General features: G+C 41.6%; 57 protein-coding genes and 1 tRNA gene (2 of these 58 cut by a window edge). 43 read left to right on the forward strand and 15 right to left on the reverse strand.

Going from position 1 to position 57,671, the window contains the following annotated elements:
• From E4635_RS13310 to E4635_RS13350, 9 genes are all read left to right on the forward strand, one after another.
• Positions 1–647, forward strand: the 3' portion of a protein-coding gene (locus E4635_RS13310; protein ID WP_169630268.1) for a glycosyltransferase family 2 protein. It extends 247 nt beyond the left edge of the window; the window shows 647 of its 894 coding nt (coding positions 248–894); the start codon falls outside the window, past its left edge; it ends in the stop codon at positions 645–647.
• Positions 604–1,881: a glycosyltransferase family protein gene (locus E4635_RS13315; protein ID WP_135527188.1), complete on the forward strand. Its 1,278-nt coding sequence runs from the start codon at positions 604–606 to the stop codon at positions 1,879–1,881. Before E4635_RS13310 ends, E4635_RS13315 begins: the two co-directional genes overlap by 44 nt.
• Before the next feature lie 51 nt (positions 1,882–1,932).
• Positions 1,933–3,087: a glycosyltransferase family 4 protein gene (locus E4635_RS13320; RefSeq protein ID WP_135527189.1), complete on the forward strand. Its 1,155-nt coding sequence runs from the start codon at positions 1,933–1,935 to the stop codon at positions 3,085–3,087.
• 2 nt (positions 3,088–3,089) lie between these two features.
• Positions 3,090–3,692, forward strand: a complete 603-nt coding sequence (locus tag E4635_RS13325) for a sugar transferase (protein ID WP_135527190.1) — start codon at positions 3,090–3,092, stop codon at positions 3,690–3,692.
• Positions 3,682–4,287 (forward strand): acetyltransferase, encoded by a 606-nt coding sequence (locus E4635_RS13330; protein WP_135527191.1) that lies wholly within the window; start codon positions 3,682–3,684, stop codon positions 4,285–4,287. The genes E4635_RS13325 and E4635_RS13330 overlap by 11 nt, the downstream gene beginning before the upstream one ends.
• A gap of 3 nt (positions 4,288–4,290) precedes the next feature.
• Complete coding sequence (locus tag E4635_RS13335; protein WP_135527192.1) at positions 4,291–5,430, forward strand: DegT/DnrJ/EryC1/StrS family aminotransferase; 1,140 nt, start codon at positions 4,291–4,293, stop codon at positions 5,428–5,430.
• Positions 5,431–5,534: 104 nt separating this feature from the next.
• Positions 5,535–7,499 carry a polysaccharide biosynthesis protein gene (locus E4635_RS13340; RefSeq protein WP_135527193.1) on the forward strand — a complete coding sequence of 655 codons (1,965 nt, stop codon included), beginning with the start codon at positions 5,535–5,537 and terminating at the stop codon, positions 7,497–7,499.
• 69 nt (positions 7,500–7,568) lie between these two features.
• Positions 7,569–8,366 (forward strand): polysaccharide biosynthesis/export family protein, encoded by a 798-nt coding sequence (locus E4635_RS13345; RefSeq protein ID WP_135527194.1) that lies wholly within the window; start codon positions 7,569–7,571, stop codon positions 8,364–8,366.
• 9 nt (positions 8,367–8,375) lie between these two features.
• Entirely contained in the window at positions 8,376–10,742 is a 2,367-nt protein-coding gene (locus tag E4635_RS13350) for a GumC family protein (protein ID WP_135527195.1), read from the forward strand.
• Between the two features lie 46 nt (positions 10,743–10,788).
• Here E4635_RS13350 and E4635_RS13355 read toward each other — a convergent pair whose 3' ends face one another.
• On the reverse strand, positions 10,789–11,523 hold the full coding sequence (locus tag E4635_RS13355; RefSeq protein ID WP_135527255.1) for a tyrosine-protein phosphatase: 735 nt from the start codon (positions 11,521–11,523) through the stop codon (positions 10,789–10,791).
• A gap of 160 nt (positions 11,524–11,683) precedes the next feature.
• Between E4635_RS13355 and E4635_RS13360 the strand changes: the two genes are divergently transcribed.
• The 24 genes from E4635_RS13360 to E4635_RS13475 all read left to right on the forward strand — a co-directional run bounded on the left by E4635_RS13360 (position 11,684) and on the right by E4635_RS13475 (position 38,557).
• On the forward strand, positions 11,684–12,553 hold the full coding sequence (locus E4635_RS13360; protein WP_246020790.1) for an ABC transporter permease: 870 nt from the start codon (positions 11,684–11,686) through the stop codon (positions 12,551–12,553).
• Between the two features lie 40 nt (positions 12,554–12,593).
• Positions 12,594–13,880: an ABC transporter ATP-binding protein gene (locus E4635_RS13365; RefSeq protein WP_135527196.1), complete on the forward strand. Its 1,287-nt coding sequence runs from the start codon at positions 12,594–12,596 to the stop codon at positions 13,878–13,880.
• A 1-nt stretch (position 13,881) separates the two neighbouring features.
• Positions 13,882–14,700 carry a class I SAM-dependent methyltransferase gene (locus E4635_RS13370; protein WP_135527197.1) on the forward strand — a complete coding sequence of 273 codons (819 nt, stop codon included), beginning with the start codon at positions 13,882–13,884 and terminating at the stop codon, positions 14,698–14,700.
• 1 nt (position 14,701) lies between these two features.
• Positions 14,702–15,607, forward strand: a complete 906-nt coding sequence (locus tag E4635_RS13375) for a glycosyltransferase family 2 protein (RefSeq protein WP_135527198.1) — start codon at positions 14,702–14,704, stop codon at positions 15,605–15,607.
• A gap of 28 nt (positions 15,608–15,635) precedes the next feature.
• Complete coding sequence (locus E4635_RS13380) at positions 15,636–16,586, forward strand: DUF6625 family protein (protein WP_135527199.1); 951 nt, start codon at positions 15,636–15,638, stop codon at positions 16,584–16,586.
• Positions 16,586–17,611 (forward strand): acyltransferase family protein, encoded by a 1,026-nt coding sequence (locus tag E4635_RS13385; RefSeq protein ID WP_135527200.1) that lies wholly within the window; start codon positions 16,586–16,588, stop codon positions 17,609–17,611. Before E4635_RS13380 ends, E4635_RS13385 begins: the two co-directional genes overlap by 1 nt.
• 16 nt (positions 17,612–17,627) lie before the next feature.
• A complete protein-coding gene (locus E4635_RS13390) occupies positions 17,628–18,752 on the forward strand; it encodes a polysaccharide pyruvyl transferase family protein (RefSeq protein ID WP_169630269.1) in 1,125 nt (374 codons plus the stop codon).
• A gap of 7 nt (positions 18,753–18,759) precedes the next feature.
• The gene (locus E4635_RS13395) at positions 18,760–19,905 is read left to right on the forward strand and encodes a glycosyltransferase family 4 protein (protein ID WP_135527202.1); all 1,146 of its coding nucleotides are present in this window, start codon (positions 18,760–18,762) and stop codon (positions 19,903–19,905) included.
• Positions 19,902–21,029 (forward strand): hypothetical protein, encoded by a 1,128-nt coding sequence (locus tag E4635_RS13400; protein ID WP_135527203.1) that lies wholly within the window; start codon positions 19,902–19,904, stop codon positions 21,027–21,029. The genes E4635_RS13395 and E4635_RS13400 overlap by 4 nt, the downstream gene beginning before the upstream one ends.
• Positions 21,029–22,057, forward strand: a complete 1,029-nt coding sequence (locus tag E4635_RS13405; RefSeq protein WP_135527204.1) for a glycosyltransferase family 4 protein — start codon at positions 21,029–21,031, stop codon at positions 22,055–22,057. The genes E4635_RS13400 and E4635_RS13405 overlap by 1 nt, the downstream gene beginning before the upstream one ends.
• Before the next feature lie 23 nt (positions 22,058–22,080).
• The gene (locus E4635_RS13410; RefSeq protein ID WP_135527205.1) at positions 22,081–22,989 is read left to right on the forward strand and encodes a glycosyltransferase family 2 protein; all 909 of its coding nucleotides are present in this window, start codon (positions 22,081–22,083) and stop codon (positions 22,987–22,989) included.
• Positions 22,990–23,030: 41 nt separating this feature from the next.
• Complete coding sequence (locus tag E4635_RS13415) at positions 23,031–24,125, forward strand: glycosyltransferase (protein WP_135527206.1); 1,095 nt, start codon at positions 23,031–23,033, stop codon at positions 24,123–24,125.
• The gene (locus E4635_RS13420; protein WP_135527207.1) at positions 24,125–25,198 is read left to right on the forward strand and encodes an acyltransferase family protein; all 1,074 of its coding nucleotides are present in this window, start codon (positions 24,125–24,127) and stop codon (positions 25,196–25,198) included. Before E4635_RS13415 ends, E4635_RS13420 begins: the two co-directional genes overlap by 1 nt.
• Positions 25,185–26,558, forward strand: a complete 1,374-nt coding sequence (locus E4635_RS13425) for an asparagine synthase-related protein (protein WP_135527208.1) — start codon at positions 25,185–25,187, stop codon at positions 26,556–26,558. Before E4635_RS13420 ends, E4635_RS13425 begins: the two co-directional genes overlap by 14 nt.
• Entirely contained in the window at positions 26,558–27,733 is a 1,176-nt protein-coding gene (locus E4635_RS13430) for a glycosyltransferase family 4 protein (protein ID WP_135527209.1), read from the forward strand. Before E4635_RS13425 ends, E4635_RS13430 begins: the two co-directional genes overlap by 1 nt.
• Entirely contained in the window at positions 27,730–28,899 is a 1,170-nt protein-coding gene (locus tag E4635_RS13435; RefSeq protein WP_135527210.1) for a glycosyltransferase family 4 protein, read from the forward strand. Before E4635_RS13430 ends, E4635_RS13435 begins: the two co-directional genes overlap by 4 nt.
• Entirely contained in the window at positions 28,886–29,779 is an 894-nt protein-coding gene (locus tag E4635_RS13440) for an FkbM family methyltransferase (RefSeq protein WP_135527211.1), read from the forward strand. Before E4635_RS13435 ends, E4635_RS13440 begins: the two co-directional genes overlap by 14 nt.
• A 14-nt stretch (positions 29,780–29,793) precedes the next feature.
• A complete protein-coding gene (locus tag E4635_RS13445; protein WP_135527212.1) occupies positions 29,794–30,837 on the forward strand; it encodes an exostosin domain-containing protein in 1,044 nt (347 codons plus the stop codon).
• A 405-nt stretch (positions 30,838–31,242) separates the two neighbouring features.
• Positions 31,243–32,580 carry a glycosyltransferase family 2 protein gene (locus E4635_RS13450; protein ID WP_135527213.1) on the forward strand — a complete coding sequence of 446 codons (1,338 nt, stop codon included), beginning with the start codon at positions 31,243–31,245 and terminating at the stop codon, positions 32,578–32,580.
• A gap of 16 nt (positions 32,581–32,596) precedes the next feature.
• Positions 32,597–33,628, forward strand: a complete 1,032-nt coding sequence (locus E4635_RS13455; protein WP_135527214.1) for a glycosyltransferase family 4 protein — start codon at positions 32,597–32,599, stop codon at positions 33,626–33,628.
• Positions 33,613–34,734 carry a glycosyltransferase family 4 protein gene (locus E4635_RS13460; protein ID WP_135527215.1) on the forward strand — a complete coding sequence of 374 codons (1,122 nt, stop codon included), beginning with the start codon at positions 33,613–33,615 and terminating at the stop codon, positions 34,732–34,734. The genes E4635_RS13455 and E4635_RS13460 overlap by 16 nt, the downstream gene beginning before the upstream one ends.
• 15 nt (positions 34,735–34,749) lie before the next feature.
• Entirely contained in the window at positions 34,750–36,093 is a 1,344-nt protein-coding gene (locus E4635_RS13465) for an O-antigen ligase family protein (protein ID WP_135527216.1), read from the forward strand.
• On the forward strand, positions 36,065–37,075 hold the full coding sequence (locus tag E4635_RS13470; RefSeq protein ID WP_135527217.1) for a glycosyltransferase family 4 protein: 1,011 nt from the start codon (positions 36,065–36,067) through the stop codon (positions 37,073–37,075). The genes E4635_RS13465 and E4635_RS13470 overlap by 29 nt, the downstream gene beginning before the upstream one ends.
• Positions 37,076–37,171: 96 nt before the next feature.
• The gene (locus E4635_RS13475) at positions 37,172–38,557 is read left to right on the forward strand and encodes a sugar transferase (RefSeq protein WP_135527218.1); all 1,386 of its coding nucleotides are present in this window, start codon (positions 37,172–37,174) and stop codon (positions 38,555–38,557) included.
• Positions 38,558–38,562: 5 nt separating this feature from the next.
• Here the strand turns inward: E4635_RS13475 and E4635_RS13480 are convergent, their stop codons facing one another.
• Both E4635_RS13480 and E4635_RS13485 read right to left on the reverse strand, forming a co-directional pair.
• Positions 38,563–39,669 (reverse strand): lipoprotein N-acyltransferase Lnb domain-containing protein, encoded by a 1,107-nt coding sequence (locus E4635_RS13480; protein WP_135527219.1) that lies wholly within the window; start codon positions 39,667–39,669, stop codon positions 38,563–38,565.
• A gap of 9 nt (positions 39,670–39,678) precedes the next feature.
• Entirely contained in the window at positions 39,679–40,755 is a 1,077-nt protein-coding gene (locus E4635_RS13485; RefSeq protein ID WP_135527220.1) for a putative type IX sorting system protein PorV2, read from the reverse strand.
• Positions 40,756–40,867: 112 nt separating this feature from the next.
• Between E4635_RS13485 and E4635_RS13490 the strand changes: the two genes are divergently transcribed.
• Positions 40,868–41,584 (forward strand): CDP-alcohol phosphatidyltransferase family protein, encoded by a 717-nt coding sequence (locus E4635_RS13490; protein WP_135527221.1) that lies wholly within the window; start codon positions 40,868–40,870, stop codon positions 41,582–41,584.
• 3 nt (positions 41,585–41,587) lie between these two features.
• Positions 41,588–42,424 carry a glycoside hydrolase family 25 protein gene (locus E4635_RS13495; RefSeq protein ID WP_135527222.1) on the forward strand — a complete coding sequence of 279 codons (837 nt, stop codon included), beginning with the start codon at positions 41,588–41,590 and terminating at the stop codon, positions 42,422–42,424.
• On the opposite strand, the gene E4635_RS13500 is transcribed toward E4635_RS13495, so the two are convergent.
• The 7 genes from E4635_RS13500 to E4635_RS13530 form a co-directional block, all read right to left on the reverse strand.
• Positions 42,417–42,815 carry a DoxX family protein gene (locus E4635_RS13500; RefSeq protein WP_135527223.1) on the reverse strand — a complete coding sequence of 133 codons (399 nt, stop codon included), beginning with the start codon at positions 42,813–42,815 and terminating at the stop codon, positions 42,417–42,419. The two genes, E4635_RS13495 and E4635_RS13500, sit on opposite strands and share 8 nt — an antisense overlap.
• Before the next feature lie 11 nt (positions 42,816–42,826).
• Positions 42,827–43,057, reverse strand: a complete 231-nt coding sequence (locus tag E4635_RS13505) for a DUF5808 domain-containing protein (RefSeq protein WP_135527224.1) — start codon at positions 43,055–43,057, stop codon at positions 42,827–42,829.
• The gene (locus tag E4635_RS13510; protein ID WP_135527225.1) at positions 43,044–43,691 is read right to left on the reverse strand and encodes a hypothetical protein; all 648 of its coding nucleotides are present in this window, start codon (positions 43,689–43,691) and stop codon (positions 43,044–43,046) included. Before E4635_RS13510 ends, E4635_RS13505 begins: the two co-directional genes overlap by 14 nt.
• A gap of 3 nt (positions 43,692–43,694) precedes the next feature.
• The gene (gene lptB, locus E4635_RS13515) at positions 43,695–44,435 is read right to left on the reverse strand and encodes an LPS export ABC transporter ATP-binding protein (RefSeq protein WP_135527226.1); all 741 of its coding nucleotides are present in this window, start codon (positions 44,433–44,435) and stop codon (positions 43,695–43,697) included.
• 86 nt (positions 44,436–44,521) lie between these two features.
• On the reverse strand, positions 44,522–44,869 hold the full coding sequence (locus E4635_RS13520; RefSeq protein ID WP_135527227.1) for a carboxymuconolactone decarboxylase family protein: 348 nt from the start codon (positions 44,867–44,869) through the stop codon (positions 44,522–44,524).
• Positions 44,853–45,674, reverse strand: coding sequence for a twin-arginine translocase subunit TatC (tatC, locus tag E4635_RS13525; RefSeq protein ID WP_135527228.1), 822 nt, complete (start codon positions 45,672–45,674; stop codon positions 44,853–44,855). The genes E4635_RS13520 and tatC overlap by 17 nt, the downstream gene beginning before the upstream one ends.
• On the reverse strand, positions 45,674–46,639 hold the full coding sequence (locus E4635_RS13530; RefSeq protein WP_169630270.1) for a KpsF/GutQ family sugar-phosphate isomerase: 966 nt from the start codon (positions 46,637–46,639) through the stop codon (positions 45,674–45,676). The genes tatC and E4635_RS13530 overlap by 1 nt, the downstream gene beginning before the upstream one ends.
• A gap of 85 nt (positions 46,640–46,724) precedes the next feature.
• Between E4635_RS13530 and E4635_RS13535 the strand changes: the two genes are divergently transcribed.
• A complete protein-coding gene (locus E4635_RS13535; protein WP_135527229.1) occupies positions 46,725–48,920 on the forward strand; it encodes a RecQ family ATP-dependent DNA helicase in 2,196 nt (731 codons plus the stop codon).
• Positions 48,921–48,936: 16 nt separating this feature from the next.
• Here the strand turns inward: E4635_RS13535 and E4635_RS13540 are convergent, their stop codons facing one another.
• Positions 48,937–49,173, reverse strand: a complete 237-nt coding sequence (locus E4635_RS13540; protein WP_135527230.1) for a hypothetical protein — start codon at positions 49,171–49,173, stop codon at positions 48,937–48,939.
• A gap of 106 nt (positions 49,174–49,279) precedes the next feature.
• Between E4635_RS13540 and E4635_RS13545 the strand changes: the two genes are divergently transcribed.
• From E4635_RS13545 to E4635_RS13575, 7 genes are all read left to right on the forward strand, one after another.
• On the forward strand, positions 49,280–50,836 hold the full coding sequence (locus tag E4635_RS13545) for an NAD(P)/FAD-dependent oxidoreductase (RefSeq protein ID WP_135527231.1): 1,557 nt from the start codon (positions 49,280–49,282) through the stop codon (positions 50,834–50,836).
• 103 nt (positions 50,837–50,939) lie between these two features.
• A complete protein-coding gene (gene idi / locus E4635_RS13550; RefSeq protein WP_135527232.1) occupies positions 50,940–51,467 on the forward strand; it encodes an isopentenyl-diphosphate Delta-isomerase in 528 nt (175 codons plus the stop codon).
• 23 nt (positions 51,468–51,490) lie between these two features.
• Positions 51,491–51,901, forward strand: a complete 411-nt coding sequence (locus tag E4635_RS13555; protein ID WP_135527233.1) for a 6-pyruvoyl trahydropterin synthase family protein — start codon at positions 51,491–51,493, stop codon at positions 51,899–51,901.
• Positions 51,898–52,359 (forward strand): peroxiredoxin, encoded by a 462-nt coding sequence (locus E4635_RS13560; RefSeq protein ID WP_246020792.1) that lies wholly within the window; start codon positions 51,898–51,900, stop codon positions 52,357–52,359. The genes E4635_RS13555 and E4635_RS13560 overlap by 4 nt, the downstream gene beginning before the upstream one ends.
• The gene (locus tag E4635_RS13565) at positions 52,360–53,325 is read left to right on the forward strand and encodes a type I phosphomannose isomerase catalytic subunit (protein ID WP_135527234.1); all 966 of its coding nucleotides are present in this window, start codon (positions 52,360–52,362) and stop codon (positions 53,323–53,325) included. It abuts the gene before it with no gap.
• A 71-nt stretch (positions 53,326–53,396) separates the two neighbouring features.
• Positions 53,397–53,663 carry a hypothetical protein gene (locus E4635_RS13570; RefSeq protein ID WP_135527235.1) on the forward strand — a complete coding sequence of 89 codons (267 nt, stop codon included), beginning with the start codon at positions 53,397–53,399 and terminating at the stop codon, positions 53,661–53,663.
• Positions 53,664–53,741: 78 nt separating this feature from the next.
• A tRNA-Thr gene (locus tag E4635_RS13575) sits at positions 53,742–53,815 on the forward strand.
• Between the two features lie 106 nt (positions 53,816–53,921).
• On the opposite strand, the gene E4635_RS13580 is transcribed toward E4635_RS13575, so the two are convergent.
• From E4635_RS13580 to E4635_RS13595, 4 genes are all read right to left on the reverse strand, one after another.
• Positions 53,922–54,635: a DUF4369 domain-containing protein gene (locus E4635_RS13580; RefSeq protein WP_135527236.1), complete on the reverse strand. Its 714-nt coding sequence runs from the start codon at positions 54,633–54,635 to the stop codon at positions 53,922–53,924.
• Positions 54,636–54,721: 86 nt separating this feature from the next.
• The gene (locus E4635_RS13585) at positions 54,722–56,581 is read right to left on the reverse strand and encodes a M61 family metallopeptidase (RefSeq protein WP_135527237.1); all 1,860 of its coding nucleotides are present in this window, start codon (positions 56,579–56,581) and stop codon (positions 54,722–54,724) included.
• Positions 56,582–56,673: 92 nt separating this feature from the next.
• Positions 56,674–56,952 (reverse strand): TIGR03643 family protein, encoded by a 279-nt coding sequence (locus E4635_RS13590; protein WP_135527238.1) that lies wholly within the window; start codon positions 56,950–56,952, stop codon positions 56,674–56,676.
• Between the two features lie 83 nt (positions 56,953–57,035).
• Positions 57,036–57,671: the 3' portion of a sterol desaturase family protein gene (locus tag E4635_RS13595; protein WP_135527239.1), read on the reverse strand. The gene runs 201 nt beyond the window's last position; the window shows 636 of its 837 coding nt (coding positions 202–837); the start codon falls outside the window, past its right edge; its stop codon occupies positions 57,036–57,038.

Consider the following 57,671-nt stretch of genomic DNA (forward strand, 5'->3'; position numbering starts at 1 on the left):
TTTTGCTGCTCAATTCAGATGCGTTCCTTACTTCCAATGCGTTGTGGGAATTTTGTCAATACATGAGAAAGCACGTGCAAGTAGGCGTTGTTGGCGGTGAATTGTCTACCGGAAGGGATTTTGAAACCGTTTCTTATGGCAACCTTCCTTCACTGTTGGAATATTTCAGTTATTTAGGGTTTAAAAGATTGTATAAGTCTTATTTTGATACCAAATTAGCCAGTGGCATTGTCAATAAAACCCCCGAAGAAAAAGAAGTCGGATATGTAAATGGCGCGGATATGTTCATCAGGAAATCGGTTTTTGACCGGGTAGGCGGCTTCGATAAAGATTTCTTTCTTTATTTTGAAGAAACCGAATTATCGTATAGGATTAAAAAAGCCGGGTATAGCTCCAGGATTATCCCTTGGGTTACTATCATTCATTTAGTGAGCTTTTACCGTGAAAAAGACGCTGATTTTAATTTCAACAAACACCGCATTTATTCCCAAAGCCGCTTTATGTATTTTAAAAAATGCAACGGGTTAATTACAGCGTATCTGGTCAATTGTATCATGGCTTTTATTTACTTATTGCAGGGAATAACCCATAAAAACAAGAGGAATGCCGTCAAGAAAGCATTCATCAGTTTTACGGCACACGCCTGATTTTCATAAAAACGAACAGATGCAAACCGAAAAAGGAAAAGATATAGTAATACTGGATAATGTAATTATTGGTAATAATCATTTGATTATCAATTCTTCCATGCTGGAAATTGCCCGTCAGTTGCTTGATGGTCAGCAAGGGAAAGTGCGGTATTACAGCGATCCCAGCCATTCCGAATCTGTAGTTGCCCTGCTTCCTGAAGCTTATAAAAATACGTTTGCCTTCAATGCCATACCGGTCATCCATCCGGGAGGAAGAGGCTTTGAAAAAATAGCCTTATGGCGTAAAAAACTATATCTCGACAGCCGGTATTTCAAAAAGGTATGCAAGGATGTGGCACATACCAAGCCGCAATTGTTCCTGATAACGACCATGATTCCTTTTAATCTGTACCGGTTTTTAAGCAAGCTTAATACATTGAAAAACCAACAGGTTTTGATAATCCTTCACGGGGAATTAGAAGCTGTATTTTGCAATAACCCATCTTTAACGGCAAGAATCAATGGGTATTTTTACAAAAAAATCCTGAAAAAGGCCGGAAACAATATTAAATTTTTGGTTTTGAGTGACTATATCAAGGATTCTTTGGCCAATAAAAAACTAATCGGGCAAGACCGCCTGATCAGCATCAACCATCCGTTATCGGAATACCAACGGAAGAACCTCACTGTTTCGGGACCGGTTGTCTTTTCGCATTTGGGAGTGGCAAATAAAAGGAAAAATTCATCGGTAATCTTTGACTTGGCCCGGGAAACCTTTCAGGAATTACCTAAAGATGCCCTGCAGTTCAATATCATCGGAAGAGTCGATTTATACGGCGCGGATTACTCCAAACCTGATTTTGTAACGATTAAATCAAAACACAACCAATCCATCAGCCAGGAAGAATACATTTCTTTTATTGAGGCTTCCCATTATTCCCTGATATTCCTGGACAACACTGAATATGTATACAGGATCAGCGGTTCGGTTTTGGATTCTGTCCAATACCAATTGCCTCTTATCGCCCTGGAACACCCTTTCATAAATGAACTTTTTGAAAAAGGAGGCGATATTGGTTTCCTATGCAAAGATTTGGAAGAAATGAAGCAAGTCGTACTGCGCCTGGCCCAAAAAGATCCGTTGTATAGCAGCCGGTATGAGACTCAAATCATCAACTTAAGAAAATTGGCGGCGAAATTTTATTCCGGCAATGTTGCTGAAATTATTTCCAAAGCAATAAAACCAGCGTAATCTGTTTTTTTTGTTTTATTTTGTTTAAAATTAAAATCCCGGGTTTGTAAAATGAAGCAAAAACTCATCAGAATCACTACCGTACCTATCTCACTTGAAAAATTATTGACGGGACAGCTGCGTTTTATGAATTCGTTTTACGATGTTATAGCCGTTTCTTCCGAAAAAGAAAACCTGGAAAAATTTGGCAAAGCCGAAGGCCTGCCCGTATTTCCCATTGAAATGACCCGGAAAATAACACCAGTACAGGATTTTATGGCCATTGTCAAGTTGTTTTTCTTCCTTAGGAAACAAAAGCCTTTCATTGTTCATACCCACACTCCAAAAGCCGGCCTGGTCGGTATGATAGCTGCTAAAATGGCCGGTGTCCCGCACAGGTTGCATACCGTGGCCGGATTGCCGCTTCTCGAAACCGTCGGTGCGAAAAGGAAAATCCTTGATTTTGTTGAAAAAATAATTTACGGGGCAGCTACGGCGGTATATCCTAATTCGCATGGGCTGCGTACCATTATTGAGGAAAACAACTACTGCAGTACGAAGAAGTTAAAGGTTTTGGCCAATGGAAGTTCTAACGGGATCGATACATCGCATTTTGACCCGGCATTGTTTACATCAGCACAAAATCAGAAACTAAAAGAGCAATGGCATATCGCAAAAGATGATTTTGTTTTTATCTTTGTCGGCCGGCTGGTTAAAGACAAGGGCATAAATGAGCTGGTTGAAGCGTTCGGGGTTTTGAATAGTGAAAACCAACATGTTAAATTGTTGCTCGTTGGTAATTTTGAAAACGACCTGGATCCTCTGGACGAGAGTACCATGAAACGGATCAGTGAGGGAAAAGGAATTATCGAAGCAGGGTATCAAAATGACGTAAGGCCATACCTGGCTATTGCCGATGCGCTTGTCTTCCCGAGTTACCGCGAAGGTTTCCCTAACGTTGTGATGCAGGCAGGGGCCTTTGGACTTCCGTCTGTAGTGTCGGATATCAACGGTTGTAACGAAATTATAATCGATGGCAAAAACGGTACTATTATCCCGGTCAAAAACAGCGGTGCGATTTATGAAGCCATGAAAAAAATGAGCAGCGCAACACCATGGATGGATTCCCTGAAACAGAATGCCCGTCCTATGATCGTATCCCGTTTTGAGCAAAAAGTAGTTTGGGAAGCCATACGAAACGAATATCGCCAACTTGAAAATAAATAAAAGTGTATCAGTATTTTATAAAACCATCGTTTGATTTTGTCATGGCTCTCATAGGCCTGTTGCTGTTTATGCCTTTTTTTATCATTGTTTACGTATTGCTCAAAATAGCAAACAAAGGCGAAGCGTTTTTTATCCAGCAACGCCCGGGCAAAAACGGCAAGATTTTCAAAATCATCAAATTTAAGACCATGACAGACGAAAAAGACAGCCATGGCGTTTTGCTCCCTGATGCCCAAAGACTGACAAAAATCGGGTTGTTTGTACGGAAGACTTCCCTGGATGAAATCCCGCAACTGATCAACATTTTAAAAGGAGACATGAGCCTGATAGGGCCGAGGCCTTTGCTGACGCATTATCTCCACCTGTATAATGATTTCCAAAACCGGCGCCATGAAGTCAAACCGGGCATAACCGGCTGGGCACAGGTTAACGGGCGGAATGCCATCAGTTGGGATCAGAAATTCGAATATGATGTCTGGTATGTAGACCACTGCTCGTTTTGGGTAGATGTCAGGATTTTGGCCAAAACCGTATTGAAAGTAATAAAGAAAGAAGGTATAAACGCGGCTGATGCTGCCACAATAGAACCGTTTAATGGACAGTAACATAGTTTTATACGGCGCAAGCGGGCATTGTAAAGTCATTATCGACATATTGCAATGCAATAACCAGCCTGTTCAGGCTATAATAGATGACGCGCCCAAATTAGGAACCATCCTCGATATTCCGATAATACATACAAAGCAGTTTGATTTCTCGACTGCGCAGAATATGATTTTGTCTATCGGAAACAACAAAGTAAGAAAGAGGCTGGCGGCAGAATTGCCATTTAATTTTAGTACAGCCATTCATCCCAAAGCGATCGTTTCAAACCATGCCAGCCTTGGCGAAGGAACCGTGGTTATGGGAGGTGCTGTGGTTAATCCTGATGCAACCATTGGAAAACACTGTATCATTAATACAGGAGCCGTTATAGAACACGACTGCCGGATTGAGGATTATGCACATATTTCACCCAATGCTTCCCTGGCAGGTGGCGTAACAGTTGGAGAAGGGACGCAGGTCGGAATAGGTGCCTCAGTCATCCAGGGCATAAAAATCGGCAAATGGGTGGTCATCGGGGCAGGAGCCGTAATTATCAACGACATACCGGACAATGTGGTGGTGGTAGGGAACCCAGGTAGAATATTAAAAAAATAAAGAATGAGCAATAATTCAAAAATATGGCTTTCATCGCCACATATGGGAGGAAGCGAACAGCAATTTGTAAAAGAAGCCTTCGATACGAATTGGGTAGCACCATTAGGGCCTAATGTTTCCGGATTTGAAAAAGACCTGGAGCACTATATAGGGGAAAATTCGCAAGTAGCCGCTTTAAGTTCGGGTACAGGAGCCATCCATTTAGGGCTGATCCTGTTAGGAGTCCAGGCAGGAGATGAGGTAATTTGCCAAAGCATGACTTTTTCGGCCTCAGCCAACCCAATTCTGTACCTGGGAGCCATTCCTGTTTTTGTGGATAGCGAACCCGAAACCTGGAACATCTGCCCTGAAGCTTTGGAAGAAGCTATTAAGGACAGGATAGCCAAAGGGAAAAAACCGAAAGCGATCATTGGTGTGCATCTCTACGGAATGCCTTTCAAAATAGACGAAATCAAGGCTATTGCCGATGCATATCAGATTCCCCTTCTCGAGGACAGTGCCGAAGCGCTCGGAAGTACCTACAAAGGAAGGAAATGTGGGACGTTCGGGGAAATTGGCGTTTTGTCTTTCAACGGAAATAAAATCATCACAACATCAGGAGGCGGGGCTTTGGTTACGTCAAAACCTGAAATTAAGTCAAAAGCTGTTTTCATGGCAACCCAGGCCCGTGACAATGCTCCTCATTACCAGCATAGTGAGATAGGTTATAATTACAGGATGAGCAATATTTGTGCAGGGATCGGCCGCGGCCAGATGCAGGTGCTGGATAAGCATGTCGGCCTCAGGAGAGGAATGCACCAATGGTACGCTGATTTTTTTGCAAAAATAGACGGAGTGACGTTGTTTTCAGAACCTTCCGATGATTTTTACTCTAATCATTGGTTGAGCGCTATTGTCATCGATCCTGAAAAAACGGGAGGCAAAACCAGTACAGACCTGCGTTTGGCCCTGGAAAGCGCCAATATTGAAAGCCGCCCGCTGTGGAAGCCAATGCACCTGCAGCCGATATTTGAACAGTATCCGTATTACGGAGGGAAGATTTCCCAGGATTTGTTTGAGAACGGCTTGTGTTTGCCTTCCGGTTCGAATACGACCGAGGAAGAAAAAAACAGAATATTTGCCGAACTTCAACTATTTTTTTAGTATTTTGCAAAACCTTTTAGTAAGGAATGGCAGGAGTCAATGGCTTATTATGAGTTGTTTATGAGATTGATTTTTTGAATAATGCGTTTTAAAGTGTATTTACTTTGGAGATAGAAGAGAGAGCTAAAATAAAATCTATTTTACATCAGATAGTGATGTTCAATACCAAAGCAGGATTAAGCTTAAAAAATTTAGGATACTTACCTCGTTGGGTTATTCTTCTTTTTGATATTTTAGCCGTGGGTTTTTCAGGAACACTGACGTTTTATTTGCTTAAAGGCATAGGACTGAGTTATTTCATTCCTTTTTACGGCTTCAAGATAGGGCTTTATTTCGGGGTTAATATTTTCTTTTTCTGGTGGTTTAAAACCTATTCCGGGATTATCCGGCATTCGTCGTTTTTGGATGCGATTAAAATCCTGCTCTCACAAACTTCCGTATTTGTAGTACTGGTTACGATCAATGTGGTTTTTTCTGTTTTTAACCGTGAAAACCTGTTTTTGACTACCGCTCTGTTGATAAATATTATTTTTTCCTTTTTCCTTCTGTTCCTTTACCGCGTTTTGGTAAAGCAGTTTTTTGAAGTATATATCAAAGGGTTCAACGAAGGAAAATTGGTCAGGGCCATAGTATACGGTTCCGATGCCAATGCTATTTCCGTATCCAATGCTTTGGTTTCGGAAGTGCCTACACGTTTTAAACTGGTAGGGTTTATCGACAAATACAATTTGAACGAATCCAAAAGGATCCTGGATTTGCCTATCCTGAACCTGAAGAAAAAGATATCGGTTATTATGCGTTCCATGAATGCGGAAGCCCTGATTATTGCAGATAAAGGGTTGTCAAAAGACGAACAGCTGGCCATTGTAGACGAATGCCTCGAATACAACCTGAAAGTTTATACCGTCCCGCTTATTTCCGATTGGGAGAACCAAAAAGAAATTTCGAAAAAAATCAAAAGTTTCCAGATTGAGGACTTGCTCGAACGCAAGCCAATTGTGCTGGACAACAAATCGATTTCATCGCAAATCAAGCGCAATGTCATCCTGATCACTGGTGCTGCGGGTTCCATTGGAAGCGAAATCGTGCGGCAGGTTATTGATTTCAATCCGGAACTGTTGCTGGTTTTGGACCAGGCGGAAACACCTTTGCACAACCTTACTTTAGAAATCCAGAAATTAAATTCCAAAACCAAAATCGTTTCCGTAATTGGCGATATCAGGGACAAGGCCGGCCTGGAAAAAATATTCCAGAAGTACAAGCCCAACCTGATTTACCACGCGGCGGCTTACAAGCACGTGCCGCTTATGGAAGAGAATCCTTCGCAGGCTATTTTTGTCAATGTGATGGGAACGAAAAACCTGGCTGACCTTTCGCTGCAATACGGCGTGGAAAAATTCGTGATGGTTTCTACCGATAAGGCGGTTAACCCAAGCAATGTTATGGGTGCCAGTAAACGCATCGCCGAGAAATACGTGCAATCCCTTTATTTTAGCGAGCTCAAGAAAAATTCCGATACGACTAAATTCATTACGACCCGTTTTGGGAATGTGTTGGGTTCCAATGGTTCGGTGGTGCCGCTTTTCTCCAAGCAAATCGCAGAAGGAGGACCAATTACCATTACGCACCAGGAAATCATCCGGTATTTTATGACCATCCCGGAAGCCTGCCAGCTCGTTCTGGAAGCCGGAGCGATGGGAAGGGGCGGCGAGATTTATATTTTTGATATGGGCAAACCGGTCAAAATTTATGACCTGGCCACAAAAATGATACGTTTGGCAGGATATGTCCCTGGAAAAGATATAAAAATAAAGATTGTTGGGTTGCGCCCGGGCGAAAAGCTATACGAAGAATTATTGAACGATACTTCCAAAACACTGCCTACGCATCATGAGAAAATCATGGTGGCGCAAGAGGAAATAGACAATCATCATTCCGTTGACGAATCGATTTACGATATTATCGAAGCGTCCTGCAAATATGACAATAATATAGTGGTTTCGAAGATGAAACTTCTTGTCCCTGAGTTCAGAAGCATGAATTCAGCTTTTGAATTTTTAGATAATTAAATAAAAAACCGTGCAAATAAGAAGCTTTTTTATTCAAAAATGTATCTTTGTATGCCAAATCAAAAAAAAATGAAAAAAAACTGCATTTATAACTACTTGCTTTTAGTGCCTATAATTTTACTTACTTTTTCATGTAGTCAGAATAAACAAATCGCATACTACCAGAATATCGACCATATGGCCAATGAGCAAAGCGCCATGTCTTATGAGTCAACCATCCAGCCGGATGATTTATTGATGATCATCGTTTCGGCACCTGATGCGGAAGCGGCCCTGCCTTTCAACCTGGAAACTACAAACGTGCCTTCCATGGCAGGACAGTCCGGTTTGGCACAACGCCAACAGCAATTATATCTCGTGGACAAGAACGGGATGATTGATTTTCCTGTTTTGGGATCTCTTCAGATTGGCGGCAAGACCAAAGTGGAAATGGTGGCGTTTCTTAAAGAAAAACTCAAATCCTATCTTAAAAACGCTATCATAAATGTCAGGATCATGAACTACAAGGTGTCTGTGCTCGGAGAAGTAGTCAGGCCGGGTTCGTTTAACGTAAACAGCGAAAGGATCACATTGCCTGAAGCGTTGAGTTTAGCAGGTGATCTGACCATTTACGGAAGAAGGGAAAACGTGATTCTTGTTAGGGAAGTCAACGGGAAGAAAACGTTCAACAGGATAGACCTGACCAAAGCGGATTTCATTAATTCCCCATATTATTACCTGGCCCAAAATGATTTGATCTATGTGGAGCCGAATAAAGCCAAATCAAATACGTCATCTGTTTTTAATCAGAATATACCTGTTTGGATATCCATTGCCTCTTTAGTGTCTTCGGCGGTTTTTTCCATTTTATTAATTAATAAAAATTAAGCATCCTCCATGCAAAACAATATTCCAAATCATACAGAAGACAATTCCCTACATTTACGTGACCAGCTGTTTAAATATTTAATACACTGGAAATGGTTTTTATTAAGTCTTTTGGCTTTTTTGATCCTTGCAAAATTATACCTGCGTTATTCGGTACCTGAATATATTGCCCAGACGACCATATTGATCAAGGATGAGGATTCGGGCGGGATTGCATCGGAGCTTTCGGCATTTAAGGATTTAGGATTGCTCTCGGGAGCCAAAAACGATATCGATGATGAAATCGAGATCTTGAAATCCAGGACATTGGCGGAAAAGACCGTTAAGGCAGGAGAATTCAATATTTCCTACATCTCAGAAGGGCGTATCAAGTCTTCCGACGCTTATGGGACAAGCTTTTTCAATATTGATTTTAAAAGAAAGAACGAAGACTTTTACGCGAAAGACACCATTATCAATATTAATGTATTGTCTTTTCAGAAATTCGAATTGTTCAATCAGGAAAATAATTCTTTAGGAGTTTACAAATTCGGGCAGCTCATTAAATCGAAAGTTTTAGGGGAATACGTCGTAAACAGAAAGGCCCTTTTGGTAGAAGACGATAAGGCGCTGGAGGAAGTAAAAGGGAAAACGATCGTTAGGCTATCGTCCTTGAAAAACGCGACGGACAGTTTCAGGAGCCGTATTAATGTTGTCCCGCTGAACAAGCTGACCAACGTTCTGGAAATTTCCTGTATCGATCAGGTAAGCGAAAGAGCCATAGATTTCCTGAATCTTTTGGTAACGATTTACAACAATGATGCGATTACCGATAAAAACATGATTTCTGAAAAAACGGCGCAATTCATCAATGAGCGATTGGGTATCATTACCAAAGAGCTTGATGGTGTCGAGAAAGATGTAGAGTCCTATAAAAAGAACAACAAGATTACAGATTTGCCTACTGAGGCTGAATTATACCTGCAGAATGCAAGCGAATTCAAAAAAAGTTCGCTGGCGGTTGAAACGCAATCACGCATTGTAGATATGATGATTGATTTTATGCATACCAATAAAGGATCGGATATCATCCCGGCCAATATTGTGCCGGAGGACAATGCTTCTGCCGCCCTGATCGCAGACTATAACGGCCTGGTTGTGGAAAGGGACAGGATCCTGAAAAGTTCCACAACGGAAAACCCGATTGTTGTAAGGATGAACGATAAGATCAAGGCATTACAGTCAAGTATCGGCGAAAGCCTTAAAAGACTCAAGTCTACGCTTGCTGTAAAAAGCACCGATGTGAACAGGCAAAGCAATATTTTGGGCGGAAGGATATCTCAAATCCCAAAACTGGAAAGAGAGTACAGAGGGATTTTCAGGCAACAGCAAATCAAGGAAGAATTGTACCTGTACTTGTTTAAAAAACGAGAAGAAACTGCGATAACGCTTGCCGGGACAGCACCTATTTCAAAAGTGGTGGATTCTGCCTATTCTTCGGATGCTCCGGTATCTCCTAAGAAATCATTGTTTTATATGATCGCTTTTATCATGGGGATTTTTGTTCCTGCAGCAGTTATTTATTTGCGTAATTTGCTGGATACCAAAGTAAAAACAAGATACGATGTGGAGCGCCTTGGTATTCCGTTTATCGGGGATGTGCCGCATTCGGATTCGCATAATGAAATCATCCAGTCTAACAGCCGTACGAGTTCTGCGGAAGCGATCCGGATTATACGCACCAATTTGGAGTTTATCCTTAATTCGGTAGAAAAGAACAGGGCCAAGACGATTTTCATGACTTCGACCCTTCCAAAAGAAGGAAAAACATTCATCGCGGTCAATTTAGCAGCTACCATTGCCATTTCAGGTAAAAAAGTATTGCTGATCGGAATGGACATCCGTAATCCGAAACTGGATGAATATATCAAATTACCATCAAGAGGTCTTACGAATTATCTTTCCTCAAGTGATGCGGTCCTTAAGGATTTTATCGTAAGGCAGAAAGATTACGAGCATTTTGACATCTTGCCGGCCGGGGTTATCCCTCCAAATCCTGCCGAATTGCTGATGAGCCAAAAGGTGGAAGCGATGTTTGAGCAGTTTAAAACCGAGTATGACTATATTGTTGTAGATACCGCGCCGGTGAGTCTGGTTACCGATACGTTGCTGATTTCTAAAAATGCCGATACTTTCATTTATGTGGTACGTGCCAATTATTTGGAAAAAGCGTTGCTGAAAACGCCGGAAGTGCTTTACAGGGAGCAGAAATTGCCGAATATGTGCGTATTGCTTAATGATACGGATACAATCAACGGATATGGATATGGTTACGGGCAGGAAGTGGTCAAAAAGCCATGGTACAAAAAGATATTCAGTTTTTCTTTCTTTGGATAAGAAATGAAAAGGAATCTATAAAAAAAAGAGGCATTTGCCTCTTTTTTTATGTAAATAACTGATTTTTCTGAATGGCCTCCTTAAGCGGCACTATGTCCTTTAGTAATACTTTTTTGTTAAAGGCTTCAATATGTTTTTTATGGTGGATGTCTGAACCTACAAAGTCGATCAGTCCTTTTTTTAGTAATTTCTTTGCTGTTTCCGCCACAGCTTCGTTATAATATCCTACAGTAGACAGTAAATTTACCTGGAACAGGCAACCGGCATTTTTTAGTTTGAGGTATTCGTCAAAATTCTGATGGTAAAAAGCGTAACGTTCCGGATGGGCCAAGACAGGCTTGTAGCCGGCAACCTGCAAATCAAAAATAATGTCATACAATTGGATCGGCGCATTTAGATAGGACATTTCAACCAGGACGTATTTGTCTTTCAGGGTCAATATTTCCCCTTTTTGGAATAGGGAAACAAAATGGTCATCCATTAAATATTCGGCGGCAGCCTTAACGGGGATATTGATATTGTGTTTTTCCAGGTCAGCGACCGTTTTGGTTTCGTTTGTCTGGATGCTGTCTTTCGAATTGTCCCAAAAACCGCTGAAGATATGCGGGGTTGTGATTACTTTCGAAAACCCAAAACTTTTCATGCTGTTTATTAGGAAAAGCGTGTCTTCAAAAGTCTGGGCGCCATCGTCAATGCCGGGCAAAATATGGGAATGGATATCGATATGGTTGTCGGGGATCAGGTCCCTGAGTATGGATTTATTTTTCTTGAAAAACAGCACTTTGATTTGGATTAAAATAGGTTTATTGCAAAAATAAGGTTTATCTCCGACATTCGGCCATGTTATTTTCAAGTTAACATTTGCCGGGTTATTTTTTGGATTTTTTGCTTCACTATTTCAATTAAAGTTATAGTTTTACCGAAAAAATATTTTAGATTTCGTGGTTACAAAAAATGATGATAAAGATGCGTGGTTGTTCGAAATTACGCCCAAGAATGACTTTTTTTCACTACATCTCAAAGAAGTGTGGCGTTACAGGGATTTACTGATGCTTTTTGTAAAAAGAGATGTTGTAACAGTGTACAAACAAACGGTTTTAGGCCCATTGTGGTACCTGATACAGCCTTTGCTGACCTCGGTGATGTTTACCCTAATCTTTAATACGGTCGCAGGGATCAATACCGGGACAACACCTCCTTTTTTATTCAACCTGGCCAGTATTACCATTTGGAATTATTTCACTTCCTGCCTCAATGATACGTCCGATACGTTCAAAAAGAACGCTTCTATTTTTGGTAAAGTCTATTTTCCGAGGGTAATCATGCCTATTTCGGTGGTTGTTTCCAACTTACTGAAATTCGGTATCCAGTTTATCATTTTTATCGTTTTCTATATTTATTTTTATTGCAAAGGAGCAGATATAAGCCTTTCGTTTTTGGTTTTGCTTTTTCCGTTGCTGGTTGTCCTGATGGGTGTTTTAGGATTGGGCCTGGGAATGTTTATTTCTTCTTTGGTCACAAAATACCGTGATTTTACGTACCTGATCGCTTTTGGGGTACAATTGCTGATGTATATTTCGGCGGTCGTGTACCCAATGTCGCTAATCCAGGAAAAAATCCCGGGCTACGGATGGGTGGTGCGTTACAATCCTTTGGCTTATATCGTTGAGACGGCCCGTTACCTGTTGTTGGGAGTCGGAGAAGTATCCGCTTTAGGGCTGGCCTATACGGTTGTAGTCACCATTGCCGTTTTCTTCGTAGGATTACTGTTTTTTAATAAAACGGAAAAACGATTTATAGATACGGTTTAAAAATAGGTTCAGGAAGAATGAACCAGCAGTTTAAGAATACATGAGCACAAAAGATATTATATTAAAAGTTGAGAATATATCCAAGCAATACCGCTTAGGGCAGGTAGGGACTGGCACGCTTTCCCATGACCTGAACCGATGGTGGCACCAGGTCAGGGGTAAGGAAGATCCTTATTTGAAAGTCGGTGAAGTCAATAACAGGAATATCAAAGGCAACAGCGATTATGTCTGGGCATTGCAGGATATTACTTTTGAAGTAGAAAAAGGAGAGGTTTTAGGGATTATTGGGAAAAACGGTGCAGGAAAATCCACGTTGCTTAAAATACTTTCCAAAGTGACCTCGCCTACAACCGGAAGCATCAAATCCAGAGGACGGATAGCGTCTTTACTGGAAGTTGGAACCGGTTTCAACCCGGAACTGACCGGACGTGAGAACATTTACCTCAATGGAGCAATTTTAGGGATGACCAAAAAGGAAATCGCTTCCAAACTAGACGAAATTATTGAATTTTCAGGTTGCGAACGCTACATCGATACACCGGTTAAACGGTATAGCAGCGGTATGACTGTCCGCCTGGCATTTGCAGTAGCGGCTTTTCTGGAGCCTGAAATCCTGGTGGTCGATGAAGTCCTGGCTGTTGGTGATGCCGAATTCCAGAAGAAAGCCATCGGGAAAATGCAGGATATTTCCAGGGGAGAAGGAAGGACCGTCCTTTTTGTGAGCCACAATATGGCAGCAGTAAAAAGCCTCTGTACCAAAGGAGTTGTTTTGGAATATGGCAAAGTTGTTTTTTCAGGTGATATTGATGACGCTATTGATGAATATTTCAGGAATGCAGACCAGACGGCCAGCAGGGAATGGCAAAAAGAAAACGCCCCAGGCTGTGATTTTCTGAAATTATTGAAAGTCAATGTGTTTGCTTCGGGCCAGGAAGTTTCGCTCAATCATTCCATTTCGGATGACATCAAAATTGAATTTACCTACGAAATCCTAAAGGAAGACCAGCTCTTTACGCACGGCTTTAACCTATTCAATAGTCACAATATCCATATTTTTAGCTCACACGATAAAAATTCGGAAACACTGACAACACCCTTGAAAAAAGGAATCCATAAAAAAACAATTACCATTCCGGGCAATTTCCTGGCTGAAGGCGGTTATACCTGCAGTTTCGCCATCATGAGGTACAATCCTTTCCATGTCGAATTCCAGCAAAGGGATATCGTGGCCTTCAATGTAATTGATGAAGTTAGTACAAATACAGTAAGAGGAAATTATTCCGGGCATTTTCCGGGCGTAATACGTCCTCAATTAAATTGGGAATAAAATGAAAAAAAAATGGACGGGAGAAAGATTGGAAACCTATGTATACACCAGGGATACCATAGATCATTTGCACAGGTACGCCATCATTTCCAAATATGTTGAAGGAAAAACAGTCCTGGATATTGCCAGTGGCGAAGGCTACGGGACAAACCTGATCAGCCAAAAAGCGGCATTTGTGTACGGTGTAGATATCGATGCAGCATCCATAGCGGCAGCAAAGCAGAAATACCAAAGGGAGAATATTGAATTCCTCGAAGGCAGTACCGATGCGATTCCTTTAGAAGACCACACGGTTGATGTATTGATCAGTTATGAAACGATCGAGCATCACGACAGGCATGAAGAAATGATGCAGGAGGCCAAAAGAGTCCTAAAACCCGGCGGGATAATGGTTATTTCTACGCCTGACAAATATTTTTACAGCGATAAAAGGAATTTTAAGAATAAATTCCACATCAAGGAACTTTATAAAAATGAGTTCTTGGATTTGATTTCAAAATATTTCAGTAAAACCCAGTTGCTGAACCAAATGTTCGTAAACGGGAATTCCATTATCAATGATGATGCGGCTTCCTTAAAATCGGAAGTGGTTACCGGCGATTTTTCGGCCATTACTGAAGAAGAAAAAGAAGGGACTTACCTGATAATAATCGCCTCCGACCAGGATTTTGTGCAACAGGGGCTTTCCATATTCAACGGAAGCAATGTAACAAAAATGGAAGAAAACAAATTGGCGGCGCATTTTTTAAACAGTTCCACATACAAAACAGGAAAATTGGTACTTGCCCCGTTTATGTTCTTAAAAAAGCTGGTAAAATAAAATGTTAGCTATAATTGTCCCTTATTATAAACGTACTTTTTTTGAAGATACACTAAAGTCATTGGCCCATCAGACCGATAAACGATTTAAGGTGTATATCGGGGACGATGCCAGTCCGGAGGATTGTTCCTCCTTGTTAGAGGATTATAAAGGCACTTTCGATTTCGTTTATAAAAGATTTGAGGCAAATATTGGCGGTAGTTCGCTGGTAAAACAGTGGGAAAGGTGCATCAGCCTTATCGGCGATGAACAATGGATTATGATCCTGGGCGATGATGATTTTATCGGGCCCAATCTCGTTAGTGCATTTTATTCGCATTTTGATGTATTCAACACGAAAACATCAGTAGTGCGTTTTGCCAAACAGCTTATTTTCGAAAAAACAAAAACCGTTGGCGAGGTGCAGCTGCATCCGGTTTGGGAAAAAGCTTCGGATTCTTATTACAGCAGGCTGACAGGACTTACCACAAGTTCGTTGTCTGAATATGCCTTTACAAAAGAAACCTACCAAAAGCATGGTTTTTTCGATTATCCTTTGGCATGGCACAGCGATGATCGTGCCTGGTTGGAATTTTCGGACGGACAACCCATCTATACCATAAATGAAGCCATCGTTACCGTGCGGAGTTCTTTTATAAATATTTCGGGGAAATCAGACAACAGGGAACAGAAAAGCCGGGTAGTGGTTACTTTTTTCTGGTTTTTGGTAAAAGAAAAGCAGCATCTGTTTGACAAAAAGCAATGCATAAGGATCATGAGGGAATACGAAAACGCCATCAGGAGAGTGGGGGCATTTACCGCTAAAGATGCCTTACGGTTACTGCCTTTTTATATTAAACATTTTGAAACAAGGACTTTTATAGCGTTTGTAAAAAGAAGTGTTAAATCGATTATTGGAAAGCCATAATTATCAACAATACTATAGTTAGCTCAGAATGAAATCAATCCTGCTGATACTGCCTTATTTTGGGAAATGGCCCGTTTGGGTTGATGCCTATTGGTTGTCTGTGGCCAAAAACAGCTCCATTGACTGGCTTATCATAACGGATTGCGACATTCCGGAAGACTATCCGAAAAACATACGCTTCGTGCCTTCCGCACTGCAGGAATTGAGCAGGCATGTCAATGAGGTGACCTGGGCAGATGTTCCATTAACACCCAGGAAATTTTGCGATTTGAAACCGGCATACGGGGATATTTTCAAGGAATACACACAAGGATATGATTTTTGGGGATTTTGCGATATGGATATTGTCTGGGGAGATATCAGGAAATTCATTACCGATGATGTCCTGGCACAATATGATATTATCTCAAGCCGGAAAGAAGCGGTGTCCGGGCATTTCAACTTGTTTCGGAATTCGGCTGGAATCCGTGAGTTGTACCGGGAAATACCCGACTATAAATCCTTGTTTGAACAACCTAAATTTATGTGGTTTGACGAACAAATACTAACCCATTACCTGTTGGCAGGTTTACAGGAAGGATCAGTAACACACAGGGTTTTTTGGCCTGAAATCCTGCTTAACCAGGAAAAAGGGATCGATTCCCGCCAGGAATACAGTTTGGATAGGTGGCTCTGGAAAGACGGGAAGATTTTCGAAGTAAAACAAAACAACCAGTTAAACGAGGTCATGTACCTGCACTTTATCAACTGGAAAAAAAGCATGAGAAGCTGTGAGGTGCGTTTTGACCATCCGGCCAACAGTTTTTATATTTCCTATACGAGCATCCACTTACACAAACATTCCGGTTTTGCAAAATGGGGCAATAAGGTCAAAAACCTTTACGATGGCTATTATGTCCGTTTGTGGAGGAAAGAGAACAGTAAAAAAATCAGGAAGATCAAAAACAAGATAAGCTATTATTTAAAACGGACCCGATAATGTTTGGAGTATTACGAACCCTACTGGCCATTTATGTGGTATTGCTGCATATATTCGGTTTTCCTACTTTGGGGAATTATGCCGTTTCTTTCTTTTTCATCTTATCCGGGTTTCTAATGACCCATGTGATGCAAAAATCCTATAGCTATGATTTTTCAGGGATACGATTATTTTGGGCCAATAGGTTCCTGAGGTTGTATCCAACTTATTGGCTGGTATTGCTATTGAGTTTGTTGGCTATTGTACTGTTACAGGGCCAAGGGCTGAACCCGGCCATGTTTTTCCCTTCGTCGGTTAAAGGATGGTTTTCGAATATTTCGATGCTTTATTTTGATATTGTCCCGCATAGGGTAAAGCCAAGGGTTGTCCCTACCAGTTGGGCCCTGACCAATGAGCTGGTTTTTTACCTCCTTATTTCCCTGGGGATATCAAAAAACAGGACAAGGACTTTTATTTGGTTGTTTTTCAGCGTGTTGTATTATGTAGGAACGTATTTCCTTTATGATTTGCCAACTTTCCGCTATAGTGCGATTCCGGCTTCTTCTTTACCGTTTGCCATAGGTGCGGCATTGTTTTGGATAAATGAAAGGCAAACTTGGATAAAAGGGAATATCAGTCTTATAATCCTGCTGATGGTGCTATTCAACCTAAATGCAATATACCTGGCCAATACGGGCGAAACATGGTATACCGAACTATCCATTTACATCAATTATATCCTTTCGGCCTGCATCGTATTGCTTTTGTTCCATATAAAAGCCAATGCGAAAACCAAACGATTGGATACTCTCATCGGCTATTTCAGCTACCCGGTGTATTTGTCCCATTACCTGATCTGTGCTGTTTATATTTATTTTTTCGAACACTACCATAATGGGGAATATAAATTGAAAACCGATGCGTTGGCAGGTTATTTCCTAGCGCTTTTTGCCTTCTGTGCCCTTATTGTTTATTTTGTAGATATTAAAATCGACAAGTACAAAAGGAAGCTGCATGCGGCCAGGAATTCAAAAGCAAATAATTAAGTCATACATTTGTAAAATGCTACAGAATCTTACCCATTACATAAAAGTCATACAACAGGAATTTATCATGTTCCCGCAGTTGTTCCGCTATACGGTTTCTTCAAAAAAGAAAGCGGTATACGTAGGATGCACAGGAATGGGGAACCTTGGTGATGAAGCGATCCTTACTGCCCTGGAGAACTATATATCCGGGAAATTCGTCCTTTATGAAATACCTTATAAAACCCCCAAAGCCGGCCATATACTACGAAAATGGTTCCTGAAAAAGCCGGACCTGATTATCCTGGGCGGTGGAACAATCATCAAAAAAGGCAAAAAGGAAAGCTACCTGAAAATCATAAACGACCAGATAAAATTATATCCCAAAGCGCAATTGGCTGTTTTGGGGCCGGGCGTTGCCGATGAAGGCTTTGCCGGGAATTTTGGGCTTTCCATCGATACGGAAAGCTGGAAAACTTTTCTGGATGCCTGCAGTTTTGTAAGTGTCCGGGGCATTTTATCCAAAAAACAGCTCGAAAAATGGAAGGTGAGCAGTGAAATCAATATTTTCCATGATCCGGCCGTATATTACGCCAGGACATCGGTCATGCCAAAAACGAAAAGTAAAAAGATAGGCATTAATTTCGCCTACATCGGCAACAGGATTTATGGAGAAAACCCGAAGCTAGTAGAAACGTTTGCCAAAGAAATCGTATTACGCCTAATCCGGGACAACTGGTCGGTTTATTTGTATCCTACCACAAAATCAGATTTGGACTATATGCTCAATGGGATTGGTTTGAAAGAATTGGAAGGAATTTCCATCTATGAAGACTACATTGATATCGAAAAATCGCTTTCTTTTATTGAATCCATGGATATTTTCCTGGGCCAAAGGCTGCATTCGATTATATTTGCGGCGAATACGGGTACTCCTTTCCATGCCATTGAATACGAGCCTAAAACAAGTGATTTCCTACTCACGACAGGGTTTGAGGGTTACACGACAAGAACTGATGCGCTCGATGTGGAAGAAGCCCTGCAAAGAATTTCAGCCCTCTATGCATCTATAAACCAGGAACAACAAAAAATTGCCGGCCTGATGCAGGCTGCTCAAAAAGAACAGAAGCAATGTGTCGAAAAATTGCTGTCCAAATATTAAAACACACATGAAAGTTACCTTATTACATCCATTTACACCAAAAGCAGCGGGAGTTGTCGAGAAAAGCGTACCTACTTACCATAGCCAGCCGCATGTGAAGGCGATGGCGAATTTGGCGCAGCAAAAAGGGTACAGTTGTGTGATGGAATATTTTACTTCAAAAATGTTCCGGTATTCCACTTCGGACGCTGTTTTGAAATGGGATTTCTATCCTGTCCGGTTTACGCTTAACGGCGATCATAAAAAATGGAAAAAACAAGTGTCCAATGCCTGTTTAAAACAATACGAAAAAGAAACGCCTGATGTAAGCATCATTAATATGTCCGGTCATTCAAGCCCGTTTTCCTACGAGTTGTCCAAAGTTATTTTGCAAAAAGGGAAAAAATACATTGCGATGCTCGGCGGCCAGCATTATACCGATAATGCATGGTCCAGGGAATATTACAAAAATGCCGACCATATTTTAGTGCATACCAACATGCAGAAAAAAACCATGGAGGAAATGGACATGTTCCGCAACCTTGATATTAGGGTTTTCCCGTTGGGTGTGGATTGCACTGTTTTTGTTCCTGGAAATCAATCTGCAAATGCATCGGATGCTCCCAAATTATTATATGTAGGAAGGATCGTAGAATGGAAAAGGGTACACTTGGCCATCAAAGCACTGCATGCCTTGGTGCAAAACGGTTTCCCGAAAGCAAGCCTGAACATAATTGGGCCTACCAGCTCGGAGAATTACCTAACAGAATTGAAGGAGTTGGTACAAAAATACGATCTTTCCAAAAACGTCCATTTCCTTGGGCATAAAGAACATGCGGATTTGCCGAGGTATTTCCAGGAGGCCGATTTGTTTACCCTGCCCAGTGATAAGGAAACTTTCGGGATGGTAATGATTGAAAGCATGGCCTGTGGTACACCGGTTGCCGGGATTGATTGCCCGGGCGGTCCTGCAGATGTAATTGCCAATAACAGAGATGGTTTGCTCGCTTCCCCGGAAGACTATCCTACTGCTGTCCTGCAATTGTTTAAGAATGAAGGATTGCTTAGGGAAATGCAATCCAAAGCCAGGGAGAAGGTTTTGGAAAAATACAGTATTGAAGAAACCACCCGGGTTTTGTTTGCATCCGTAAATTCAGCGTTGAGCCCAAAATGAGCCATATCCTTGTAAAAATATATACCCCTCAGGAATTAAACCATTCTTCGTATATCCAGACAGGTTTGTTTGAGCTGGAACGGGAATCTTTTTTAAAGACTGAAGTCGTTCTTTCATTGGCCAAACGCCTGGGAACCATTCGGGTTACCGAATCTGGGCTGAACCACACCAACCAACCGCATCCGAAAACTTCTTTTTATGAGTTGACCGATGTAAAATCAGGAAAGAAAATAACCTTTGCCACAGATTTGTACGATGCTTCAGATTCTTTTTCGGCCTATGCCCTAGAACATTGCGATTATGTGTTCAAGCGAAATTTCGAAGCCAAAAAAATCGAAAAACTGCCTGAAGAAGCAAGGCAAAAGATCCATCCGTTGGGTTTGGTTTTCGGAACCCATTCAAAATACCAAAAACAAAGTTATACGTTTTTGTTGGGATTATTGCTGGCCAATCTCAGGATTGATGCCAAACCGGACAGGAACTTTTTGAAAAGGGTTTGGTTTTCCTACCGCAAACAGATGAGCCACTGGAAGTTTACCCGGACAAGCCGTTTGATCGGGCAATTTGAAAAAATAACCCCTTACACCGAAAATTCGATTTTGTTCCAAACCCGTTGTTTCCAGTCGGAAGAACAGGAAGATGTGCGGCAGATACACGGGCAGCGTTATCGTATTATTTTAGCGTTGAAGGAAAAATTCCAGGAAAAATTCAAGGGAGGCATCATCTCTTCGCCAATGGCTGCTGAAAAATATAAAGAGGCACTTACCAATTTGCCAACCGACCCTGTTTCGTACCTGAATTTGGTAAAAAACGCCAAAATAGTCATTTATACCCGTGGATTGCTGGATTCGCCGGCTTGGAAGATGCCTGAATACCTTTCGCAGGGCAAGATAATTGTAGCCGAAAAGTTAACAGCAGAATTGCCTGTTCCGCTGGAACATGGAAAAGAAGTGTTGTTTTTTGACCAGGAAAGCCAGATAATCCCTTTGATTGAAGAAGCCCTGGAAAATAATGCCCTTTGTGAAAAACTGTCCCGAAATGCCAAAAAATATTTCGATACGCATGTGCATCCGAAGGAAAATGTGCAAAGAATCCTTACTTTTATGCTTAATTCGAAAGAGTAATGGAAAAAATTATCATACACCATCGCTCCTCACACCATGCCAGTAATTCCGGCTATGGGAGATTGATTGATTATATGGATGCGGCAACCATTCCTTCCGGGAAAAACAGCCTGCCATATAAGATCACAAAGTTTGTTTCCAAAAGAGCCGACCAGAAATCCGGGATGTACGATTCGACCAGCGTCATTAAAGATTGGGAATTGATCCGTAAATTGTCGTTTTCTAAAAACCGGGACAGGATGGTCCATTTCCTTAATGGCGAGCGGGATATTCGGTATGCATTGATTGTAAAGTCTTTGTTTTCCAGAACCAAGGTCTGCGCCACTTTTCATAAACCACCGGAAATTTTATCGGAAACCATACAAAATACACAATACCTGAAAAAACTTGACGGCGCCATTGCCGTTGGGATCAATCAGGTGGATTTTTTGAAAAACTGGCTCAATTCGGATAAGGTTGCTTTTATTCCCCATGGTGTGGATACGACTTTCTTTACTCCGGGCCAAAGCCCAAAAAAGGAAAACACAATCCTCTTCGTAGGACAGCATCTCAGGGATTTTGAAGCCTTGAATTATGCGATTCCACGATTGAAAGAACAAATTCCGGGAATAAAAATCAACGCAGTGCTGCGGCGTGATTTTGCCCATAAGATTGTGGCCAACGATGCTGTTACCGTATTTTCGGGATTGGATGATGAAAGCTTGAGAAGTTTATACCAGGAGGCGGCCCTTTTATTTTTACCTTTAAAAAACGTAACGGCCTGCAATTCCATCCTGGAAGCCATGGCGTGCGGTTTGCCAATCGTATCGACGGACCTCGAGGGCAATAAGGGTTATGTGAAAAATAATTCAGGAGTATTAGTGCCTGCTAACGATAATAAGGCTTTAGTAGATGCCACCCTAACGTTGTTAAGAAATAAGGAAGGCCAAATCGAAATGGGCCAAAAGGCAAGAATGGAATCCCTGTCTTTCGAATGGGAAAAAGTAGCTGGAGAGATTTCCGCTTTTTATGATGATTTGAAGAGTTAATTACAAAACAGCCATTACGCTATATGAATTTAAAAGTATCTGTAATCCTGCCTATTTACAACGGCGAAAAGACATTGGCCAAAACCCTTGAAAGTTTGCTGGATCAATCGTTTCAGGATTTTGAGTTGGTTGCCTGTATTGATGGATCCAAAGATAATTCGCTGGAAATCGTAAACAGTTTCAAAGATAAATTCAGGAAAACTACTGTTCTGATCAATGACAGCAACCTTGGGTTAGGGCCTACAATGAACCGATTGGTAGCTTCGGCACAAGGTGACTATATTGCGGTGGCAGAACAGGACGACTTCTATTATCCGGACAGGCTGGCTTTGCAAGTCGGGGTTTTGGATACGATGCCTCAGATAGGATTGGTTTCAGGGATTTCAGATTTTTGGGACGGTACTAAAATCGGGATGCGGTTCCCCGGCATGTTGGTCAGTGGGAAGCAATACCCGAAAAAAGAAGAAATGTTTTTGTTGAATTATAAAAAACAGATAAAAGTTGTCAATAGCGCCATGATGTTCAGAAAAGCCGTTCATGTCAATCATGGGCTGTATTTCTCAAAACATTATCCGAGCATTAGCATCGATTGGTCTTATATATTGCGGTTTTGCCTGGTTTCGGATATTCACGGAATACATCAATCGCTGGTTTTGCTCGACAGGAGGGATGACAGGAATTCCGTAACATCCAATAAACTAAAACAGTATGCCGCTTCAAGGGAACTTATCCGGTCGTTTTACTATGAATTTCCTAATCTGATCGGCAGAAAAGACTATAAATTTGCTATGACAACGCAATATCTGATGGAACTTTCAAGCTTTAAGGCCTATCAGTTCCCGTTTTATTTCCTCAGGTTTTTTATCCAAAACCCTACAGACAAAAGATGGCTGCATTATTTGTTAAAGAGGATAACAAGGGTTTTTAAATGATAAAATACACATCGAAAGTGTCAATAATAAGCATGGTTTGAATGAAAAGAAACGCGAAAAAAATTAAGGTACTGTATACCATACCCAACTTTGATACTGCCGGAAGCGGTAAGGTTTTGTATGACCTGGCCAAAGGATTGGATAAGGAAGGATTTGAAGTCGAAATTGCCTGCAACAGCACAAAGGGAGCTTTCTTTGCTGAAGTGGAAAAATTAGGATTGCCAATACACATTATCGAAATCACAAAACCTTTCCGCCCGTATTACAACCTGGTTTTCCGGATACGTCCATTTAAGGATTTTATCAGGAAAAACAAGTTCGATATTGTACATTCCTGGCATTGGAGCAGCGATTGGACTGAAGCCCTGGCAGCACGTTTAGGCGGAGCCAAATTTATCTACACCAAAAAGGCCATGACCTGGGGCAATATCCATTGGAAGATAAAGAGTTACCTGAGTAATTTCATCATTACCATCAATGAGGAAATGAGGGGTTATTTTCCAAACAAGAAGGAACAAAAACTTATTCCGCTGGGTTTGGATACACAATATTATGATCCTGGCCTGTTTCCAAAAAAAGAAAAAACCGCTGTTTTCAAAATTATTACCGTGGCCAACCTGGTCCCTGTTAAAGGAATCGAAGTATTGATAAAAGCGATTCATCAGTTAAACAATCCTTCGGTTTGCCTGGAAGTCTTAGGCGATGACCGTGACGGATATGCAGACGAATTGAAAAAAATGGTCAGGGATTACCAATTGGAAAACCAAATAGCTTTCTTAGGAAAACATACGGATGTAAGGCCGTTTTTGGCCCAGGCAGACCTCTATGTCATCCCAACATTAAATTCGGGAAGAAAAGAAGGAATGCCAATGGCGCTGGTAGAAGCCATGACTATGGGAATACCGGTTTTAGGCTCCGACATTTCAGGTATCAATTTTGTACTGAAAGATTTCCCCGAATTGTTGTTTGAGGCTTCCAATACGGAAGAATTGTGCCAAAAGATCAAGGATTCTTACGCCATGCCGGAAAAGGAACGTGAGGAAATCCGCGAACAGCTAAGGAATTACTGCATAACACACTTTTCCTTTGATACTTTTATAAAAGCGCATCAGGAACTTTACAATACCATTGCTTAATGAACAAAGAAATTACCAAAAGGATACCTTCTCTGGACGGTCTTCGGGCCATCTCCATACTCCTTGTCATTTATGACCATGCCTTCAGGCCTTCCTTGCTAAATGTCGGATATTTGGGAGTTACGATTTTTTTTGTCATTTCGTCGTACCTGATTATCCAAATCCTGCTTAGGGATATCGAAAAAAACAGGTTCAGTGTAAAAATGTTTTATTTTAAAAGAATCTTCAGGATATTCCCGGCATACTATACCTATCTGGGTGTCCTCTTTTTGGTCTTGAGTTTTTTAGGCTTATTTAAATGGTCCCAATTTTGGAGAGCTCCTTTTTTCCTGGTCAATTACCAGCCCAGGTCCGATTGGGCTTTTCCGCAATGGTTTGTCGGACATACCTGGTCTTTGGCTGTGGAAGAACAGTTTTATATTCTCATTGCATTGCTTTTTATTTTCGTGAATAAAAAAATCCTGGGCAAAGGGAAATTGCTGCTTATATTGATTGGTATTATTCTCATTGTACCCTTAATCAGGGTTTCCTACCTGTATTTTGATTGTATACCAGATATCCTTAAAGGCTCAAACCACCGCTCCTTCGAAACGGTAGCCGATGCTTTGGCTGTTGGAGGTATACTGGCCATAAAAGGAAATGATTTGAAAAACCATAAGTGGTTTCCTTTTTTCAAAAACAAGGTTGGGTTTTTAGTTTTAATCGTACTTTTAATGATGCTGTTAAACAGTCCGGATGTGGTTGCAATGTTTGGGTTAAAACCTCGTTATCTGTATAACCTGGTTGGGCTCACCACTATAAATATCTGTGTTGGGATCATCATTATGGTACTCGTACATTCGTCAAAAGAATCACTATTATCCGGATTGTTAAACCATAAAATAATGACTACCATAGGTTTATGGAGTTATTCTATTTATTTGTGGCAACAGATATGGCTTTATTCATGGGATTTTCCATTGGTTTTTAAATGTATCGGGATCTTATTGTGTTCCGTTGCTTCGTATTATTTGGTTGAAGTAAAATTCTTAAACTGGCGTGATGCTTTTTTAAAAAGAAATGAAAAACTGTAAAACACCAATCATTCCGCACCAACCTGTTTTTACAGGCGAAAAAAAAACATTCGACCGCAAAGCCATTTGTGTTTTTGCCGCTACCGGATTTTTTTTGGATGATGATACCTATTATAAAGAGCAAAAAGTGGTAAGGCCTGCCCATGAGTATACTATTGAAGGCAATGCGATTGTCACTGGCGCTCCGTATTTCAAATGGCATTACAATCCCATTGAACGGCCGCTGGAGCAAATCGTGCAGGAATTTGCCGTTTTGTTTGAAAGCATTATCAAAGAACAAGTAGGGGATAAAAAAGTAATCCTGCCTTTATCCGGAGGATTGGACAGCCGGACACAGGCTGCTGCATTACATTACCTGGGCAATGAAGTGCAATCCTATAGTTATGCTTTCGAAGGAGGCCATGACGAAACCTATTACAGCAGGAAAATTTCGCAGGCATGCGGTTTCCCGTTCCTAGAGTGGAGGGTGCCACAGGGCTATCTATGGGATACCATTGAGGAATTGGCAAGCCTTAACGGCTGTTATTCGGAGTTTACACATCCACGCCAAATGGCTTTTCTGGACCATTATGCCGCTATGGGCGATATTTTCAGCCTGGGGCATTGGGGCGATGTCTTATTTGATGATATGGGTGTTCCCGATGATTTGCCTTTTGAAGAGCAGGTAAAGGTACTTTCTAAAAAAATCATCAAAAAAGGCGGAATGGAATTAGCTGAATCCTTATGGAAATCCTGGAAATTGGAAGGTGATTTCAGCAGTTACCTAACGCACAGAATAGAAGATCTGCTTAAAGGAATTAACATCCCCACTAGCGCCAATGCGCAAATACGGGCCTTCAAAAGTTTGTATTGGGCTCCCCGATGGACCAGTACCAATCTTTCTGTTTTTGAAAGCCAAAAGCCTATTGCATTGCCGTATTACGATAACAGGATGTGCGAATTTATCTGTTCTGTCCCTGAAAAATACCTGGCAGGCCGCCAAATCCAGATTGAATACCTGAAAATGAGGATGCCGTCTTTGGCTAAAATAACCTGGCAGGAGCACAGGCCTTTCAATTTATACCATTACCAATGGGACAAGCGCCCTTGGAACTTACCATATAAAATCATCGATAAAATCAAACGTAGCGCTGCTCCCCAAACGTTAATACAGCGCAATTGGGAATTGCAGTTTGTGGGCCCGGCCAATGAGAAAAAACTCGAACATTGGCTTTTTGACAATCCTGATTTTTCAAAATGGATTGATCCTGAGGTAGTTTCCGGTTTTTATCATAAGTTTGCTAAAGAGAATCCTGTATACTATTCTCATTCGGTGAGTATGCTGCTTACACTTTCGTTGTCTACCAAACAAAATTCATAATGGCTTCAGGAAAAATCGCCATATATTCCGGAGAAATCCCTTCAACGACCTTTGTGGAGCGTTTGATTGAAGGCCTGGCAGCCTCTGGTTACGAGGTATGCCTTTTCGGACAGCTAAAGCGGAAAAAAGATTATGCAGGCCGGGTAACCACAATCGGTTATCGCAATACCTTAGAAAAGTTGTGGCATTTTGTATCCTATTCGGTTTTACTGACGGTATCCAAAAGCAAAAATAAAAAGAAACTGGACCAGCTCTTGGCCCGGCAAAAAAAGAATACCATCGCCCACAAGGCCAAATATTACCCTGTATTATACCATCACCCGGATATTTTCCACCTGCAATGGGCCAAAAGTACCGGCGATTGGGAATGGGTGCAGGAATTCGGGATAAAACTGGTGTTGAGTTTGCGGGGGACACATGTTACCATCAGCCCCATCGGGGATTCCCATTGGGCTCGTTTGTATAGGCATGCTTTTCCTAAAATAGATGCTTTCCATGCCGTATCCAACGCCATTGGCCATCTCGCGGAACAATACGGAGCGGATCCGGCCAAGATAAAAACGGTTTACAGCGGAATGGATTTCCAAAAACTGCCGTTTGTAGCCAAAGACAAAATAAATACACCGCTAAAAGTTATTTCCATAGGGCGCTCGCATTGGGTAAAAGGATATCATTATGCCCTTGATGCCTTTGCCCTTCTGCAACAGCAATCCTCTCTTTTTGAATATACGGTTATCGGTATTGAAGCGACAGAAGAACTGCTTGTCCAGCGCGCCCAGTCAGGCCTTGAAAATAAAGTCCATTTTGTAGGGCAGATCGCTTTCGATTCAGTTTTGCCAACTATCCGAAGCGCAGATGTTGTATTGCTTTCCAGCGTTGAAGAAGGCATCGCCAATGTGGTGTTGGAGGCGATGGCATTGGGGACATTGGTTGTCTCGACAGATTGCGGTGGAATGAGCGAAGTAATTACAGATGGCGAAAACGGGTTTTTAGTGCCTGTCCGGAATCCTTTGGCCATAGCCGAAGCCTTATTGAAAGTTTCGGGACTATCATTACATGAATACCAAAAGATAGCCGTGGCAGCCAGGAAAACTGTCGAAAACCAACATTCCCAGGCTAAAATGATGGCAGATATGGAAGCTTTATACCAAACTGTTTTAGAAGTATCACCATGAGAATAGGCTTAGTTTTACCCGCAATACCGGCATATTCCGAAACCTTTTTCGTAAATAAGATAAAAGGCCTGCAGGCTCATGGACATGAAGTGATCCTTTTTGTGCACGCTAAAACCGGACAGTCTTCTTTCGAAGGGGCAAAAATAAAAACTTCCCCAAAATACGGAAAATCAATATCGGGAACGGTAAAGGCATTAGGGCAACTTTTGCTGGTTTTAGGACATGTCCCGGCTGTTCTCCGATTTTATCGTTTGGAACGGAAAGGAGGCATCGCCGCACTTACCATATTAAAACGAATCGCAGCCAATAGCCATTTGCTTTCTGCACAACTGGACTGGCTCCATTTTGGTTTCGGGACTATGGCGCTCGAAAAGGAAAATATCCCCGGGGCAATCCGCGCAAAGATGGCAGTGAGTTTCAGGGGCTTCGATTATTATGTGTATCCGGTAAAAAACCCGGGGTGTTATGCCAGGCTTTTTTCCAAAACAGTTACCTACCATGTGCTTTCCGAAGGGATGAAAAAAGGCCTGATTGCGCAAGGCATTCCAACTGCAAATATCGTCAAAATCACACCGGCCATAGATGTGTCAAAATTTTCCGCCAACAAAGCCCAGCCTATACAAAAGCAAATTACCATCACCACTGTGGCCCGTTTGCATTGGATCAAAGGATTGGAATATACATTGGAAGCCCTGGCGCTGCTAAAGCAAAAAGGATTTTCGTTCCGGTATACCATTGTGGGCGATGGCCCTGAAAAAGAGCGTTTGCTGTTTGCGGCCCATCAATTGGGAATTGGCGAGAACGTAATTTTTACCGGGAAAATAACCCCGGATGAGGTGCGCCGGAAATTGGAAGAAAGCTCTTTATACCTGCAGTATAGCATCCAGGAAGGTTTTTGCAATGCCGTGTTGGAAGCACAGGCCATGGGAAAACTTTGTATTGTCAGCGATGCGGAAGGTTTGGTTGAAAATATAGTAGATGGCAGTACAGGATATGTGGTTGCCAAAAGAAATCCTGTATCTTTGGCCAACAAGATTGCGAAGGTTCTTTCGCTAACAGCCGAAGCACAAAAAGAGATTGCCGGAAATGCAGCCGATAGGATCAGAAAAGAGTTTTCAATCCAGGTACAATTAAAACAATTTGCCAGATTTTATGAAGGTCATTAAGAAAATTAAAAGCAGGTACACGCAATTTCAATCGCACCCCGTCACAAAAGGGGAGGAATGGAAAGGGTTGTATAAATATATAGAATTCAATATCAAAAACAGGATTTTTAAAGAAACCATCCACAATTGGATAGGCAACCTCAAATTCATTGCCAGAAAAGGTGATGCAGGCATTGTGGGAAACATCTATTTTGGGGTATACGAGTTTGAAGAATCCCTTTTTTTGCTGCATTTGCTTCAAAAACAGGACACATTTTTGGATGTCGGCGCTAATTTGGGCCATTACTCATTATTGCTTTCGGGTACTAAAGGTTGCCGGTCTATCACCATTGAACCCGTGCCCAAAACATACCGGCAATTGCTCAAACAGATTCAACTGAATCATTTGGAGGAACTGATCAGCCCTTTCAATATAGGCGTTTCTAATTTTGATGGGGCATTATATTTTTCAACCGATAAAGGGACAATGGACAGGATTGTAAGCGAAAGATATAGAAATGCGGTCCAGGTACCCGTTTTGAGCCTGGATTCCATACTCACGGAACAAGTGCCCCTGGCCATGAAAATTGATGTGGAAGGCCACGAAAAACAAGCCCTGGAAGGAGGTCAGGCCATCTTAAACGACGAGAGGCTCAAAGTCCTGATCCTGGAAATAAACCAATCCGGTGAAAAGTACGGCGTTTCCGATGACGAAATATATACCAAAGTCCTGAGCTTCGGATTTAAGCCCTATGCTTACGACGTCGCGAACAGGCAACTGGTAAAACTGCAGAGTTACAATAAAGCCCAGTTCAACACCATTTTTATCAGGGACGAAGAATTTGTCACCAACCGATTGAAAAAAGCAGACCTGGTGACCATCAGGGGCAGGAAATTTTAACCGAACCTATTCCATTGAAAATTTTTATCCCACATACAACCTATCCTGTTGCCGATAAGCGTGAATTATGCATTCTTGCGCGCCCGTTTTTTGCGGATAATGCATGGGGAGAAGGAACATTCGGGCCGGAAATCAAAAGGGTTGAGGTTATGGCCGATGCCGATTTTGTCCTGCTTCCTTTTTCGGTTAATTATTATGCCAAAGAAGGAAAAATAAAAGAACTCGAAGCCCTGAATAACGATTGCGTGCAGTGGCAAAAAAAAGCTTACGCGTATATCGGAGGGGATTTTGGAATGGCTTTCCCGGAATTCCCGCAAATAACATACCTTCGTATGAGTGGTTTCAAGTCACAATTGAGTGGTCTCAACAAAGGTTTTCCTGTAGGATTGTCAGATCATTTCCAAAGGATTTTCCAACAGGAATCCATTACACCTGTGGGCAAAAAACAATTGCCGGCCATCGGATTTTGCGGACACGCCACATTCTCAACGGTTAAAAGACTCAAAGAAATAGCCAAATGCCTTAAAGAAAATGGCCGCCGTTTTTTTCAGGATCCTTTCCGCCGTGACTGGGAACCTTTGTTTGCTTCGGCTTATGAAAGGGCCAAACTGCTGTCTTTTTGCGAAGATCCGCTACACATCAAGACTAATTTCATCTACCGGGACAATTACCGGGCCGGTGCGCAAACAGAAGCCGACCGTGACCGGACAACGCTCGAATATTACTCCAATATCGCGCAATCCGATTATGTCTTGTGCGTGCGTGGCGCCGGAAATTTTTCAGTACGGTTTTATGAAACGCTCATGATGGGCAAAATCCCTATTTTTGTCAATACGGATTGCCTGCTGCCGTTTGAAGAAACCATAGATTGGAAAAAACATGTGGTTTGGATAGAGTGGAAGGACAGGGAAAAGATAGCGCAAATCGTAAGTGATTTCCATACAAGAATAAGCGATGAAGCATTTGTGGAACTTCAGTTGGAAAACCGGAAGCTCTGGAAAGAAACACTTTCTGCCAAAGGAATGTTGGGCATGATACAGGAAAAAAATGATTTGTAAGGTATAAATTTTTCCTTGACGGAAGGTTTGTTTTAAGTTAGAGAAGGTTTATTCTAAATAGGAGGGACTTTGTTTCAAGTTGGAGAAGGTTTGTTTTAAGTTGGAGAAGGTTTGTTTTAAGTTGGAGAAGGTTTGTTTTAAATTGGAGAAGGTTTGTTTTAAGTAAAAGAAGGTTTGTTTTAAGTAGGTGAATCTTTGTTTTAAGTTGGAGAAGGTTTGTTTTAAGTTGGAGAAGGTTTGTTTTAAATTGGTGAATCTTTGTTTTAAGTTGGAGAAGGTTTGTTTTAAATTGGTGAATCTTTGTTTTAAGTTGGTGAAGGTTTGTTTTAAGTTGGAGGAGGTTTTTCTCATATGAAGGAGAAGATTTTAAAAATAATAGAATGTTGATATGTTTAATAAGGAATAATGATATTTAATTTTTTACAATATTTAAAGCCCATCTGGTATTTTAACGTAAAGCCATCTGTTGATTTTGGGTATTTCCTTACCGGAAAACAATTGGAAGAGGAAGGTTTTACAATACCTAAAGATCTTCAGTATCAAACCGATGAAGCGCAGATCCGGGATTTGGCATGGACGGCTTTTCAGCAGGGTTTCATCAGTAAAATAAACCGGCCGGGAGAAGATATCTGGCAAAAAACGACATTGCCGGTGCATGATGAGTATGTTTTCCTTCGGAAAAATTTTCATTGGGCTTGGGTGTATTATGTGTTATTGCTGCGTCTTATTACCTTTCACAATCCATTTGCCGAATGGCATGGTTTCCTTGTAACACGCAACGTAAAAAGAGTCGATTATTCCCAAAATGCGGTGGCCTATCCTGATTATGCTGCTTTTCAAAGCCCGCTTATAGCATCAAAGCCGTTGGTTTCCGTAGTGATCCCGACTTTAAACCGCTATCAGTACCTCAAAGATGTGCTTCGCGATTTGGAAAACCAGACGTATAAAAATTTTGAAGTAATTATCGTAGACCAGACCGATGCTTTCCGTGAGGATTTCTATCAGGGATGGAAACTGGACCTGAACTATTGGTTCCAGGAAGAAAAAGCCCTTTGGCGTGCCAGGAATGAGGCTATTCAATCTGCGAAAGGCGACTATATCCTACTGTATGATGATGATTCCCTGGTCAATGAGGATTGGATTGCAGAACATCTTAAAGTCCTTGATTATTTTAATGCCGATTTGTCTTCCGGCGTTTCCATCAGTACTGTTGGGGCCGAAGTACCGAAACATTACCGCTACTTCCGCTGGAGCGATCAGCTCGATACGGGGAATGTATTGCTTAAAAAAAGTATTTTTAAGGAAATTGGGCTTTTTGACAGGCAATTTGAGAAACAAAGAATGGGTGATGGCGAATACGGAATGAGGGCGTACCTGGCCGGATATAAAAATATTTCAAATTATAAAGCGCAACGGATCCATTTAAAAGTAAGCGAAGGAGGTTTGCGCCAAATGGGAAGCTGGGATGGTTGGCGCCCTAAGAAATTATTCGGGCCAAGACCTGTTCCGAGCGTGTTATACCTGTCAAGGAAATATTTCGGCAGCCGCCTTTCCCGCTTGTTTATAGTACATTCGATCCTGCCGTCATTGGTACCCTATAAATTTAAAGGGAACAGGCTTTTGAAAATGATGTCGTTCCTTTTGGTGCCTTTCCTGTTGCCTTTAGTGTGCTTTCAGGTATTCAAATCATGGCAGTTGGCATCGGCAAAATTAAAAGAAGGGCCTAAAATAAGTCAATTGTAAAACGATAGTAACAGGTATGAAAATTCTTCAGGTAATAGATACGCTGGATGTAGGCGGAGCTGAAAAGGTTTTTGTGGATATGTGCAATATCTTACATGAAAACCATCAGGATGTTACGGCTTTGTTTCTGTTGGAAGGAGGCATTTTAAAGAAAAATATGCATGCCGGGATTCCGTTTTATGAACTGCACAGAAATGGCAAATGGAGCTTGAAATCGATGTACAAATGCAGTACGATCCTTAAGCAATTTGATATCGTCCACTGCCATTCCACCCATGTTTACCGGTATGTTAGGTTGATAAGTCGTCTTTTTTCACTAAAAAACACCAGGATTATCTTTCAGAACCACCACGGGATTATCGCCATCAATAACAAAGTGCCGCTTTTTTTTACTTCGATCCTTAAGCCCGACTATTATATCGGTGTAAGCGACCTCCTTATCCAATGGGGCATCCATGAGATGAAAATCAGGAAAGACCGTACATTTCTGCTGGAAAACATCATCATCAAACAGGAAATAATAAAAAAAACAGGAATACTGAAACCCTATGACCTGTTGCTGGTATCCAACATCAAAGAAAACAAAAACCAATTGTTGGCCGTTCAGGTAGCGGAAAAACTGGATTTGTCATTGCTTTTGGTAGGGAAAGTACAGGACGAAAAATACAATGCCGTTTTGCACGAGGCAAGTACCGCGAAAGTGGCATTTGCAACAGATTGCGACAATGTCCAGCCTGTTTTGGGCGAAGCAAAACTCGGATTGCATACTTCCCTGTATGAAACCGGCCCGCTTGTGCTGATTGAATACCTGGCGCAAGGAATGCCTTTTCTTTCTTATGAAACAGGAGAAGTCGCAAAAATGCTCAAACCCTATTTTCCGGAATATTTTATAGATAATTTTGATTGCGGGCAATGGGCCGAAAGGGTTACAAAGCTTTTGTCGCAAGATGCCGATACGGAAAAAATGCAGCAAGTATTTGAAAAATATTTCGGGGCAGCACAGTATTTCAACAAACTTATAGCTATTTACCAGTGTATAAAAAATTAACAATCGTATCGGATACAGCCATTCTTAAAAAGGATGGAATCTATTATGCTTTCGGGCCTGTGGTAAACGAACTGGAAAGTTTTGAGCATTTGTTCGATGAGATTACCTGGATCGGGTTTAACAGGCCGGATAAAAAAGATGATTTGTCTATGAAAGCGATAACCTCGACAAAAGTTACGGTTATTGCCTTACAAGAAATCGGAGGGAAAACGTTGTTTTCTTCCCTGAAAATACTTTTGCGTTACCCGGTTATGTTTTTTATCATCTTCAAAAATATACTAAAGGCCGATGTTGTCCATACGCGGGCGCCGTCTCATCCTGCTTTTATTGCTGTTTTGATTTCATTTTTGGTCCGCAATAAGATATGGTGGCATAAATTTGCAGGAAGCTGGGATGCAGGATCATTGCCCTTTTTTTACAGGATCCAGAAAAATGTCCTGTCCAAAGCCAAACATACCAAAGTAACCATTAACGGATTTTGGGAAAACCAGCCCAAACATTGCCTTTCTTTTGAAAACCCTTGTTTGTCCAATGAAGACATCAAAAAAGGGAAAATAATTGCCGGCTCGAAAAACTTCAGCCCGCCGTTCGTGTTTTCTTTTGTAGGGCGTCTGGAAAATGCCAAAGGAACCGACAGGATCATTGAAGCGCTACAAGGTATTCCGTTGGAAAGTATTGAAAAAGTGCATCTTATAGGTGACGGTCCTTCTAAAGCAAGCTACCAGGCTGCCGCTGCTTTTTTGGGGGATAAAGTTGTTTTCCATGGTTTTTTGGATAAGGAAAAAGTACACGAGCTGTTGTCACGGTCCCATTTTTTATTGTTGCCGTCCAATTCTGAAGGTTTTCCTAAAGCCATTGCCGAAGGAGCGTGTTATGGCGCTATCCCGGTAGTTTCCGGCGTAGGGAGCATCAGTCATTATATTACCGGTCAAAACGGGTTCCTGTGGGACATCAATGGAAATATTCCTTACACATCCGTGTTGCAAAAAGCAATACAAACCGAAGAAAGCCGTTTAAAAGAAATGGCAACAAACGTTTTAGAGTTAGCGGAAAAGTTTACTTTTGACAATTATATAGCGCAATTGCAGCAACAGTTGTTTAATTGATGAAAAAATAAAAATATGCCAATCAGGACTAACAACTACTTAAATGTTATATCGCTGCATCTATTGTTAGGTGTTTTTCTTTTTGTATTTCGTCCTGTTTCGGTTGTATACGCCATATTTATCCTGGTAGGCGGATGTTATATCATCATCAAAAACAAAAACCGGAACAATGAGGTGCTGTTTTGCGCCGCTTATCTTGTGGGAGCTGAGGTTTTCCTGCGGATGACCAAAGGGAACATCGGAAACGAATTTGCCAAATACGGCGTTATCATCTTTATGCTGCTGGGCATTTATTTTAAGGGAATTTCCCGGAAAAGCATCCCTTTCTGGTTTTTTTTCCTATTCTTGCTCCCTGGGATTATTTACGGTGCCCTGAATTTAAGTTTTGATGTAGATATCCGAAAAGCTATCGTCTTCAATATCTTAGGGCCTGTTTGCCTGGCCATTTGCAGTATTTATGCCGTAGACAAACCTTTTAGGTTAACCGATTTTGAAAAGATGAGCCGCTGGATGCTCTATCCCATAGCCGCCATGCTGATTTACCTGTTCCTATACAACCCGAACATACGCGATGTGGTTACCGGAACCGATTCCAATTCTGCCACTTCAGGAGGTTTCGGGCCTAACCAGGTTTCTACCGTATTGGGTTTGGGGATGTTTTTGGTTTTTTCGAGGTTGCTGTTTTTCTCCAAAAATATTTTTGTTATCGTTTTCAATGTCTGCTTTTTACTTGCATTAAGTTACCGTGGCCTGATCACTTTTTCCAGAGGAGGCGTTTATACGGGCCTTATGATGATTATTGTGCTTCTTTTGGCGGTGTATCCTTTCGTTTCCCTCAAAGGCAGGTTCAAGATCAATCTCGTAGGGTTTTTCCTGGCTGTTTTTGGCGTTGGGGTTTTTACGTACAGCGTTTCGCAGACCGGCGGGCTTATTTTAAACCGTTATAAGGGAGAAGATGCTTTGGGAAGGGAAAAAGCAAGCAAGTTTTCCGGGCGGGAAGAATTGGCCGCTTCCGAATTTGAAATGTTCCTCGAAAACCCTATCACAGGAATTGGGGTAGGAAAGAGCAAGGAAATCCGAAAGGAGATGATTGGTATCGAATCGGCATCGCATAACGAAATTACCCGTATGCTTTCCGAACACGGTATGTTAGGGATTTTAGGGTTAATTATCTTGCTGGTAACCCCTTTGCTTTTCTATGTCAATAACAAACAGCACATCCTCCTGTTTTCCTTTTTCATTTTCTGGTTGCTTACCATAAACCATGCTGCCATGCGTATTGCAGCGTCGGCTTTTATTTATTCATTAACGTTATTAAAGGTCATACTCGTTGAAAAACCTGTTGTACATAGGGAATAAACTGTCTTCCCACGGATTGAACAAGACGACCATAGAAACACTTGGGCCTCTTTTGGAACAAGAAGGATATGCTGTTACCTATGCTTCCTCTAAAAAAAGTTTGCCGTTGCGGTTGTTGGATATGCTTTTGGCAGTGGCCCGCGGCAGTACATCAGATTATGTTTTGATCGATACCTACAGCACTTCGAGTTTTTGGTATGCCTTTGCTACGGCGCAGTTATGCCGTCTGCTCAGAATGCGGTACATCCCTATTTTGCATGGAGGGAATTTACCCGATCGGTTGGCTAAAAATCCATCGCTTTGCAAAATGCTGTTTGGGAATGCTTACCGGAATGTGGCGCCTTCAGGCTATTTGTTCGAAGCATTCAAGGCAGAAGGCTATGCTAACCTGGCTTTTATCCCGAATGTATTGCAACTGGAAGAATATCCATGTAAGGACAGGCCTTCGATACAGCCTAAAATATTATGGGTGCGGGCTTTTGCTTCCATTTACAACCCTAAAATGGCAGTTGACGTATTGCATCGGCTGCAGCAAAAATACCAGGACGCTTCTTTATGCATGGTAGGTCCCGATAAAGACGGCTCATTGGCCGAAACCCGTAATTATGCTGATGAGATAGGAGTTGTATCTGTCACTTTTACCGGGAAATTATCCAAAAAAGAATGGATTGCCCTATCGGAAGAATATGATGTTTTTATCAATACGACCCATTTTGACAACACGCCGGTAAGTGTCATGGAAGCCATGGCCCTGGGAATGCCTGTAGTGACAACAAATGTGGGAGGTATCCCTTTTTTGCTTAACGATGGCCAGGAAGCATTACTCGTAACAGACAACGATGCCAAAGGTATGGGCGATGCCATAATCAGGTTGATAGAAGAGAAAGGATTATCGGATAAAATTATTGGCAATGCCAGGGCCAAAGCGGCAAACTGGGATTGGGACACGGTGAAAGTAAAATGGGATGCAGTGTTAAAATAGCCTTTCTAAAGGATTATTGACTGCAATTAATTTCCATATTCCTTTAAATATTCGTTATTTTTGTCTCGTTATTTTTTGCCCTAAAATACAAAACCAATGAACAATGGAAGAAAAATACACTTTGAAATTTCTGAAAGAAAAATTCTTCTCAGGATTTTTGATGTGGTGTTTGTTTTGATGTTATTACACCTGTTGGGAAGCATTTTTGATTTCCATTATTTCAAGATTTCCACCACCAATTTTTATTGGACGCTGGTATTGTCTTTATATATTTTGTTTTTCGGGACGGTTTTTGAAATGTATAACCTGCAGGTTGCCAGCAATCAGTTCCAGGTGACTAAAAGTGTTGTGCTCGCCAGTACTTCTACCGTATTGGTTTACCTTCTCACACCTTTCTTTACGCCGGTTTTACCGGAAAACCGATTGCAGATACTATTGTTTTACCTGGCTATTTTATCGGCATTGCTGTTATGGCGCTTCTTGTATGTGAAATTTTTTGCTTCGACCCGTTTCCTGAAAAGTGTTATCCTGGTGTGTGAAAATGACGAGCTTTCCGAACTGGTAAAAGGGCTGCAGTCCGTCGATCCGCATTACAGGATTGTCGGGTACGTAAATTCCGGGACAAGCGGTAATGGTGGCCATTCGGTTGAAGCCATCGCATTAACGGAACTGGAGGAATTCATCAGGAAGAACAACGTATCGGAAATTGTCATCGCTTCCCAAAAAACAGAAGGGATTACTGTTGACCTTTACAATAAACTCATTAAACTCCTCGAAAACGGCTTGATTGTCCGCGAATATACACAGGTATACGAAAGTCTTACGCAACGCATTCCTGTTCAGTATGTTGCGAGGGATTTTTATAAATACTTCCCTTTTTCCAGAAGCAACCACAATCAATTGTACCTGATGCTGGTAAGGGCCGTTGAGATTTTGTTCGTTTTATCTGGTTTGTTGGCCGGGATGATGTTTTTGCCTTTTGTCCTGATTGGGAATGCCATCGGAAACCGGGGCCCGTTGTTTTATACTCAGGAAAGGGTAGGGAAGAACGGAAATGTGTTCAGGATTTATAAATTGCGTTCGATGGTCACCAATGCAGAATCTGCAGGTGCTGTTTTTGCTACGGTAAACGATTCCAGGATTACCCCGTTTGGTAAATTTTTAAGAAAATCCAGGCTCGACGAATTCCCACAGTTCATCAATATCCTTAAAGGTGATATGGCCGTTATCGGTCCGCGGCCGGAAAGGCCTGTTTTTGTAAAGGAAATTGCCGAAATAATGCCTTTTTACGAAACCCGGCATGTGGTAAAACCCGGATTGACCGGTTGGGCACAGGTGAATTATTCTTATGGGGAAACTATCGAGGACAGCCTTATCAAACTGCAATACGATTTGTACTACATCAAGCACAGGAGTATCTTCCTGGATTTCAACATCACCATAAAAACCATCAGTACCGTTTTATTTTACAGGGGGCAATAATAATATTACCGGTCTTTTTTCAGGAGTAATCTTGCCAGTTGTATTCCCGTGGCAATAATAAGCGGTAAGACGATGATCAAGTGCACTTTTGAGAACATATAAATCAGGTAGCCGCCTAATAAAAACAAACTGGCCCAGCAAATCTTTTTGATCCATTTGGTGTTGTTCCTAAGTATGAAGAATGCCAGCGGCAAAAACAAAGGATTGAAAAGTAGCACATTGTAATTCCATAATAACTCCCTGTGGTACGAATACATCCCGATCATCGAAAATAACAATCCGATAGAGCCCAATAGGGAAAAATAAAGGACGTTTGTCGCTTTTTTGTTCAGAAGGATAACTACCAGAAGAACTGCGATCAAAGAGTAAATACTGTCCAGGAAAGAAAAAGCTTCTGTCCTGTTGGCTTTAAAATTTGTAGTGGTTTGGGTCACCAAAGGCTTGTTTTTATACGAAGTGTTTTTTAGGACATTCATCAAATCCAGCGGAAGGAACAATGTTTCAGCCTGATGGTCAACTCTTTCCCCAAAAATAATATTGATGCCCAATTGCATGTAATAATGATGGTTGGCATACGGGAAAAGCACATTCCTGTAACTTTCGGTCTTGTGCAAGGTATTTTTGATTGGTTTGCCTTTCAAAACGGAATTGACCACATCTATTACTTTGGTGGTACAGTTCCTGTCAATGAATTTATAGGTGTAAAACCGCTCGTCAGAATACATGGAGGTATGGAGTTTCTCATATATCTCTTGCTTTTCGGCTAAGGAAATATTGAGGACCTGCTCGTAAACAGACCTGTTCTCTACTTGGTAACTGTACTCAAAATCAGCATACGGATAGGAAGCGGCGTAGTATTGCAAATCTCCTTTTACGAATTTCAGGATGAAATTTTCGGTCCTGAAATCGAACATTCCATAATTGTAAATCGCATCAAAATGAGTTACCGGATCCTGGATCCTTAAGGCGGTATGGCCGTAAAGCGTGTGGGATTCATCGGCGACATCGACCGTAAGGATACTTACTTTCGTGTTTTCCGTAATAGGGGAATGCTGCGAAAATCCGCTGAAAGAGGCCAAAATACAGAAAAGCAGCAGTAGTTTTTTATTCATGGGAATATTTTATCTGAAGATGCTTAAATCCACTTTCAATGAAAAAACATTGGAATATAAGGCGGCACTTTGGTTCCCTAAATCGGTCAAGGCATAATCTACGGAAATGCCCCTGTACTGGAATCCAACCCCGAAATTAGGCTGGAACCCTGTTTTGTTGGAACCGTCGAGTTGTTGTATTTTCTGGAAATTGCCAAATCCTACCCGTAAAAAAGCCAGGTCGTTATAACCGCCTTCAAATCCTATGGCCGGATCAATGCTTACGAAACTGGATGAAATAAGGTCGTTGGTCTGTTGGAACTGCATGTTCAGGTTTGCAGAAGCCAATAAGGACATTTCGTTATGGAATTCGAATTTTTTGGCCATTCCCAATTGTGCTTTGGGCAACGTGATCTCGCTGGTTTCAGGCAAATCCTGGTTTTGCAGCGGGTTTTGTGTCTGGGCGTCTTTTATTTTCTGAAATTCCTCCTCATCAATGTTCCAGATGTTGTATGTAGTGGTAATGTCCCGTACCATTAAGCCGAATTGCCAATTGTCCCTTTCAAACTGGAGCCCCACATCAAAACCGAATCCCCAGGAATTGGCAAAATCACCGATAATCCTCCTGATGACTTTGGCATTGACACCGTATTGAAACCCTTGTATTGGCAGTTTGCGGGCATAGGAAAACGTAAAACCGTAATCGGCTGTAGAAAATAAGCTGATGCGGTTGTAATCAATATTTCCGTTGGAATCGATTAATTCTGTGGTATTCAGGATGTCATCCACCCCAAATCGTATAATAGAAGCGCCCCAGGCACTCCGGTCGTCTATTTTTTTGGCAAAACCGGCATAGTCGTATTTGGCTATATTGGCAAAATAACTGGCATGCATAAGGGCTCCCTGGCTATCTTCGATCTTGAGCAGGCCCGCAGGGTTCCAATAACCGGAATTTACATCGGCCGTATGGGCCACCATTGCATTTGCCATACCAAAAGCCCGGGCATCTACACCAATATTCATGAATTCGTTTGAATATTTACGAATTGTCTGCGCTTGTGACACGCTGAAACCAAGTATAAATAAGAGAGAAACTAGTTTTTTCAACGGAAAATTAATTTTAGACAAAGATTAAATAAAAAACTGATATAATAAACTCTGGAATGTATAAACTTATTGTATTAAATTTGCCGAATCTATAATTCAAACTATTTTCCAGATGAACATTAAAAAGCACATTCCCAATATCATCACTTTATTGAATCTATTTTGCGGTTGCATTGCTTTGGTATTTGTGAGTGAATTCAAATTTGAAATGGCTTTCCTTTTTGTTTGCCTGGGCATATTCCTGGATTTTTTCGATGGATTTTTTGCCCGGCTGTTTAAGGTTTCGAGCCCTTTGGGACTGCAATTGGATTCGTTGGCAGATATGGTGACCAGCGGGGTTGTCCCGGGGTATGTGATGTTTATGCTGTTGAAGAATGATTATACCAATGCTCCTGCCGTTTCCTTTTTGCCTTATCTTGGATTTGTCATAACCCTTGGCGCCTGCTACCGTTTGGCCAATTTCAATATCGATACCCGCCAGACGGATTCATTTATAGGATTACCAACTCCTGCCAATGCGCTTTTTATGCTAAGCCTGCCCCTGATTGCCATGCACCACCAAAATTCCACGATTGTGGATTGTCTTGGGAATCAATGGGTTTTGATAGCGATCACTCTTTTAAGCGCTTATATCATGAATGCCGAAATACCGTTGTTTTCCCTAAAAATCAAGGATTTCAGCTTCAAGAAGAATACTTTGCAGATTTTGTTTCTGGCATCATCTATTATTTTACTGCTGGTTTTCAGGTATTTGGGGATACCGGTGGTGATAGTGTTTTATATCCTGCTTTCGATAGCTAATAATGCCATGGCTAAAAAGGCCAGTTAATGTATGGCAGTCAAAAAGAAGAAGCCGGCTGTTCGTAAACCGGTCAAAAAAGGGACAAAATCCTTTTCCCAATCCGGTATCTTTTACGGTATTTTCTTTGTTTTTGCGGTTTTGGTCGTTTTGTACAGCCAAAGAAACGTCCTGGCCTATTACCTGGGTTTCAAGACGGATAAAATCGTCTATGCCGAGTCCCGTATGGTTCCGTTGGATAAAGTGCTGGATACCCATATCGAGAAATCCTTCGGGATAGATATTTCCGAGTACCAGGACGAAATCGACTGGGAACAACTAAAGGAACTGGAGGGCGGCTATCCGATAGAATTTGTTTTCATCCGGGCCACGGTGGGCAATGACAGGGCTGACCGTAAGTTCAAAAAATACTGGAAGAAAGCCAAGCAAAAGAAATTCATCTGCGGGGCTTACCATTATTACAGGCCTAATGAGAATTCGGTCGAGCAGGCTAATAATTTTATCGAAAACGTAACTTTGGTCGAAGGTGATTTCCCGCCTGTCCTGGATATTGAAAAACTTCCAAAAGAACAATCCATAGAACGGTTGAAAGTGGGGCTCAAACGCTGGTTGTCCATCGTAGAGAAGCATTACGGCGTAAAACCTATCATTTATTCAAGCGAAAGCTATTATGTTGATTTCCTGAGGGATGATTTTGAGGAATATCCTTTCTGGATTGCAAATTACACTTCTGTTTATGAGGATATTGATGATGAATGGTCTATCTGGCAAATTTCCGAAAGCGCCAAAGCCGATGGTATAAAAGGCTGCGTGGATGCCAATATCTACAACGGGACTTCCGTAGGACTGAAGGAAATCCTGATCAAATAGTTTTTGGCTCCTGATGCGAAGCCGTAAGGAAGAAACATACGATCAATAAAACGCTGTACTCCATTCCTCCTGTAGAATATCCTACGACAAACCAGCCGTTGGCCGCATGTACCAAAACAATCCCCATGATCAACTGGAGGATAAAAAGAAAACAGATGACCTTTTTAAAGCGGTTCATCAGCAGTAAAAAGCCTCCGGTGATTTCAAAAAGGGTTATGGCCCATGCGATTATCCTTCCGATGAAAAAATGATTGTCATTTAAAAAACTTCCAAAACCATCCACCGTTCCGGCATATATCCTGATGCTTCCATGAGCCATCATAAATAAGCCCAAAGCGATTTGAAGGAGCAACAGCCATTTTGATGTCGGTAAAAAGGGAAATGATTTCATAGGATTGCTTTTTAGGTTCCTGATAAGATCCCTTTAGAAACTAAGGCGAAGGTTACCAGCATGATGAAAATAAATGCCAGTGTGGAATTCCTGTTGGCGAAATTTACCGTCCATCCCATCCAGGCTTGCTTTTTGGGAGGGAACAGCCTTTCATCTTCCGGATTGTAATAAAAAATCCCCCATTTCCAATTGTCCGGATCTTTATGCCATTTTTCAAGAGTTTGCTTGTCAGGGTTTTTCATTGTTTTTAAGAATAGTTCTTACAACGCTATATAATATAAATGTATTCCAGTCGTCTTTATAGCTGAAACATTGATTTATATCAGCAGGGTTTTTTTGTGAAAATATGGCAAAATACGTGTTGTAATCCTTTGTTTGAACAGCTTTCCAATCAATGACGACTTTTTTTCTTTTCAGAAAAGAATTGGTTTCAATTGTGATGTTTTCACTAGTAAAACGAACATTGTTAATTGTAAATTCTTCGTTGTCTTTAAATTTTTTAAAAAGAACGGAAGCTATTTCACCAAAATGATATTCCCATAATGCATTTGTAATGGCAATATATTTTGCATGGCTGCTGTTCGGATTGATGCCATAAAAACTTTTGAGGCTGATTTTGAGTGTTTTGCCTTTTTGATTTCGTATGAATATTTGATAATCACGCCCAATCGTGAATTTATAACCACGAATCCATTTAATGCCAAGCTTATATTCTTTTATTTCTGATTTATCAAATTGGATTGAATTATTTTTAAATAAATTCTTCTTTTTGAATAGTATATGCTCAGAATTTATACTAAGTTTTCCTTGGTAAGTATTCAGAAAACTTCCTTTTATTTCGATTTTAAATTCTTGATTGTCAATAGTTTCAGTCATAGGCTAAAACTCGATTTTCTTTCTGCGGAGCTCAAAATTCTGGCCAAGGTATACCCTGCGGACCATTTCATCTTCCACCAATTCTTCCGGGACACCTGCTTTTAGGATCCCACCTTCAAACATTAGGTATGTTTTATCGGTAATGGCCAATGTTTCCTGTACGTTGTGGTCGGTAATCAGGATGCCGATGTTTTTGTTTTTCAGTTGCGCCACGATTCGCTGGATGTCTTCTACCGCCACTGGGTCTACACCGGCAAAGGGTTCGTCAAGCAGGATGAATTTCGGATCGGTAGCCAGACAACGTGCGATTTCCGTTCTTCTTCTCTCACCACCTGACAATAAATCCCCACGGTTGGTACGGATATGCTGCAAACTGAATTCATCGATAAGCGATTCCATTTTGGCTTCTTGTTCTGCCTTGGACAAGCTGGTCAATTGCAATACGCTCAGGATGTTGTCTTCAATGCTCATTTTCCTGAAAACAGAGGCTTCCTGGGCTAAATATCCAATTCCGTTCTGCGCGCGTTTGTACATAGGATAATCGGTAATATTCATATCATCCAGGTAAATGTTCCCCGAATTTGGCTTTACCAAACCTACAATCATATAAAAAGAAGTGGTTTTCCCGGCTCCGTTAGGGCCTAATAAACCTACGATTTCCCCTTGGTTTACTTCTACGGAAATCCCTTTTACAACACTACGCCTTTTATAGGTTTTTATTAAATTTTCAGCTCTTAATATCATTGTTCCTTTTGGTTATTCGTCCGGTTTGGCTATTCGATTATCCGCAAAGTAACGAATTAACAAATAAGCAAATCAGATATTAACAATTATTTATTTTCTTCCAATGCTTCCCAAAACTCATACGCACGGCGCAGGTGCGGGATTACGATAGTGCCTCCAACCAATGTGGCAACGCTCATGGTTTCCATCATTTCCTCTTTGGTTACTCCTAGCTTATAGCTGGTTTCCAGGTGGTATTTCACACAATCGTCACAACGCAAAACGGCTGAAGCTACCAAACCCAGGAGTTCTTTGGTTTTTACATCCAAAGCGCCTTCCATGTAAGTATTGGTATCCAAATTGAAAATCCTCTTAATGACTTTATTGTTGTCGTTTAATAGCTTATCGTTCATTTTAGAACGGTAATCATTGAATTCCTTAACTAAGTTGCTCATTTTGTCTTTCTTTTTTAGCTACGAAGGCCGATAAGAAAATACTGGCTTCGTAAATTAATAACATAGGGATGGCTACCGTAACCTGGCTTACAACATCCGGAGGTGTTACAATAGCTGCAATGATCAATACGATAACGATGGCGTATTTCCGGTATGTCCGAAGGAAAGTGGCCGAAACCAATCCCAATTTGGTCAGGAAATAAATGATGATAGGCAATTCGAAATACAATCCGCTGGCAATGACAGAGGTTTTGATCATCCCGATATAGGAATCCAGGTTGAATTCGTTCTTGACCACATCACTCACCGAAAACGTCGCTACGAAATTTACTGACATCGGAACCACTACAAAATAACCGAACAAAACGCCCAGGAAAAACAAAAAGGACGCTATGAATATGAAAAGTTTGGCATTCTTGCGTTCGTGTTCGTATAGGGCAGGGCTGATGAACTTCCATAATTCCCATAAGATGAACGGAAAGGCAAGTATGAAACCGGCTGTGATGCACGTCCATACGAAAACATTGACCTGTCCTTCCATGCTGGTGTTCTGGATGGTAAAAGGAAGTTCCTCAATACAAATGCTGTCTGCAAAGCCTATGTAATGCGAAGCCTCGCAGAAAAAACGATAGGTATAAAAACTAGGGTGTGTCGGCCCGAATATGATCGTGTCAAAAATATAATCGCTGACAAAATATACGGCGGTCGATGCTACCAATATGGCAATAGTACTTCTTACCAGGAGCCATCTTAATTCCTCAAGATGCTCTAAAAATGACATTTCGCTTTTGTTCTTCTTCGCCATTATATGATTCCTTCTTTTAAAATGTCATGTAAATGCAGGATACCGATGTATTCGCCGCGGTCTTCTACTACCAGTTGCGTTATGGAGAAATCTTCCAAAATATTGAAAGCATCCACAACCATTGAATCCAACTGAACGGTTTTTGGGTTAACCGTCATGATTTCTTTGGCGGTAAGCCCCGAAATGGTTTCGGTTTTGTTCAGCATGCGCCTGATGTCGCCATCGGTGATGATTCCGATCAATTTGTCATTTTCGATAACGGCAGTTACTCCGAGTCGTTTTTCCGAGATTTCCACAATCACATCTTTTATGGATGAATCAGGTCTCACTACAGGTTTATGTGTCCTGTCTAGCATATCGGTCACGCGCAGCAGCAGTTTTTTGCCAAGGGCGCCACCTGGATGGTATTTGGCAAAATCCTCACTTTTGAAATTACGCATCTCCATAAGGCAAACGGCCAGGGCATCGCCTAAAACCAATTGAGCGGTTGTACTGTTTGTCGGAGCAAGGTTATTAGGGCAGGATTCGTGGTCCACATGGGCATTGATGACCACATCGGATTCTTTTCCCAAGTACGAAGTCAGGTTGGCCGTGATCCCGATAAGCGGGTTGCCGTACCGTTTCAATAAAGGGACCAATACTTTTATTTCCGGGCTGTTGCCGCTTTTTGAAATACAGATGACCACATCGTCAGGCTGTACCATTCCAAGGTCTCCGTGAATGGCTTCTGCCGCGTGCAAAAACATCGAAGGTGTCCCTGTGGAGTTGAAAGTAGCGACCATTTTTTGTGCTATGATCGCGCTTTTTCCTATCCCGGTGACAACCAGTCTTCCTTTTGCGTTAAAAATGTATTCGACAGACTTGGCAAAATCATCGGTAAGATAATGGGTTAATTTTGCAACAGACTCACTTTCAGACAGAATGGTTTTTTTGGCGGAAGCCAAAATATTTTCTTTTGATATCAAAACAGAAAAGTTTTAAATTTGTGTATGTAAAAGAAATTTGTATCTTTATGTTGTGCAAATTTATATAAAATACCATTACTAAAGAATGAATTCACACGAAATTGATATTCATAAGGAATTAAAAAAATATTTTGGTTTCAACCAATTCAAAGGTTTACAGGAACAGGTCGTAAAAAGTATTATCACAAGGCATAATACTTTTGTCATTATGCCTACCGGTGGTGGTAAATCTTTATGCTATCAGTTACCGGCATTAATCCAGGAAGGCACAGCCATAGTGGTTTCGCCTCTTATCGCCCTGATGAAAAACCAGGTGGATGCCATCAGGAGCTTATCTTCGGAACACGGTATTGCACACGTGTTGAATTCCTCCTTGACAAAAACAGAAATCGCCCAGGTAAAAAAGGATATCTCTTCCGGTTTGACCAAGTTGCTGTATGTAGCTCCCGAGTCGTTGACCAAAGAGGAATATGTTGCTTTCCTGCAAAAGGAAAAGCTTTCCTTTGTTGCCATTGATGAAGCGCATTGCATTTCCGAATGGGGCCATGATTTCCGCCCGGAATACAGGAATCTTAGGAATATTATAAAACAATTAGGGGATGTCCCGATTATCGGCCTGACCGCTACGGCTACGCCAAAAGTGCAGGAAGACATCCTTAAAAATCTCGATATGCCCGATGCCAATACTTTCAAGGCATCGTTCAACAGGCCCAATTTATTTTACGAAGTACGGACTAAAACTAAAAATGTCGAAGCCGATATTATCCGCTTCATCAAACAGCATAAAGGAAAATCAGGAGTTATTTACTGCCTTTCCCGCAAAAAAGTGGAGGCCATTACCGAAGTCCTGCAGGTAAACGGGATTTCGGCTGTGCCCTATCATGCAGGGCTTGATGCCAAAACCCGTGCCAAGCACCAGGATATGTTCCTGATGGAAGATGTTGATGTGGTAGTGGCTACGATTGCTTTTGGAATGGGGATTGATAAGCCCGATGTGCGCTTTGTGATCCATCACGATATACCGAAATCGCTGGAAAGCTATTACCAGGAAACCGGACGTGCGGGCCGTGACGGAGGAGAAGGGCATTGCCTGGCATACTACTCCTATAAAGATGTCGAAAAACTAGAGAAATTCATGTCCGGGAAGCCGGTTGCCGAACAGGAAGTCGGTTTTGCCTTGCTGCAGGAAGTGGTGGCATATGCTGAAACTTCTATGTCCCGAAGAAAATTCCTGTTGCATTATTTTGGTGAGGAATTCGATACCGAAACAGGCGAAGGCGCAGATATGGACGATAACGTACGCAACCCGAAACCCCAGGTGGAAGCCAAAGACCAGGTGCTTAAATTATTGCAGGTCATAAAAGAGACCAAATATATTTACAAGTCAAAAGAAATCGTGTATACGCTCATGGGGAAAATAAACGCCATGATCAAAGCGCATAAGACCGATACCCAGCAATTTTTCGGATGTGGCAAAGACCATGACGAGCGCTATTGGATGGCGGTGTTAAGATTGGCACTGGTGGACGGGCTTTTATCCAAAGACATTGAAACATACGGCATTATCAAAGTAACCCCGAAAGGGCTGGATTTTATCAAAAACCCGCAATCATTCATGATGTCGGAAGATCACGAATATAGCGAAACAGAAGACGAAGCCATTGTAACCGCTGCAAAAGGAAGCGGTACCGCAGACGAAACCTTAATGGTCATGCTGCGTGATTTGCGTAAAAAGGTAGCTAAAAAACTTGGCGTTCCGCCGTTTGTGGTCTTTCAGGATCCTTCGCTGGAAGATATGGCATTGAAATACCCGGTATCACTCGATGAATTGAGCAATGTCCATGGGGTAGGAGAAGGCAAAGCCAAAAAATACGGAAAAGATTTTGTCGAGCTTATTGCCAGGTATGTGGAAGACAATGACATTATCCGCCCTGACGACCTTGTGGTCAAATCAACAGGGGCCAATTCCGCTTTAAAGCTGTATATTATCCAAAATGTGGACCGCAAATTGCCTCTTGACGATATTGCAAAATCCAAAGGCCTGGATATGGATTTGCTGCTCAAGGAAATGGAACAGATCGTATATTCCGGCACTAAATTAAATATCAAATACTGGATTGATGAAATCCTGGACGAAGACCAACAGGACGAAATCCATGATTATTATATGGACTCCGAATCGGATAATATCAAAGATGCGCTCAAGGAATTCGACGGTGATTATGATACCGAAGAATTAAGACTCATGCGTATCCAGTTTATCAGCGAAGTGGCAAACTAATCTTAAACCCGTTTTCCTATTCAAAGACTTCGCCCCGGTGAGGCTTTAGGGCATCCCTTACCTGAACCATCTTGTCATCGGTTACGACCATATACGCTATGGCATGCATTTCATTCAAAACCTCGAATCCGGTAATGTTTATCGGGAATTTCTCTATTGCGATAAATTCTTTGAGGTGGATTTCATGATGTTCGGCGGTTTTTGCAGCAGCGGGGCCGCGAAAATCCCAAATCAGTTTTATTTTGCGTTGCATTTTTAACGGTCTTAAGTTCAAAGCTGCGAAGTTACGAAGGTAATTAGTATTTTTGCCATAGTTTTGGTTTCAAATGGCCAAACCGCATATTCACAAATCATTTATAATGCCAAAAGAACTTCTGTTACAAGTAACCCCTGAAATTGCTGCAAATGAAAATTTGCTCAAAAGCTATCTGTCCAAACAAATCAAGGTGTCTTCCAATGAAATACAGCATATTTCCATCCTGAAACGCTCTATTGACGCCCGTCAGAAAGCCGTTAAGATCAACCTGAAAGTATTGGTTTTTTTCCAGGGAGATGCCTTTTCAGAATCTCTTTTCCAACTGCCGGATTATAAAGAAGTGTCCAACGCTCCCGAAGTGATTGTCGTAGGAGCAGGGCCAGCCGGATTATTTGCCGCCCTTCAACTGATCGAATTGGGCCTCAAACCCATCGTAATAGAAAGAGGCAAAGATGTGCGGGGCCGTCGCCGGGACCTGAAGGCCATAAATGTAGACCATATTGTCAATGAAGATTCTAATTATTGTTTTGGGGAAGGCGGGGCCGGTACCTATTCCGATGGGAAACTCTACACGCGTTCTAAAAAAAGAGGAGACGTAGACCGGATCCTGCAATTGTTGGTGGCTTTTGGGGCAACTCCTGATATTTTAGTGGATGCGCATCCTCATATCGGTACCAATAAACTGCCTCAGATCATTCAGGACATCCGTACCAAAATAATAGAATATGGAGGCCAGGTGCTGTTTGAAACGCGTGTGGTCGATATTATAGTAAAAAACAATGAAGTCCAAGGTGTTGTGACTCAAAACGGTACTATTATAGAAGCTAAAAAACTTATTTTGGCTACAGGACATTCCGCCAGGGATATTTTTGAATTGCTGGACAGGAAAAAGATTATTATCGAAGCCAAACCTTTTGCCTTGGGAGTCCGTGCCGAGCATCCGCAAAGTTTAATTGACAGTATCCAGTATTCCTGTGATTTCCGCGGTGAATTTTTGCCTCCTGCTCCTTATTCTATTGTGAAACAGGTAAACGGGCGTGGTATGTATTCGTTTTGTATGTGTCCCGGCGGAGTCATTGCTCCTTGCGCCACCAGTCCGGGAGAAGTGGTTACAAACGGCTGGTCGCCTTCAAAAAGGGATCAGGCTACCGCCAATTCGGGAATTGTTGTCGAGTTAAAGCTGGAAGATTTTAAACCGTTTGCTAAATTCGGGGCGCTTGCCGGGATGGAATTCCAAAAAGCCATTGAGCAAAAAGCGTGGCACCTGGCCGGAGAAACCCAAAAAGTGCCGGCGCAGCGCCTGGTTGATTTTACACAGAACAAAGTATCGTCTTCCATACCCAAAACATCATACGTGCCCGGTACCACTTCTGTGGAATTGGGTGAGGTATTTCCCGGGTTTTTAACCCAAATCATGCGGGAAGGATTTGTGCAATTCGGTAAATCAATGAAAGGTTATTATACCAATGATGCTATCCTGCACGCCCCGGAAAGCAGGACTTCTTCTCCTGTGCGGATTCCTAGGGACAATGAAACACTGCAGCACCTGCAAATAAAAGGACTGTATCCTTGCGGCGAGGGAGCGGGGTTTGCCGGAGGAATAATCTCGGCTGCCATTGATGGTGAAAAATGTGCCCTTAAGTGCGCGGAATCATTCTAAAACCTGGCCCTAAAACTTTCTGGTGTGCCGATTGGGCCTAAATACAGCCATTCTCCAATTGAAACCATTTCTTTTTTGTATTTTTACAAAGCAATTTAATACTATGGCAGAAGAAAAAGTAATTTTAGTTAACCAAAAAGACGAGCAAATCGGCTTAATGCCAAAACTGGAAGCACATGAAAAAGCGTTGCTGCACCGTGCTTTTTCAGTTTTTGTTTTGAACAGCAAGAACGAAATCATGCTCCAGCAACGGGCGCACCACAAATACCATTCTCCCCTGTTATGGACCAATACCTGTTGCAGCCACCAGCGTGAAGGCGAAACCAATATCCAGGCGGGGACCAGGAGGTTGTTTGAGGAAATGGGTTTTACGACCGAACTGAAAGAACTTTTCTCTTTTATCTATAAAGCTCCTTTTGATAACGGATTGACCGAACACGAACTTGACCACGTGATGATCGGCTATTATAATGAAGCGCCCAAAATCAATGAAGAAGAAGTGGAAAGCTGGAAATGGATGTCTATTGATGCCGTAAAAAACGATATGGAGCAGCATCCGGCCATTTATACGGTCTGGTTTAAGATTATTTTCGATGAATTCTATCATTACCTGGAAGACCATAAATTGTAACATTCCCAATTAAAAAACAAACTATGAGAGTAACGGTTTCCAGAAAGGCCCATTTTAATGCTGCGCACCGGTTGTACCGTAAAGACTGGTCGGCAGAGCAAAACGATGCGGTGTTTGGCAAGTGCAACAACCCTAATTTCCATGGGCACAATTATGAGCTGATCGTAAGTGTAACGGGTCCTATAAATCCGGAAACGGGTTATGTTATCGATATTAAAGACCTGGCGGACATTATCTTTGAAGAAGTAGAATCCAAATTTGACCATAAGAACCTGAACCTCGATGTGCCGGAGTTTGAAAACCTGAATCCGACAGCCGAAAACATAGTCGTGGTCATTTGGGAGAAAATCCGAAAAAGAATAGTTCCGGAACACGACCTGGAAATCACATTATATGAAACTCCCCGTAATTTTGTAACCTATAAAGGCGAATGATGGCAGGAATTAAAGTAGGCGATGCATTGCCGCTGTTTGGCGCAAAAGACCAAAATGGAAAGGATTTCGATATTGCTTCTGTCTTGGGGGAAAAGATCTTGATTATTTATTTTTATCCAAAAGACGATACGCCGGGATGTACCACGCAGGCTTGCTTTTTCCGGGACCAGTTTGAGGATTTCAAGGAATCGGGTGCGGAAGTTATCGGGATAAGCAGCGATAGTACGTTATCGCATAAAAAATTCGAAACGGCGTACAAATTGCCTTTCGTATTGCTTTCGGACCAGGATAAAAGCTTGCGGAAACTTTTTGGAGTGCCGAATGCCGTGTTAGGGTTATGGCCCGGAAGAGTTACGTATGTTGTTGATAAAAAAGGAATTGTGCAGCTTGTTTTTAATAGTATGAAAGCTGGGAACCATTTTCCAAAAGTGCTTGAAGCCGTAAAAAGAATGATGTAGATGAAGACTGAATTATACCCTTTGGTTTTTGAACCAATACTGAAAGACCGGATTTGGGGCGGAATTAAACTCCAATCCCTTTTGAATAAAGAAATCCCGACACCTACAACAGGTGAAAGCTGGGAAATATCTACCGTTTCCGGCGATGTGAGCCTTGTTGCCAATGGCGTGTATTCCGGATTGTCCATCAACGAACTGATTTCAAAATACCCAACGGCTATTTTAGGGACCAAAGTAGAAAAGCAATTCGGGATTGTATTTCCATTGCTGTTTAAATTCCTGGACGCCAAAGAAGATTTGTCCATCCAGGTGCATCCTAACGACGAATTGGCTAAAAAACGCCACAATTCTTTTGGTAAAACCGAAATGTGGTATGTGGTCCAGGCCGATGAAAATGCCAGGATTATTGTAGGGTTCAAGGAAAAATCCTCACCTGAAGAATACCTGGGGCACCTGAAAGATAAAACGTTGACCACTATCCTAAAAGAAATACAGGTACAGCAAGGAGACATGTTCCTTCTGGAAACCGGGACCATCCATGCTATCGGTAGCGGAATTGTCATAGCCGAAATCCAGCAAACTTCCGACATTACGTACCGTGTTTACGACTGGGATAGGGTGGATGCCTCGGGCCATTCCCGCGAGCTGCATATCGATCTGGCGCTGGATGCCATCAATTATGACACTGTCCAGGCACAGAAGAACTACAAAAAAATACCCAATAAGAGCAATCCGGCCGTGCAATGTTCTTATTTTACAACGAATTTTATTCCGCTGGACGGGAATATCGTTTTCAAGAAAAACAAGGAATCCTTTACGGTCCTAATGTGTACTGAGGGCGAGTTTGAACTGGTCAGCCATGATGCAACCATCGTATTTAAAAAAGGGCAAACCGTTTTGATTCCGGCAATTATCAGTGATTTCGAATTAAGAGGGAAAGCCACATTGCTTGAAATTTACCTATAAGTGGCTTATTTGCAAAGATTATTTTGTATTTTTGCCCCGAATTACAAAAAATTCATTTAAAAGAAAAAAAAATGGCAAACGTTAAGAATTTAAAAAAAGACATCAACTACGTATTAGGGGATATCATCGAAGCAGTTTATTTGTATGAAATGACTACTACTGGAAAACCTACAGAAGCGACAAACAATTTAATTGATGAAGCTATCGCAACTTTTGATGCTTTGATCGTTAAAGTGAATGCTAAAAACGTTGAGAATAAAAAGGCGCATTTCAAACAAATCAACAAGGATTTGGAAGCAGCTGCTAATCAGTTGGTTGAAAAAATCAACGCTTTGTAGTGAAAAATAATTGCAAAAAAGTGCAAATTTATTTTGGAAATTAGAAATTCAAAATTATATTTGCACTCGAATTGAGACGCCGGTGTAGCTCAGCTGGCTAGAGCAGCTGATTTGTAATCAGCAGGTCGTGGGTTCGAGTCCCTCTATCGGCTCAATGTAAAACCATCACATTTATGTGGTGGTTTTTTTATTTTGGAAATAGTACGCAATAAAAAAGCCATTTAATTTAGAATGGCTTTTTTATTGGTGAAGGCTCTGTTATTTCTGTTCCTTCTTTTTTCTTTCTGCCAGGAACTCGTTTAGTTTCTTCCCGTATTTTGATTTTGATACCTGTGGGCTCATCGCTTTCTGGATGGTGTCAAGGTATTTAAGATTCATGTCATAAATATCGGTCAGGGCAATATAAGGTGCTACTTCGTGGTCAGCATTGGTCAGTGCGAAATTAGCGGCATACAGGTAGCGTCTTTTTAAAATGGCGTCCTGTTTCTTTTCGTTTTCAGGAGACACGCTGGTTTTGTTTTTAAAGGCCATTAATTCATCTTTCATTAATTCCAGCTGCTGGTCGTTAAATTGGGAAATAATCGCTTTGTATTGCTCGTACAGCTCCTGGTTTTTGGAACCGGTTATCTTGGCTTTCCCTAAAAAGAATTCCAAATCGGTATCAATGGTCATTTTTCCCGGTTCGGCAAAGAAAAGCAGGTTGTTGTCAATAGAATTGGAAACGCCACGGTCTAAAAATAAATACAGCATTTCCGGTGAATCCAGCTGTATGGTGCTTTCAAAAGTTGATTTTCCGTTAAGGATAATGGTGTCCAGGGCGACCAAAGTGGTGTCCTGAACCCGCTGAATGTATAATTTCCCTTTTTTAAGCCCTTTTACGCTTCCGGATATCTCAAGGTTGCCTTGCGTTTTTGTGTCGCTGCAAGAAGCGAAAATAGCCAACGAACAGAAGGCGATTATAAATTTATGCATGATTTTAGTATTTGCCGCAAAATAATAAAAAAATCCTCAAATTGAGTTACAAAATGAGGATTTAATATGAGATCGTTTTTTTAGGTTTATCCTTTTAGCCAAGCTTCTCTTAAAGCATTTTTGCTTGCATCGGTGGCCTGGTAGCCATCCACTTCTTCAAATGGCAATTTGACTTTTCCTTTTACTTCCGATTCCTTGCCGTCGCGTTTGATGGTAACAGCGATAGGATCGTTCTCTTTCCAGTTCTGGCTTTCCATAATCAAATCGTAGATATTGTCAAGGTTGTATTTTTTACCATTGATAGCCGTAATAGCATCTCCGTTTTTAATACCCAAAGCTTTGTAAAACTCAGGAAGGTCAATTCCCGGCAACATCATGATTTCCTTGGTATCCGGGTTTACGGTAATATAAGGTGTCTGCCCTTTTAGGAAAACATTGCCCGGTTTTTTGGTTTTAGCCTGTGTAATCCCCACTTTTGCGAAGTATTTCTCGTAAGGGATAGGTGTTGGGCCACTTACGTACGTATCCAGGAAAGTCCTTACTTCCGGATAGGTGAAAGCTTCGATTTTATCGAATAATTCATTGTCGTTAAAAGGTTTGTTCGGGCCGTACTCATTGGTCAGTTTTTGCATTAAGTCAAGGATGCCTCTCTGTCCGTGGCTGTTTTCCCTGATGATAATATCGATGCACATGCCGATCAATGCCCCTTTTTGGTATACATTCAGGTATTGGTCCTTATAAGGCTGTGTCAATACATTGGCACTCATAGTAGTAAACGGCATAGTGTCGTTCATGGCCGATGCCTGGCGGATTTTATCAGACATACGGTTGTAGAAATCCTCTTCGGAAATCAATCCCTGGTTTACCTGGAACAAATTGGCGAAATATTCCGTAACTCCTTCATACATCCATAAATGCTTGGACATTTTAGGGTTGTTGAAATCAAAATAATGAATTTCATTCGAATGTACTCCCAGTGGAGTCACAATGTGGAAGAATTCATGCGAAACCACATCTTTCAATTGCTCGGCCATTTCCTCGGTAGGCATCATTTCCGGCATCACCACTGTTGTGGAAGTTGGGTGTTCCAAAGCGCCAAATCCTTTTGCATCCTGTTTTTTCATATCGGACAGGTACAATAAGACAGCGTATTTTTTATTATTGTTGATAGGCCCTAGAAATTTCTTCTGGGCACGCATCATCGTTTCCATGGCAGGAGTGATATCGGCTGCTTTGTAAGTCCCGTTTGGCGAATAAACGCTAATAAGGATTTCCATGTTGTCTACCTTGAAGGTTGTGTAATTCGGTTTGGAATACATGATCGGGTGTTCCACCAGTTCTGCATAACGTGCCGTTTTGAACACATCCTTGCCCGCGCTGGCATCCAGATCATCCATTGATGTGGCTCCGAACAATCCTTCCGGGTGCAAGACCGTAGTAGTGTACGGAGTAGCCAGTTTATCTGAAAAATAACCGACAAACCCGTGTGTGTTCAACATATAATTTTCAGGGGAAATATTGGTTCCCGCCGGTGAGAATACATCCGAATCGTTTCCGAAACCACCGCCTTTTTCAGTATCATACGTATCATTTACCCAGTAGGTAACCTTGCCCAGTTTCTTCGCGCCTTCTATTTTCCAGGAATTTTGGTCAATATTGGTGATGGTAAGCGGATTGCCTTTGGTGTCGAATGCTTTTACATTTTCAATGTATTTTCCGTAATTATCTGTCGAATAGGTCCCCGGAACAGTTTTAGGAATGCTGAAAGTAACCACATCCTGGCTGCTTGGTGAAGGCATCAGGGTTACCATTACTTTGTCGTCTTTAGGATTGTTTAAGTCAATCGTAACTTGTACTTCCGGGTTTCCGGCAGCCGTGCTTGTCTGCGCTGTTTTACAGCTTAACAGTAAGCTGGCAATGGCAACCGAACAGATTAATTTTTTCATAGTTTAATGATATTGATTCTGTATTTGTATCGTTTTTGGGATTTATGTTACATAGAAAATCAAAAAAACTCCTGAAAGACAGGAGTTCGGATTTAATCAAATTTATTTTTCAAATAGTATTTTCCATCAAGGTCTTCATCGAATTCATCGATGTTGACTTGCTTCGGTTTTGGTTTAGCAGCCGTTACTTTTTTCTTCCAAAGTTCAAATTTGTCCTTCGGGAGTCGTTTTCGCATCAATTCGGTCACCTCATTTTCAGAAATACCGAATTCTTCCTTAATTGCTTCAAAAGGTTTCCGTTCCTCTTGCGCCATACTGACTAGTCTTTCTAAATTTTCTCTGTCTAGTTCAGCTATTTTACTTTTTCTCATTCCTCAACGATTAATTCAATAATAATAGTCGCAAATTGTATTCCAATATTAATAAAAAAGCTAAAATTAAAAAAAAATATTTTTCAATTTTTCGATTCTGTTGTCAAAGCCCGATATCCTTCAAGCGGTATTTTCAATAACTCCGAAAGCCTGTTATGTTCCTCGGGCCGCATGTGCGTATCCACGCCATATACGATCTGATGTGCCGGCAACACCAAAAAAGTCCCGAACAGCCTGTCCCAAATCGAAAAGATATTACCATAATTACTGTCGGTATACGGTAAAACATAATGATGGTGTACTTTGTGCATATCGGGAGAAACAATGAAGTAACTGATGGCGGTATCTAATTTTTTGGGCAATGAGATGTTCGCATGGTTGAATTGAGACAAAAACACCGAAACCGATTGGTACAGGAAGAACAGCCACATAGGTGCCCCAACGATTATAACGGCCAAAAGCGTAAAAATAAAACGGATAACACTTTCCCCCGGATGGTGCCGGTTGGCCGATGTGGTATCAATCCAGGTATCCGTATGATGAATTAAGTGGAAACGCCACAAAGCCTTTGTTTTATGCTGGACATAATGAGCGAGGTAAGCCCCGATCAGGTCCATCAGAAGCAAGCCTGCAACAGCCTGGAGCCAAAGCGGGCGTACCGAAAGCCAGTAGAGCAATCCAAAATGGTGTTCCGTAACCCACACCGAACCCCTGTACAC

Origin of the sequence: Flavobacterium humi (genome assembly GCF_004745595.1) — a bacterium.
In the GTDB taxonomy this organism is placed as follows: domain Bacteria; phylum Bacteroidota; class Bacteroidia; order Flavobacteriales; family Flavobacteriaceae; genus Flavobacterium; species Flavobacterium humi.

Coding starts and splice junctions, on each gene's coding strand:
- E4635_RS13465 (WP_135527216.1), top strand. CDS start 34,750: ATGCCAATCAGGACTAACAACTACTTAAATGTTATATCGCTGCATCTA.
- E4635_RS13560 (WP_246020792.1), top strand. CDS start 51,898: ATGATGGCAGGAATTAAAGTAGGCGATGCATTGCCGCTGTTTGGCGCA.
- E4635_RS13370 (WP_135527197.1), top strand. CDS start 13,882: ATGAAAAAAAAATGGACGGGAGAAAGATTGGAAACCTATGTATACACC.
- E4635_RS13570 (WP_135527235.1), top strand. CDS start 53,397: ATGGCAAACGTTAAGAATTTAAAAAAAGACATCAACTACGTATTAGGG.
- E4635_RS13455 (WP_135527214.1), top strand. CDS start 32,597: ATGAAAATTCTTCAGGTAATAGATACGCTGGATGTAGGCGGAGCTGAA.
- E4635_RS13405 (WP_135527204.1), top strand. CDS start 21,029: ATGGAAAAAATTATCATACACCATCGCTCCTCACACCATGCCAGTAAT.
- E4635_RS13475 (WP_135527218.1), top strand. CDS start 37,172: ATGAACAATGGAAGAAAAATACACTTTGAAATTTCTGAAAGAAAAATT.
- E4635_RS13385 (WP_135527200.1), top strand. CDS start 16,586: ATGTTTGGAGTATTACGAACCCTACTGGCCATTTATGTGGTATTGCTG.
- E4635_RS13400 (WP_135527203.1), top strand. CDS start 19,902: ATGAGCCATATCCTTGTAAAAATATATACCCCTCAGGAATTAAACCAT.
- E4635_RS13335 (WP_135527192.1), top strand. CDS start 4,291: ATGAGCAATAATTCAAAAATATGGCTTTCATCGCCACATATGGGAGGA.
- E4635_RS13320 (WP_135527189.1), top strand. CDS start 1,933: ATGAAGCAAAAACTCATCAGAATCACTACCGTACCTATCTCACTTGAA.
- E4635_RS13380 (WP_135527199.1), top strand. CDS start 15,636: ATGAAATCAATCCTGCTGATACTGCCTTATTTTGGGAAATGGCCCGTT.
- tatC (WP_135527228.1), bottom strand. CDS start 45,674: ATGGCGAAGAAGAACAAAAGCGAAATGTCATTTTTAGAGCATCTTGAG.
- E4635_RS13540 (WP_135527230.1), bottom strand. CDS start 49,173: ATGCAACGCAAAATAAAACTGATTTGGGATTTTCGCGGCCCCGCTGCT.
- E4635_RS13350 (WP_135527195.1), top strand. CDS start 8,376: ATGCAAAACAATATTCCAAATCATACAGAAGACAATTCCCTACATTTA.
- E4635_RS13430 (WP_135527209.1), top strand. CDS start 26,558: ATGGCTTCAGGAAAAATCGCCATATATTCCGGAGAAATCCCTTCAACG.
- E4635_RS13390 (WP_169630269.1), top strand. CDS start 17,628: ATGCTACAGAATCTTACCCATTACATAAAAGTCATACAACAGGAATTT.
- E4635_RS13545 (WP_135527231.1), top strand. CDS start 49,280: ATGCCAAAAGAACTTCTGTTACAAGTAACCCCTGAAATTGCTGCAAAT.
- E4635_RS13415 (WP_135527206.1), top strand. CDS start 23,031: ATGAAAAGAAACGCGAAAAAAATTAAGGTACTGTATACCATACCCAAC.
- E4635_RS13510 (WP_135527225.1), bottom strand. CDS start 43,691: ATGACTGAAACTATTGACAATCAAGAATTTAAAATCGAAATAAAAGGA.
- E4635_RS13495 (WP_135527222.1), top strand. CDS start 41,588: ATGGCAGTCAAAAAGAAGAAGCCGGCTGTTCGTAAACCGGTCAAAAAA.
- E4635_RS13585 (WP_135527237.1), bottom strand. CDS start 56,581: ATGAAAAAATTAATCTGTTCGGTTGCCATTGCCAGCTTACTGTTAAGC.
- E4635_RS13375 (WP_135527198.1), top strand. CDS start 14,702: ATGTTAGCTATAATTGTCCCTTATTATAAACGTACTTTTTTTGAAGAT.
- E4635_RS13425 (WP_135527208.1), top strand. CDS start 25,185: ATGAAAAACTGTAAAACACCAATCATTCCGCACCAACCTGTTTTTACA.
- E4635_RS13520 (WP_135527227.1), bottom strand. CDS start 44,869: ATGAGCAACTTAGTTAAGGAATTCAATGATTACCGTTCTAAAATGAAC.
- E4635_RS13555 (WP_135527233.1), top strand. CDS start 51,491: ATGAGAGTAACGGTTTCCAGAAAGGCCCATTTTAATGCTGCGCACCGG.
- E4635_RS13500 (WP_135527223.1), bottom strand. CDS start 42,815: ATGAAATCATTTCCCTTTTTACCGACATCAAAATGGCTGTTGCTCCTT.
- E4635_RS13345 (WP_135527194.1), top strand. CDS start 7,569: ATGAAAAAAAACTGCATTTATAACTACTTGCTTTTAGTGCCTATAATT.
- E4635_RS13315 (WP_135527188.1), top strand. CDS start 604: ATGCCGTCAAGAAAGCATTCATCAGTTTTACGGCACACGCCTGATTTT.
- E4635_RS13590 (WP_135527238.1), bottom strand. CDS start 56,952: ATGAGAAAAAGTAAAATAGCTGAACTAGACAGAGAAAATTTAGAAAGA.
- E4635_RS13505 (WP_135527224.1), bottom strand. CDS start 43,057: ATGAAAAACCCTGACAAGCAAACTCTTGAAAAATGGCATAAAGATCCG.
- E4635_RS13565 (WP_135527234.1), top strand. CDS start 52,360: ATGAAGACTGAATTATACCCTTTGGTTTTTGAACCAATACTGAAAGAC.
- E4635_RS13580 (WP_135527236.1), bottom strand. CDS start 54,635: ATGCATAAATTTATAATCGCCTTCTGTTCGTTGGCTATTTTCGCTTCT.
- idi (WP_135527232.1), top strand. CDS start 50,940: ATGGCAGAAGAAAAAGTAATTTTAGTTAACCAAAAAGACGAGCAAATC.
- E4635_RS13395 (WP_135527202.1), top strand. CDS start 18,760: ATGAAAGTTACCTTATTACATCCATTTACACCAAAAGCAGCGGGAGTT.
- E4635_RS13410 (WP_135527205.1), top strand. CDS start 22,081: ATGAATTTAAAAGTATCTGTAATCCTGCCTATTTACAACGGCGAAAAG.
- E4635_RS13330 (WP_135527191.1), top strand. CDS start 3,682: ATGGACAGTAACATAGTTTTATACGGCGCAAGCGGGCATTGTAAAGTC.
- E4635_RS13435 (WP_135527210.1), top strand. CDS start 27,730: ATGAGAATAGGCTTAGTTTTACCCGCAATACCGGCATATTCCGAAACC.
- lptB (WP_135527226.1), bottom strand. CDS start 44,435: ATGATATTAAGAGCTGAAAATTTAATAAAAACCTATAAAAGGCGTAGT.
- E4635_RS13480 (WP_135527219.1), bottom strand. CDS start 39,669: ATGAATAAAAAACTACTGCTGCTTTTCTGTATTTTGGCCTCTTTCAGC.
- E4635_RS13450 (WP_135527213.1), top strand. CDS start 31,243: ATGATATTTAATTTTTTACAATATTTAAAGCCCATCTGGTATTTTAAC.
- E4635_RS13365 (WP_135527196.1), top strand. CDS start 12,594: ATGAGCACAAAAGATATTATATTAAAAGTTGAGAATATATCCAAGCAA.
- E4635_RS13490 (WP_135527221.1), top strand. CDS start 40,868: ATGAACATTAAAAAGCACATTCCCAATATCATCACTTTATTGAATCTA.
- E4635_RS13440 (WP_135527211.1), top strand. CDS start 28,886: ATGAAGGTCATTAAGAAAATTAAAAGCAGGTACACGCAATTTCAATCG.
- E4635_RS13420 (WP_135527207.1), top strand. CDS start 24,125: ATGAACAAAGAAATTACCAAAAGGATACCTTCTCTGGACGGTCTTCGG.
- E4635_RS13535 (WP_135527229.1), top strand. CDS start 46,725: ATGAATTCACACGAAATTGATATTCATAAGGAATTAAAAAAATATTTT.